This is a genomic window from Blautia sp. DFI.1.216 (assembly GCF_020594215.1).
Lineage (GTDB): Bacteria > Bacillota > Clostridia > Lachnospirales > Lachnospiraceae > Blautia_A > Blautia_A wexlerae.
In genome coordinates, this window is record NZ_JAJDML010000034.1 from 1 (window position 1) to 43689 (window position 43689).

Below are 43689 nucleotides of genomic sequence, written 5' to 3' on the forward strand. Positions count from 1 at the left end.
TCCCGCATAGTTACTGAGATAATCCACAGCTGGAATTTAGTTTTTCATTTAAGTCTTAGAAAAAATTATGCAGATGCGATTGCGGGACATGAGGCAATGCTTGGCAGTCTGATACAGGATGGCAAGGGCGTTTACCGTATGCTGGAGGAAAGTCCTTATAAATCAGAACTTGGAATTGCTTTCAAAAAAGGAACTCACGAAGAATTGGCAGAAAAGCTTACAGAAACGCTTACAGAGATGCAAAGCGAAGGGATTACAGAAAAAATAGTTACAAAATACGGATTGGATGCGGACGAAACTCTGCCGGGAGGAGAAAGTAAATGAGCAGACAGATAAGAAGGCAGATACCGCAGAAACAGAAGAAAAAGAGGGTCGACAGAAATGCGTGTTTGCTTGTGTTTATTCTGATTTTTTCCGGAATACTGACTTTTCTTCTGCTGACAGCGAGAGATAATAGCAAGCTGAACAGTACTCTGGATGAGACCTTTGATTTTGTAAAAAACCGAATTGAAAGTTATGAGATTTATAACACCAATGATCAGGTGAAAAGCCTGGTACGTCTTTTGGACAAAACAACAGAATTAAGCAGAGTCATAGAACAGGAAGGAAATCTCAGTACAGAAATGCTAGACGAATATGCCAGGGAACAGCGCCTGACAGGAATCCTTGTACTGGATCAGAATCTGAAGGTGACAGAACAGAGTGCAAAAGATGGAGATACTATGTCGCTGTGGCAGAAGCTGATCAAAAGTGATTATGTACGTGATATTGCAGAGCATCCGGAAAAGACTTATACCACTCGTCTGAGAAATAAAGGAAAGATCTATGATTTTGCGGCAGTGGCAAGACAGGATGCAGCAGGTATCCTGATCACATATGCGCAGAAGGAGGAAGTAAATGAGCTTAACGGAGATCTGACGATGGCATCGTTATTTTCTGACTTTCCTTTTGAGATGAATGGAAGTGTTGTGATCTGTGATGATGATAAGGTTGTCAGTACAAACAGACAGGAGCTGACTGCCCGCTCTATAGAAGAAGCAAAAAGTCAGTATAAAAATAAATTTGAGGTAGATGAGAATGGAATTGTCCATCTTCGTTCAGAGACAGGAAACTGGTTCGGACGTCGGGAGAAGATCAAAGACTACGATGCATATATCTTTTTCCCGGAAAGTCAGGTGTACATCACACGAAATATTATATGTGTGATTTATGTGCTGCTTGCACTGCTCCTTTTCTTACTTTATCGGGTGAACAGGAGCAGAACAGAAAAGAGAAGTATCCTTCAGGACCAGAAAAGACTTCGGGTGATCAATGCACTGGGGCATGCATATGCCTCTATTTCTCTTGTGAATCTAAAAACAGAGGAAATCGAAATCCTGAAATCTTCAGGAAATATGAAGCCAGATCAGAAAGGGGATATGCTTTTCAAAGCGCATCAGGAAGAACTTATAAGGCAGGTGATTGCAGAGCCATTTCAGAAGGCATACTGGGAATTTGTCGATATAAGTACGGTGGCAAAACGTCTGGAAGAACGTGAAACGCTGAGTTTTACAGCTCGGACAGTGGATGAAAGATGGATGACAATGATCATTGTGCCACAGGGATATGATAAAGATGGGAAATTGTGTACAGTTCTGGTTGCAATCCGTGATGCGACAGAAGAAAAAGAACGTGAGATTGCGCAGGATAGGAATCTGAGAAATGCACTTGCGGCTGCAGAACATGCGAACAGGGCGAAGACTGTGTTTCTGAATAATATGTCTCATGATATCCGCACGCCGATGAATGCGGTCATTGGATTTACTGCGCTTGCGACAACACATATTGACAATAAGGAGCTTGTTCTGGATTATCTGAAAAAAATCCATATATCCGGTCAGCATCTGCTCAGCCTAATCAATGATGTGCTGGATATGAGCAGAATCGAGAACGGTTCCGTACGGATTGAATATACAGTTGTACACCTGCCGGATATCTTGCATGACTTAAATACAATTATACAGGAATCTGTACATTCTAAACAGCAGGAGCTGTATATTGATACACAGGATGTACTCCATGAAGATATCATTACCGACAAGTTGCGCCTGACGCAGGTGCTTCTGAATATCAGCAGTAATGCTGTGAAATTTACACCGGTCGGGGGTACGGTTAACATTCGTGTTTCTGAGAAACCATGCAGAAGAGACGGATGTACAACAGTGGTATTCAGTGTGAAGGATAATGGAATTGGGATGTCGCCGGAGTTCAGGGAGCAGGTGTTTGACTCATTTACAAGAGAACATACCGTTACGGAGAATGGAATAGGAGGAACCGGTCTCGGAATGGCAATCACCAAAAACATTGTGGATATGCTGGGCGGTACGATTCAGGTTGAAAGCGAAGTAGGAAGGGGAACGGAGTTTACGGTTATGCTTGAATGTGAAATATCAGGGACGACTGTGAAGGAGGAACCTGATTCGGAGCAAAGAGAGCCCCTTAAGAATGAGAAGCAGAAAATCCGGGCAGAAATCCAGAGGCGTTATGAAGGGAAGAAAGTTCTTCTTGTAGAGGATAATGAGCTGAACCGGGAGATCGCAACAGCGATCATGGAGGAAATTGGTCTGGATGTGGATTGCGTTGAGGATGGTACAGATGCTGTGAATATCATGTCATCTGCAGAAGGCAGAAAATATGATCTGATCTTCATGGATATTCAGATGCCGAAGATGGATGGATACACCGCAACCCGGGAAATCCGTACATTGAATGATCCGAAATGCGCAAATATACCAATCATTGCGATGACTGCCAATGCTTTTGAAGAAGACCGTAAAAAGGCAATCAAAGCGGGTATGAACGCTCATATTGCCAAACCAATCAGCGCAGATATAATTCTGGAAAATCTGGAGAGAATGCGCTAAAACAGAAAGTATTTTAATGAACCTGCTGAGAAAAGTTAAAAACTTTTCAGCAGGTTTTAATTTATCCAAAAAATTACATGCATACTGTCAGAAGTGCTAGTGTAAATATCTGAGCGTTCACGTATAATGTAGATAAACAAAAAATCTTCTCACAAAATTAAGTAAAAAAGAGTCCGAGGAGTACATTAAAAAAGAAAGGAGATGTTTGTATGAGTAAAAAAATGAGGTTGTGGATGGCAGGAACAGTAGGAGTCTTAATGGCAGGCTTTATGAGCGTAAGTGTTTATGCCCTTGAAGAAAAGGATGTTATTGGAACCTGGTATGTAAATGAGCTTTCTATGGGCGAAGGTGCATCCTTTCATCCGGGGGCAATGGGAATGGAAGTGACCGTGGACATTAAAGAAGACGGTAAAATGGAAACAACAAGTTCTGTTTATGGGGAAGAGCCTGAAGTAGATGAATCAGAGTGGAAAATAGAAAATGATAAAATTTTGATGACTCATAATGATCAGACAGGGGAATGCGAGTACAAGGACGGTAAGATAACCTTAACAGCAGATGGAACGACAATGATCCTGAGTCAGGAAAAGGAAGAGTATGAGCCTTATGTACCGGGCAAACCGGTAGAAAATCCAACCATGAAGGATTTTGAAGGAGAATGGAGCTGTACTCTGATGGAAGCATTTGGAATGCAGATGCCGGTTAATGCTGACTTTACAGGATTTGAAATGAGTATGTCTGTGGAAGACGGAAAGGCTGAAATTATCTTAATAGAGAGCGGAGAAGAGACAAAAGTAGAACTTCAGGGCGACGTGGAAGGAAACGCACTGGTATTAAAGGCTGTAACAGAGGATGAGGCAGGAACTATGTTTTTCAGTCTTGATAATATGAAGTTCAATTTACTGGATGATGGAAAACTGTGTTTGATAGCAGAAGATGATGCAGAGGAATCTGATGACGGCGAAGAAGCAGATGATTCTGAAACAGGTGAAGTTGATTTTTCCGTAAAGACATATTTTGAAAAAATAATTGTTACAGAATAAGGTAAAATACTGCCGCACCATTCCGGTGCGGCAGTATGGGATTTCAGATAAAAAAGGAGGATAGGGTATGGGATTATTTGATAAGAAAATCTGTGACATCTGCGGAGAGAAAATTGGGTTATTGGGAAATCGAAAACTGGATGACGGAAATCTGTGTAAGGATTGTGCGAAAAAATTATCACCATGGTTTGAGGAGCGGCGGCATAGTACGGTAGAGGATATCAAACGCCAGCTGGAATATCGTGAAAAAAACAAAAAAGCGGTAATGGACTTTTGTATAACCCGTCAGATCAATACCAGAAATTACAATGTTTTTATTGATGATAATAAGGGGAATTTTACTGTTGCGCGGAAACTGGATGTTAATGAAAACCCGGACATAGTTCCTTTATCAGCCATTGTACAGTGCAGGGTTGATGTAGACCAACAGCAGCATGAGGAAACATATACAAAGGATGGAGAAAATGTAAGTTATCAGCCACCGGTATATAAATATGAATTTGATTATACCATGCGTATTAAAGTGAGAACTCAGTGGTTTGATGATATGGATTTTCGCCTGAATACTTTTTCCATAAGCAGTGACAAAAGAAGAGAACTGATGGAAGTGGAGCAGACCGCATATCAGATTATTGCAGCACTGACACCAAACGCAGCCGGAATGCAATCCGGAATGTCGGGAATGAACATGAATGGAGGAATGCAGTCCGGAATGTCGGGAATGAACATGAATGGAGGAATGCAGCCTGGGATGCCAGGAATGAACATGAACGGAGGGATGCAGTCTGGGATGCCCGGGATGAATATGAATGCGGGAATGCAGCCCGGGATGTCAGGAATGCAGCCCGGGATGTCAGGAATGCAGCCTGGAATGACCGGGATGAACATGAACGGAGGGATGCAGTCTGGGATGCCCGGGATGAACATGAATGTGGGAATGCAGCCCGGGATGCCCGGAATGAATATGAACGGAGGGATGCAGTCTGGGATGCCGGGAATGAACATGAACGGAGGAATGCAGCCCGGAATGTCCGGAATGAACATGAACGGAGGAATGCAGCCCGGAATGACCGGAATGAACATGAACGGAGGAATGCAGCAGACGGGAATGTCAGAAACGAACATGACCGGAGGAATGCAACAGAATAACAGTTCGTGGAAATGCCAGTGTGGTGCAGAGAATACCGGAAAGTTTTGTGAATACTGTGGTCAGCCAAGACCGTTTTAAGTAATGATTAAACAGAGTGGACATAATTGTTCACTCTGTTTGTGATAAAAAGCTCTGAAAATAGATGATTTCTCTAAAAACTATATGATAAAATGGTGCTTTATAGTATAATTATTACAAAAATGGATTAGAGCGTATTTGAAAAATCATTCCTGCAAATTGTGACGCACATCTTGCGTAAAGCATTTTTCAAACCCGCTCCGGTAAGAGAGGAACTTTCATGACATACAGTAAAAAGAGGACTCTGTCATATGGAGTGATTCTGATAAGTGTGTTGCTGGCTTATTTCTGCAGGCAGGTGAGAACGGAAAATGTTTTTATGAGAAATCTGGCAGATCAGTGTCGTAGCTGTATTTATCTGGGAATGTACTGTGCCTGGGTGATTTATCTGAGAAGACATGTAGTACATAAAAAAACGCGCAGATGCCTGACTGCAATTGGCTGTCTGATGGTATTCTGGTTCTTTGTGCGGACAGTAAAATTTCATATTTTTCATGATCCTCTTGGAGAACATATCTGCTGGTATCTATATTATATTCCCATGATTCTGATTCCGGTTCTGGGTTTGGCAGCAGCAATGTTTTTGGGCGAAAAGGAGGAAGAGAAAACGATCAGAAAGATTATAATTTTGCTGACCGTTGCAGCGATATTGATCGTAAGTGTTTTTACAAATGATTTGCATCAGCTGGTATTTCGTTTTTCCAAACAGCCCCCATTTTCGGATAAAGATTACAGCTATGGTATTGTTTTTATGGTGATTCAGGGATGGATCTTGATCTGTCTGACAGGGATGGAAATCATTCTGATCAGAAAAAGCAGAATTCCGGGAAAGAAACAGTTCTGGCTGCCAGTGATTCCGGGAATATTGCTTCTGGGGTGGAATATCGGAAATATACTCCGCCTGCCTTTCATCAAAATCATTGCAGGGGATATGACGGCAGTGTGCTGTCTTTTAATGGCGGCAATTTTTCAGGGTTGTATATTATGTGGATTGATACAGACCAATAATCGATATTTTGAATTATTCCAGACTTCCGGAGGACTGGATGCAGAGATTACAGATTGTTCTTTTCAGCGCTATTATCATTCCGGTGATTTTCCAGAGCTGTCGCCTGAACTGCGTAGAATCATAATAGACAGATCATCCGTACAGGAACAGGGAATCCGGATCAACCATATTCCTATAAGGGGAGGACATTTGTTTTGGTCAGAGGATATTTCGGTACTGTTGGATCAGTATCAGGATATTCGGGAACAGCAGGAGGAACTGACGGCCAGAAACCGTCTGTTACAGAAAGCTTATCAGAAAGAGGCTGAGCGTAGAAAGACAGAAGAACAGAACCGTCTGTTAAATATGATACAGAATCAGACCGTCGGTCAGCTGGAATTGCTGTCACAGTTTATGAATGAGCTGGAGCGGACAGAATCGAGGGAACAATATGATCGGATTCTCGGTAAAATTGTAGTTGTTGGTACGTATTTGAAGCGGAGAAAGAATCTGGTGCTGACACAATATGCATCAGATGGAAATCTGCTTACAATGGAAGATCTCAGACAAAGCCTGGCGGAATCCTGTGACAGTTTAAAATTATGCAGGATCCGGGCAGCTTACTACGTGGAAAATGCGGATGTGCAGCTGAATGCAGAGGATATACTAAAATGCTATGACACCTTTGAATGGCTTGTGGAACGATTGGTTGATATCATGCAGTCTGTTTTTTACCGTGTGTCGCAGATTGATGATGCTCTGCGGATTTCAGTTCATATTGTATCAGAGGTGGATCTGCGTGGATTCATGTCGGAAAGGCCGGAATTAAAAGTGCAGCAGGAAGATGAAAACGAATGGTTTATCAGATGTATCGTCTTCAGAAAGAGAGGCGGAAGATGATCAGTTTTGTGGAATGCAGTATGGCAATGCAGGATTTTCTGATGATTCTTCTTGAAATCTGTATGATTCTGGAATTAATTCTCCTGCTGGTAAGAATCACCTGTTTTTCCGGGAAAAAGAAAATCGTAACGGCAGTGGCTGTCTTTGCTGTTTCTTTTGTATTTATGGGCGTTTTGATGAATGATCACAGATATTGCCTGGGAGAAAGTTCCTATCAGCCAATGCTTCAGGGTTATCCGGTCAGTGTTTTAATGACGGTGGTTATAGGATTATTGCTTTATCTTTGCTGGGCAATCCGGAGCGAGAAACGCAGATATTATCATTCTCTGTCTTACTGGTCTGTGAACGAGGCTGTGAATGACGTTCCCTGTGGAGTCTGTTTTTCGGATCCTCTTGGAAGGATTGTTTTGTGTAATACCAAGATGCAGGAGCTGAGCAGAATCATGACAGGTTCTTATCTGCAGGATTATGACGCATTAAGGAAAGCAATGAGTGGGGAACCTGAATCGGAAGGTCTTTGCAGATTGAGCAAAGACAGTAATGTGTTTTATTTTCCTGATGGTTCCGTCTGGATGTTTCAGGAATATAGTCTGCAGGAGCCGGATTGTGCAGGATATCTGCAGACAGTGGCAGTTAATGTATCAGAAATTTATTACAATGGTGAAAAAATCAGGGCAAACAATGAAAAGTTGGAAATCCTGAATCATAAGCTGGAGGAAATGTACGAAAAAATCGGAGATAAAATCAGAGAGCAGGAGACGCTTGTCATGAAAATGCAGGTTCATGACAATTTTGGACGAAGCCTTCTGTCAATACGAAGAATACTGGAAAGAAAAGAAGACCCGGATAAAATGGATAAACAGTTGTCTGTATTGAAACATCTGGTTTATATTCTTACCGATTCTGCTGTTGAGAGTATGGAAGAAGTATATAAGGATACGATCAGACATGCAGAAGAGCTTGGAATTTCAGTTCAGATCAGTGGGAACTTTCCCATGCATCCATCTTACAGGCTGCTGACAGACAGGGCAATCCGCGAATGTGTGACAAATTGTGCCAGACATGCCCATGGCAGTACTGTTTGGGTGAAGATAGACAAAAATGCAGATGAATATACTGTTCAGATTACCAATGATGGAGAGGTGCCTGACAAAAATGCGGAAGAAGGCGGTGGTTTATCTGCACTGAGAAAGGCAGCTGAATCAGGAAAATGCAGGATGCAGGTTTCTTTTTCCCCTGAGTTTTGTCTGATATTGAAAATGCCACTGACAGAAAGGATGGGATTCGATGGTACGGATACTGATAGTAGAAGATCAGAAGATCATGCAGAAGTATTTTGAATATATTATTATGCAGGAGCCGGAATTCCGACATGTCCAGACAGTTTCAGATGCACGTGAAGCTGTAAAAATCTGTGATTATTCGGCAATTGATCTTATGATCATGGATGTGCAGACGTTTCATAATCATGATGGACTCAGTGCCGGAAAAGTGATCAGGGAGAAGTATCCCTATACAAAGGTATTGATCGTTACTTCCCTGATCGATCCCAAGGTGCTGGAAAGGGCAAAAAGTGGATGTGCAGACAGTCTCTGGTATAAGGATCACGGGGAAGAGGAAATACGGAGTGTGATCCACAGAACCTTAAATGGTGAGCATGTATTTCCGGATATGACGCCGAAGGTGGAGCTTAACTGGATCACAAGCGGCGATATCAGTCCCAGGCAGCTTGAGATGCTCCGCCTGTATATCCGTGGAATGTCATATTCAGAGATTGCAAGAGAAATGAAATGCTCTACCTCCGGGGTGAGATGGAATTTTCAGGAAATGATCGCCAAGGCAGGATACAGCTGTAAAGAAGATCTGATAGCGGCTGCACTGGAAAGTAAGCTAATCGTAACTACGTTAAAATAGCAAGCTGATAAACTACGAAGTTATTCTATTATGAGCAGAAAGCGAAGCGGAGTGCAAATATCCGCTTGATAAGAAGGGAGATGAGAGTATGAAAAAATATTCGATTGCTGTATGTGTTTGTGCGGTACTGTTTTCTGTTGGTATCCATGGCGGAGGTATGAGAGAAGTATTTGCCAGAGCACCTGGGGCAGATGAGAATCTGGCAATTCTGCAGGACATTATCAGGGAAAATGAATGTCAGGCCGGAATGGCATTTCTGGGATATACCTATGAAGGTGCAGAGGCAGCAGAGATACTTGAATATACCAGACAGGGAGAAGTGGCAGCTGCGTATCCTTTTTTACAGGATGGAACAGTGGTTGATGCAGGGGGATATGAAATTTATGCCATTGTCCCGGGGGATGATTGCAGGGTCAGCGTTTATCCGGCTCAGCCTACGGAAGAAGGGGAATATCTGGATGATCTGAACGCCCCATATTATACAGGGAAGGAGAATGAAATCATTATCCTGCGCTGCAATGTGAGTGAGATTCATTCCAATGTGATGGTTTCTGTACAGAAGCAGAATATGAGTATACAATACCATCCTATGGTGTCGTTAAAGGATGGACATCTTGCAGCAGAAACCCACTGCTATGATTTCTCCATATATTATAATTGGGATGAGTATGATCCGGAATATAATCCCGTGTATGAGTCAGAGTACGATCCAGAGTGTAATCCGGAGCATGATTCAGCATTGAATATAAAGATTGCCAGAGAACAGCTTTCTGAGACAGATGAAGTCAGCTATTACCTTGGTCTTGGAATGTCTCTGTGGTATACAGGCACTGATGAGTACATTGAAGGAAGAAATTGTCCGGTATTTGTTCTGGGAACGGATCATGAGGATCATTTTACAAAAGAACATTATTATGCAGTAGGAGACAATGTGGTTTATTATTATGATCCGTCAGGTGACGCATGGCTTCTGCTGGGGGCAGGCTGACAGAAGCTTCACCAATATATCATAGAATTTTGATTAATCAGCGAAAGAGGAAACAGACATGAATGATTTTTTGACAGAAAAAAATAAAAAAGCAGGGGTGTTGGGAAAACTGAAGTGGGTTCTTTGTGGCTTCTGCATGCTTTTATCCCTGGGAGCTATTGGTGCATCGGAGAAGTATATTGGTGAAGGACGCTGGGGAATGGCAGCAACAGAGATTCTGCTCTGTCTGTTATTTTTATATCCGACTTTCAGGGAAGTTCAGAAAGCATTACGGAAGAAAAAAGCCAGGGAAATTGCCTGCTGGTTTGAATCTTATGCCCAGAATACGGTCTCATTTGAGAAACTTGAGCAGGAGCTGGGAAAAGGTGCAGTAAAAAAACTGGAAAAATTTATTGCCAGGGGATATATCCGGAATATCCAGATAGACAGAGAAGGAAATTATATTATGATTACTGCACCAAACAGACGTGTAAATGAAAAGATTTATATTACAGTTACCTGTACCAGCTGCGGTGCAAAGAATCAGGTAATAAAAGGACGTCTGAGCAATTGTGAATATTGCGGACAGCGTCTTAACTCATGATACAAGTACTGTGAGAGAGGATTATCAGGAGTGTTCATAAAAACGAGAATGAATTTTGGCTAAGTTACCGTGAATGGAGTGAACAGTAACACTATTCCATCGCCGAAGGCGATTTCTAAAGATTTGAGTTTGAGAGCGTAACTGTGTGAAGGCGTTAAATCGTCATGGTTGCTATAGAATATGGTATATTGTATACAATTTGCTAATTTCATATCTTTTACAGTACAAATATCTGCACTTCATAGAAATTTTGGATGAAATCATAGAAGAAATTTATAAAATTTGCTAATAAAACTGGATAAAATGTGCATTTTATGTTACATTTAATAAGGTATATGTATTGAACTTATTTATCTGGTTTTATTAGCCCTTTTTTGAGTGCAGAGATGGAGGGAACGGATAAGAACAGATATCATAAGGATAAAATTTTATCGTGAGGAAGGTGAGCAATTGGAAAACTATACTAAGTACAAACTGAAAAGCAGTGATGAACTTGCATCAGTGCTTGACGGTAAGGACAACCTGTTTGTGATTGCCTGCAACAAATGTTTCAAAGAATTTGAAACTGTTGACGAACCGGATTGTGACGAATTTCTGAAATTCGCTGCAGATCAGGGAAAGAATGTTACAGGCAGTGCAAAATTTGATTTCTTATGCAACAAGATGCACACAGAAAGAAAATTACAGGATCTGATTCCGGAAGGTACAGAGAATGTAGTAGTAATTTCCTGTGGCCTTGGTATTCAGACCGTTGCGGATCTGGCAGGTAAGCCGGTAGTTGCTGCAAGCAACACCCTTAACTACAGAGGTCATCATGGCATGGCACTTACCAAGAAGAGCTGTGACGCATGTGCGCAGTGTTATCTGAACATTACCGGAGGTGTCTGTCCGATCGTTGACTGTTCAAAGAGTCTTGTCAATGGACAGTGCGGTGGAGCAAAGAATGGAAAATGCGAAGTAGATCCGAATAAAGACTGTGCATGGGAGAAGATTTACCAGAGACTTGCAAAACAGGGACGTCTGGAAGAATTCTTAAACCAGCCTGTACAGGTTCGTGATTTCTCCAAAGTTAATTTCAAAGTGATCAACGACTATGTGAAGTCCATTAGAGAAGACAGACTGGACGGATATTACGGCGGTGTTCATCCGTCAGAACGCAAGGAATTCAGTGAGCATATCGCTCTGAAGAAATTCCCGGATCCGAAGACAGTTGTAATCTCCATGTCACAGCATCTGGGCGCACCGGCCAATCCGATCGTTCAGGTTGGTGACACTGTAAAAGTTGGTCAGAAGATCGGTGAAGCTGCCGGATTTATCAGTGCTCCGGTACATTCCAGCGTAAGCGGAACCGTAGTTGCTGTTGAACCGCGTATGCATGGCACACGCGGAAGCGAAGTGATGGCTGTTGTCATTGAATCGGATGGAAAAAATACTCTGCACGAATCCGTACAGCCACATGGTGAGCTTGACAATCTTACTCCGGATGAGATTATTGATATCATCCGTGAAGCCGGAATCGTTGGTATGGGCGGTGCAGGTTTCCCGACCTGTGTCAAACTTAAACCTGCCAAACCGGTAGATACCATCCTTCTCAATGGATGTGAATGTGAGCCTCTGTTAACAGCAGACCACAGAGTACTCCTTGAGTATGCAGATGACATTATTTTTGGTCTGAAAGCAGTCCTCAAGACAACAGGTGCCGAAAAAGGTATCATCGTTATCGAGGATAATAAGCCGGATGCCATTGAATTAATGCAGAAAAAAGTTGCTGACATCGGAAACATGGAAGTATTTGTTGCAAAAACCAAATACCCGCAGGGTGCTGAGAAAACTCTCATCAAGCGCGTTATGGGAAGAATTGTTCCAAGCGGCGGTCTTCCGGCAGATGTCGGCGTTGTTGTAGATAATATCAGTACAGTAAAAGCAATCTCCGATGCGATCCAGACAGGAATGCCTCTGGTTGAGCGTGTTGCAACAGTAACAGGCGAGAAGATCAAGAATCCTGGAAACTTCGTTATCAAGATCGGTACAAGCGTAAGAGAGCTGATCGATTACTGCGGCGGATTTACAGATGACGATGTTCTGGTTAAGATGGGCGGACCAATGATGGGATTCCCTCTGAACACACTGGATGTACCGATGATGAAAGGCTCCAATGGTATTATTGCCGTTGAACCGGATGAGACAAAAGAACAGCCGTGTATCAAGTGCGGACGCTGCGTAGATGTATGTCCGATGGAACTTTCACCTCTGTATTTCGTGAAATATGCGAAAGATGAGAACTGGCAGGGCATGAAAGACATGAACGTTATGGATTGTGTTGAGTGCAGATGCTGTCAGTATATCTGTTCTTCCAAGATTCCGATCATTAACAGTATCAAAGCCGGAAAAAATGCAGTAAGGGGGATGAAGTAATATGTTGATTACCCAGTTAAAAGCAAAAGAAGCGATTACATCACTGACAGCCGGAAAGAAAGTTTTCATTATCAACTGTCATGGATGTAAGGAAGTTCGTTTTCCGGAAAAAGAAGCTGCCCGACTTCAGAAGGAACTTGCAGCTGAAGGAAATGTGACAGGAATCATGACAACTGATTACATCTGTAATCCGGAAAATATGGAATTACGTCTTAAGAAACATATGAGCAAGATCCAGGAAGCAGATCTGGTTCTGGTATTCTCCTGCGGTGTTGGTGTACAGACCGTTTCAGAATATCTGGAAGATAAGATGGTCTGTGCAGCCTGCGATACATACCCGGTACCAGGTTTCCAGGGCGTGACACCGTTAGAGTACAAATGTGACCAGTGCGGTGAATGCTACCTGAACCTGACAGGCGGAATCTGCCCGATCACAGCATGTTCAAAGAGCCTTGTGAATGGCCAGTGCGGCGGTTCCAAGAACGGTAAATGTGAAGTGGACAGCGAAATGGAATGTGGATGGGAACGCATCTACAGACGTCTGAAAGAGATCGGACGCCTTGACGCGCTGAAATGTCCGACACAGATTCATAACTTTGCAACAGACGATGAATTAAAATAGATTATAATGATTGGAGCAATGTACAATGAAAATGAAAGAATTATTCGACCGTGGTGAATTTGTAGTTTCTGCAGAAGTAGGACCGCCAAAAGGAATCCACGTAGATGAACTGGTAGAAGAAGCAAAAACATACCTCAAGGATGTTCATGCAGTTAACGTAACTGATAACCAGTCTTCTGTTATGCGTCTTGGATCTCTTGCAATGTGTAAAGTTCTCAAGGATGCAGGCATGAATCCGATCTTCCAGCTGGCATGCCGTGATAGAAACCGTATCGCTCTGGAGTCTGATCTTCTCAGCGCTGCAATGCTGGGTATTGACAACATCCTCTGCCTTACAGGTGACCATACAAAGATGGGTGACCACCCACAGGCAAAACCTGTATTCGACCTTGACTCCGTATCCCTTCTTCACACAGTGAAGCTTCTGGAATCCGGTGTGGATCTTGGCGGAAACGAACTGGTTGGTGAGCCGCCAAAATTCTCCAAGGGTGCTGTTGTATCTCCATGCAGCGATTCCGTTGACGCACAGCTTGCAAAAATGGAAAGAAAAGTAGCTGCAGGTGCAGAATACTTCCAGACACAGGCAGTATTTGAGCCGGAGAAATTCATCAAATTCATGGAAAAAGCAAAACAGTTCGGAAAACCTGTACAGGTTGGTATCATCATTCCGAAGTCCGCTGGAATGGCTAAATTCATGAACAACAACGTTGCCGGCATTCATGTTCCGGACGAAATGCTCGAGGAACTGAAAGCAGACAAAGAAAAGACAAAAGCAGGTATCACAGGTGTTGAGATCGCTGCACGTATTATCAAAGAGTGCAAGCCATACTGTCAGGGTGTACATATCATGGCACTTGGATGGGAATCCAAGATCCCGGATCTGCTGAAACTGGCTGAAATCTAAGAAAATAAAACTCTGAGCTGTAAATAGTAACATCATTACAGAACAGTACTGCAAATAATTAAAAAAGCTGTCTGGATTCCGGATGTATTTGCATCCGGAACAGACAGCTTTTGTTGTATCAGCATCTAACCCTTAACCGCACCTGCGGAAACACCTTCTACAATGAATCTGGAAAGAAGAATGTAGACAATGATGACCGGGAAGATGGAAAAGGCGATCATTACATACACCTGTCCCATGTCAAACTTCAGGAAGTCTGCACTTCGAAGCTGTGCGATCAGTACAGGAAGTGTTTTCTTTTTATCTGAGTGAAGGACCAGCGCCGGAATGAAGTAATTATTCCAGCTCTGTACAAAGGTAAAAATTGCCTGCACAGCGATAGCCGGTTTCATAAGCGGGAATACGATTTTGTTAAAGGTATTAAATTCACCGGAACCGTCAATACGTGCTGCTTCCACAAGCTCCAGAGGAAGGTTGCTTTCCATGTACTGTTTCATATAGAAGAAAGTAACAGGAGCAGCAATACTTGGAACGATCAGTGGGACAAAGGAGTCGTCCAGACCTATTTTTCCCAACAGCTGAAGGAATCCAAGAGCAGTTACCTGAGTTGGGATCATCATGACTGCAAGGATAAATGTAAACATAAATTTTTTTGCTTTAAAATTGTATGCATGGATAGCGTAAGCAGTCATTGTTGAAAAATAGGTACATAAAACAGCAGAGCAGGTAGCAATGAAAATACTGTTGAACATACCATTCCATACAGGGAGTGTTCCTGCGAGAAGATTTTTCCAGTTCTCAATGAGATGTCCTCCGGGAATGGCTGTGAATCCCTTTTTCAGTGCGCCATTAGATCTGGTGGCATTGATAAACAGTACATAAAACCAGAACAGGCAGAAGAAGGAAATGATGATCAGTACGATATAGGCAAGAGTACGCTGACCTTTCATGCTCATTCCTTTTTTATTTTTGGAGTTTTTTTCATTCATTCTTCTCACCTCCATCAGTCTTTTATCTTGTTAAAGCGGAATACGATCAGGCTGAGCACTCCTGTGATAATGAACAGGAATACGGATAATGCACCACCCATTCCGTAGTTCTTGCTGAACAGATGCTTGTTCAGGAACATGATCAGTGTCATAGTGGAACGCATGGGGTCGCCGGTTCCGTTTGTCAGGATCTGAGGTACATCGAACATCTGCATGCCGCCGATCAGGGATGTGATCATAACATAGATCAGGATTGGACGAAGGAGTGGAAGAGTGATCTTTCTGAAAATCTGTGAGGAAGTTGCACCGTCTACTTCAGCTGCCTCGTAAAGCGAGGAGTCAATTCCCATCATACCTGCCATAAGAAGAATAGTTGTATTTCCGAACCACATCAGGAAGTTCAGGACTGCAACAAGGGTTCTGGCACTCCAGGCATGGCTGAAAAAGGAATATGCCTGTTTCAGTATTCCTGACTGCATCAGCATTGCATTGATGGGACCGCCGTCTGCAAATAAGGTAAAGAATAACATTGCAAAGGCGGATGCCATGATCAGGTTTGGCAGATAAATAACTGTTTTGAAGAAGCGCTGTCCCTTAAGCCGGAGGCTTGGATTGGAGAACCAGGCAGCCAGGAGCAGGGAAACCAGGATCTGTGGGATAAATCCCATTACCCACATGATCATTGTGTTTTTAAAATAAATCCAGATATCGCCACCCTGAAAGAGCTTTGCATAATTGGCAAGTCCCACAAAATTCGGTCCTATCTGCGTTAATCCAGATCTGTAATTTTCAAAGAAACTGTTATAAATTGTACTGATAAGCGGAACGAGCTGGAATATGAGATATACTACTACAAATGGTATCAGGAAGATATATCCCCATTTGTTATAGCTGACCGCTTTATGGTTATTATTCTTTGCCATTATCTTCCTCCATAGTCTGCTGTAATCCAAAGTGTGCCTGCCTGATGGTCAGGCAGGCACACAGGTTTCAATGTTTGATTAATAGGAAAGTTCCGGATATTTTTCTACAACTGCCTTATAGAACAGGTCGAGAGCTTCATCATAAGATGCGTTGCCTTCGAAGTAGTTCTTCATGGCATTCTGGAATTCTTCGTTGCAGCCCTGATCATAGATACTCATGTTACTCAGATCAATCTTATCAGCGCCTGCACAGAACATAGCCAGAGGATTCTGTCCACCAAGAACTGCATCGCCGTAGCTTTCATCTTTAGCCATTTCTTCCATGGCAGGTTTATTGTTTACGAAGTCATTATCAGCAGTAACGATTTCTTTCATAACGTCAACGTTAGTTGTCATCGTTCTCATGATATCAGCAACTAGTGTGGGATTGTCTGTGCCTGCAGCTGCTGTGATCCATGTTCCGCCCCAGTAGAAGCCCTGTGGCCCTTCTGTTGCAGCCCAGCCGCCATCTTTACCAACTGAACCATCCTGGTCAGCGCTCATGGAGAAGTCGATGAACCATGCAGGTCCGAAATATGAGAATACATTGCTGTCTTTGAAGAAGCCCTTGCTCCAGTCATCACTCCACAATTCATAGGTAGCTGTTTCTCCGGCATCAACCATTTCCTTGGACATATCTACCCAGTTTTTGATATTGTCATCAACAGTGATCTTTCCGTCAACAACCCATGGGGAAGTTACATTATTAGAGAATACACGGTAGGCATCATTTACAGTGGAAGTCATCTGATAGCCTTTTTCCTTCAGCTCTTCAGCTGTTGCCTTAAATGTATCCCAGTCTGCAACTTTCTTCTGAACCTCTGCCGGATCATCGCTTCCGAATACTTCTTTTGCAATATCTCTTCTGTAGATCATAGCACCCGGGCAGCCCTGCCAGGAAAGACCTTTTAAGTTGCCATCCGAATCTGTCATAACATCTTTGGTGTACTGATACTGGTCTGCAACTTCCTCATCTGTGATTCCCAGATCTGCCACAGACATTGTATAATCTGTATTTACATATTTCAGTGCATAATCGGCTTCAACAAGGAAGAGATCGATTTTGTCATCTGCTGCTGCATCAGCCTGTTTCAGAAGAGTCTCATCCAGATTATTCTGATATGCATTGTCATCAGAAGGAGTAATGTTCCATACAACATCAACATCTCCGATCTTGCCATGAGTTCCGTCAACTTCTTCATATCCGGGATAGTGGTCAGTCAGACGGGATTTGAATTCTTCATTCCAGCAATAAATGTTTAAAACTTTACCTTCGTCAGCGGCTGCATCTTCAGCCCATGTTGGAACTGCTGTAAGACCGGCAAGCATAGCTGCTGTTAATGTAATTGCCATAGCTTTTCTCTTCATCATGTTATTACCTCCTTGTGATAATTGTTTTGGGTTGATTGTAACTTTTCAGCAGTCCACCAACTGTGAAGATACTGAAGATTTTCTTATTTTGCCAGATTTCTGACTGATGCACCGGGGAAAAGTCTTCCATCAACGGTGAATTTATCGATGATCGTTGTTTTAGGATTTTCGATAAGATCAATCAGCTTCTGTGCGGCAAGCCGTCCAATCGTTTCTGTGTCCTGACACAGAGTTGTCAGCCGTGGCTCCAGGATGCGTGCAAAAGTAAGTCCGTCATAGCCTGCAATGGAAATATCATCTGGTATTCGAAGTCCACGTTCGTGGATTTCATTGATGCCACCCAGTGCGGAGAAGTCATCCGGATAGAGGATACAGGTAGGAGGATCTTTCAGATCCAGAAGCTCTGAAGTTGCTATTGCTGCAGCTTCTGCATCTCGATAAGGAATGACTGGCATATATTCATCAGGTATATCGATTCGTTTTTTCTGGAGAGTTCTGTAAAAACTTCCAAGTCTGTTTCGTGTGACAGAGGAATCTTCTCCGTGAATATAGGCAATCTTTCTGTGTCCCCGTGCAAGAATATAAGAGACAAGTTCTTCCATTCCCTGAATGTTGTTGGAAACAACAGCAATTCTTCCATCAAATACATGATCGATAGTGACTACCGGTATCTCGGACTGTACCAGGCGCTGTACCTCTTCTGTAAAAAAATTGATACAGGCGATCACCACTCCATCGACTCCACGGTAACGGCAGTGCTCATAATAACTGAGATGCTGACCGGAGAGGTTTCCACTGGTAAAAGTGATGTCATATCCTCTGGATTCGGCAGTGCGTTTAAAGCTTTCCAGTACATGATTGAAATAATCATGGGTGAGGCCACTCATGGCTTCGTCTACAAAAAGTACGCCAAGATTATAACTGCGTCTGGTCTTTAGTGCTCTTGCTGAGGAATTTGGAAGATATCCCATTTCTGATGCAGTCTTCAAAATAAGCTGTCGGGTTTCTTCGCTGATATCCGAATAACCATTAAGTGCTTTGCTGACGCTTGCAACAGATACGTTACATTGTTTTGCGATGTCTTTCATGGATACCATATTATAGTCCAGCCTTTTCTGTTTTTACTTCTAAAACGTTTTCGCAAGCTAATCGTACTTTATTTTCAGATAAAATTCAAGTATTTCTGTTATATTTGTATAATTTATCCCTGTTGCACAAAAAAGAATTTATAATAATTTATTAATTTCACAAAAAACAGGCTTTAATATAACGAAAAGTTTCGCAATGATCTTACGGAAGTTAAAATAACAGTTGTGAAATATTTTGACTGCTAAAAATGTAGTTGATTTTTTTGAAAAACTGAATTATACTGTGATAAATCCAATCTAAACTATATAATAAACATATAAATTCTGAACGTATTCGTTTTCGCAAGTCTGTTTTCGGCCTTTTCTTCACAAGTGTTTATTTATTCTTTTTAAGGAGGCTTTTCAATGAAATTCGGATATTTTGACGACAAGGCGAAAGAATATGTTATCACTACACCACATACACCATTACCCTGGATCAATTATCTGGGAAGTAATGATTTCTTTTCACTGATCTCCAACACCTGCGGAGGATATAGCTTTTATAAAGATGCAAAATTGTTGCGAATTACCAGGTACCGTTATAATAATATTCCTGCAGATTCCAACGGAAAGTATTATTATATTAATGATGACGGAGTAATCTGGAATCCGGGAACTATGCCGTCTGCAACAGAAACAGATACTTATGAATGCAGACATGGTCTTGGATACAGTCGCTTCTGTTCTTCGAAAAATAATCTAAAAGCAGAGCTTCTGGTTTTTGTGCCCTCTGATGCTTCATGTGAGATCAATTGTCTGAAACTGAAAAATAACTCTGAAACTGAAAAAAATATTTCTCTGTTCTCATACGTGGAATTCTGCCTCTGGAATGCAGTGGATGACGCATCGAACTTCCAGAGAAATTTAAGTATCGGAGAAGTGGAAGTACAGGGGAGTACGATTTATCATAAGACAGAATACAGAGAAAGAAGGAAACATTACAGTTTCTTTACAGTAAATACACAGGTGGACAATTATGATACCAACAGAGATGCTTTTCTGGGAGCAGGAAACGGGAATGCTTTTCCAGAAGCTGTATGTAAGAAAAAATGCAGTAACTCTATTGCAAGCGGATGGTATCCCATTGCTGCACATCAGATAGATCTGACTCTGCTGCCGGGAGAGGAAAAAGAATTTGTTTTTATGCTGGGATATTGTGAAAATCCGGCAGATGATAAATGGGAAGCTCCCGGAATTATCAATAAAACCTCTGCAAAAGCATTGATTGAAAGATTTAATACAATGGAAAAAGCGATGCAGGCCTTTGCAGAACTGAAAAATTACTGGGAAACATTGCTGGCACGCTTTGCAGTCGTCAGCGAGAACGAACATATTGACCGCATGGCAAATATCTGGAATCAATATCAGTGTATGGTAACCTTCAATATGTCCAGATCAGCATCTTATTACGAATCAGGAACAGGACGGGGGATGGGGTTTCGCGATTCTTGCCAGGATCTTCTGGGATTTGTGCATCTTATCCCGGAGCGGGCAAGGGAAAGGATTATTGATATAGCATCTACACAGTTTCCGGATGGAAGTGCATATCATCAGTACCAGCCGCTGACAAAACAGGGGAATCTGGATGTTGGAAGCGGATTTAATGACGACCCGTTATGGCTGATCGCAGCAGTAGCAGCATATATCAAAGAGACTGGTGATTATGGGATACTTGATGTGCAGGTACCCTTTGATTGTAAGAAGGGAACAGAGGTACCGCTTTTTGAACATCTGGAGAAATCTTTTTATTACACAGTAACCCATCTTGGTCCTCACAAACTTCCTCTGATCGGAAGGGCAGACTGGAATGACTGCCTGAATCTGAACTGTTTTTCCAGTGAACCTGGAGAATCCTTTCAGACAACAGGGCCGTCGGAAGGCCCTGTGGCAGAATCTGTATTTATTGCAGGTATGTTTGTGAAATATGGAAAAGAATTTGAGGAACTCTGTGAGCGGACCGGGCACACAGAACTTGCAAAAGAAGCAGGGAAAGCAGTGGATGAGATGTATCAGGCAGTGCTGGATAATGGATGGGACGGAGAATGGTTCCTGCGTGCCTATGATGCACAGTCTGAAAAGGTTGGTTCAAAAGAATGCGAAGAAGGAAAGATTTTTATTGAACCACAGGGATTCTGTGTTATGGCAGGAATCGGCAAGGAAGAAGGAATAGCAGAAAAAGCTCTGGACTCTGTGAATGAATTGCTGGAAACAAAGTATGGAATAATGATCCTTCAGCCGGCTTATACAAGATACCATCTGGAACTTGGGGAAATTACTTCTTATCCGCCTGGATATAAAGAAAATGCAGGAATTTTCTGCCACAACAATCCGTGGATTTCCATTGCGGAGACTGTGCTTGGAAGAGGAAACAGGGCATTTGAGGTTTATCGTAAAATATGTCCATCTTATATTGAGGAAATCAGTGATATTCACCGGACAGAACCATATGTATATTCGCAGATGATCGCGGGAGCTGATGCACCAGGATTTGGAGAGGCAAAAAACAGTTGGCTGACAGGAACTGCAGCGTGGACATTTGTAAACCTGTCACAGGCGCTTCTTGGTATTCTGCCAGGATATGATGGTTTGATCGTAGACCCCTGCCTTCCGGAAACGTTTGGCGATTTTAAAGTGAACCGTCATTTTAGAGGGGCGGATTATCATATTGAAATCCATAAACCGAAAGGTGTGCAGAAAGGAGTCAGATGGATTGAGGTAGATGGTGAGAGGATAAATGGAAACCAGATTCCTATGGTCAATGGCAGAAACGAATACCATGTAATTGTACAGATGGGATAAGTGATAAATAAAAGTCCCCACCCATTGCTTATTGCCTGATGCAATTAAAGCAGAGGGTGGGGACTTATTTGAACAGGTTAAAGTAAAATACCTGTTTTATTTATTTTCTTCCTGAACTTCGATTTTACGAATTGTCTTGTTTTTGATTTCTTCTTTGATGGATGTAAGGAATTCACCAAGATCTTTCATTCCTTCATCACCAAGGTAACGGCTTCTTACGGAAACCTTGCCTTCTTCTTCCTCTTTGGCACCAACGATGAGCATGTATGGAACTCTTGCAAGGCGTGCTTCGCGGATCTTGTAGCCCATCTTTTCAGAACGCTGGTCAACAGAGCAGCGGATTCCGTTTTCTTTTAACTGAGCTTCAACTTTGGCAGCATAGTCGTGGAATTTCTCGGAAATTGGAATCACACGAACCTGTTCCGGGCAGAGCCATGTCGGGAACATACCTGCATATTTCTCAATGAGCCATGCCAGTGTTCTCTCGTAGCATCCCATGGATGTACGATGGATGATGTATGGACGCTGTTTTTCACCGTTTTCATCGATATAATACATGTCGAACTGTTCAGCCAGAAGAGCATCCCACTGAATCGTGATCATAGTATCTTCTTTTCCGTATACGTTCTTGGCATTGATATCAACCTTAGGTCCGTAGAATGCAGCTTCGCCAACATCCTCTGTAAACGGAATGTTCAGTTCTTCAAGCATCTGACGGATATGAGCTTCTGTCTGATCCCACACTTCTGCATCACCGATGTATTTCTCTCTGTTGTTAGGATCCCATTTGGAAAGGTGATAGGTTACGTCCTCCTCTACACCAAGAACCTGCAGACAGTACTGTGCAAGTGCGATACAGTCTTTAAATTCTTTTACCATCTGGTCAGGTCTTACAATCAGATGACCTTCGGAGATCGTGAACTGACGTACACGTGTCAGACCATGCATTTCCCCGGAATCCTCATTACGGAACAGAGTGGATGTTTCACCGTAACGAAGAGGCAGATCACGGTAGCTGTGCTGTTCTGCTTTGTATACATAATACTGGAACGGACATGTCATAGGACGAAGTGCAAATACTTCCTTGTCAGTCTCCTCATCACCGAGAACGAACATACCGTCTTTGTAATGATCCCAGTGTCCGGAAATCTTGTAAAGGTCGCTCTTTGCCATTAACGGAGTTTTTGTTCTGATATATCCGCGTTTTGCTTCTTCGTCTTCGATCCAGCGCTGAAGCTCCTGCATCATGATCACACCGTTTGGCATGATAAGTGGAAGTCCCTGACCGATCACGTCTACAGTTGTGAAGATCTTCATCTCACGGCCAAGTTTGTTGTGGTCACGTCTTTTTGCTTCTTCCATCTGTTCCAGATGTTCTTTCAGTTCGTCCTTGGAAGCATAGGCTGTTCCGTAGATACGTGTGAGCATTGCATTCTTTTCGCTGCCTCTCCAGTAAGCGCTGGAAGAGGAGAGAAGCTTGAATGCTTTTACACCTTTTACGCTCATAAGGTGAGGACCTGCGCAGAGGTCTGTCCAGTCTCCCTGGGAATAGAAAGAGATTTCGGAGCCTTCAGGAAGATCTTCGATAAGTTCTACCTTGTATGGTTCATTTTTCTCCTGGAAGTATGCGATGGCATCTTCTCTTGATTTTGTGAAGCGTTCAATCTTAGCGCCTTTTTTGATGATCTTTTTCATTTCTTTTTCGATTGCATCCAGGTCATCACGGGAGAATGGAGGGCAGTCGAAATCATAGTAGAATCCTGTATCAATAGAAGGTCCGATAGCAACCTTTGCATCCGGGAATAAGGTCTGTACTGCCTGGGCAAGTACGTGGGATGCTGTATGGCGGAGAACTGCAAGTCCTTTTTCATCTTTTGCTGTCAGGATGTTTAATTCGCAGTCACTGTCAATAACTGTTCTCAGGTCTACAACTTCTCCGTTTACTTCTCCTGCACAGGCAGCACGTGCAAGTCCCTCGCTGATGTCGTAAGCAATGTCGATTACGGATTTTGCTTCAGCGTATTCTTTTTTTGAGCCGTCTTTTAATGTTACGATCATGATGATTATCTCCTTTACGTTAGTATGGATTTGTTATAGTTGCTGTTCACTGTTGATATCCCACGGAGCGTGTTGTTGAGAACGGAGTGAACAGTAACAGGTTTTTGTACTGCGAAGGGGTAAAAGAAAGAATAAAAAAATCCCCTACAGTACGGTTAAATACTGTAGGGGACGAGATAACATTACTCGCGGTTCCACCCCGGTTGTTCTGATACATTACTGATGGATAAATCATCTGATCAGAACCGCTTCATTCGATGGTAACGGAATCACCGGACTGTATTAAAGTCACTCAGAGGTGGTCTTCGGCTGGTTCGCGATGAAATGCTTGCACCGGTATACATTTCTCTCTGTAACGTTCCTCAGCGTACTCTTCTCTTCAACGTTTTGATCCTTCTTATCTTTTCTGCCGCCTATTATAAACTCGCAAAGTGGGTTTGTCAATCAGTAAAATGCAAAAAGTTGATTTACGAAAATAGAGATTAATGTTATACTGACGAAAGTGAAAAACAATAAAAAACATGAAAGGAATCAGATAAATGAGCAGATGGGAAGAAAATATACGTAAAGTAATACCATATACACCAGGCGAGCAGCCCAATCAGCCGGATATGATCAAGCTGAATACCAACGAGAATCCGTATCCGCCGGCACCTGGAGTGGAGAAGGCGTTGAGGGAGATGGATACAGATACTATGAGACTTTATCCGGATCCTACAGCAGGAGAACTGGTACATGCCATTGCAAAGAATTACGGGCTGAAGGATGAACAGGTTTTTGTGGGAGTAGGTTCCGATGATGTGCTTGCCATGAGTTTCCTTACATTCTTTAATTCACAGAAGCCGGTTCTTTTTCCGGATATCACATATTCTTTTTATGATGTATGGGCAGACCTGTTTCGCATTCCATATGAGAGACCGGCACTGGATGAGAACTTTCATATAAGGACGGAAGATTATTTCAGAGAAAACGGAGGAATTGTATTCCCGAATCCGAATGCGCCGACAGGTGTGGAGATGCCGCTGGAGGAAGTGGAGGATATTATCCGCCATAATCCTGATGTGATTGTGATCGTGGACGAGGCTTATGTGGATTTTGGTAGTCAGTCGGCGCTTCCATTGATTGAAAAATATGACAACCTTCTGGTCGTACAGACATTTTCCAAGTCGCGTTCTATGGCTGGGATGAGAATTGGTTTTGCGTGTGGAAATGAGAAACTGATCAGATTCCTGAATGATGTGAAGTATTCTTTTAATTCTTATACTATGGACCGTACAGCGATTGCTGCAGGTGTGGCGGCAGTTGAAGATAAAGCATATTTTGATGAGACATGTAATAAAATCATAGAGACAAGAGAATGGACAAAGAAAGAATTGAAGGCACTGGGATTCTCTTTTCAGGATTCTATGTCTAACTTTATTTTTGCTACGCATAAAACCTGCCCTGCGAAAGAACTTTTTGAGGCATTGAGAGGGCAGCATATTTATGTTCGTTACTTCCAGAAGGACAGAATTGACAATTTTCTTCGTATCACTGTTGGAACAAAGGAAGAAATGCAGAAATTTATTGATTTTTTGAAGGATTATTTGAAGTAAGAGTTAGGAGGCTTTATGGAAGCGCTGGTACATTGGTTTTCACAGAATCTGTCACAATATATTTCACCTGAAGGGGCAGTTTTTATTATTTCAATGATTCCGCTTTTGGAACTCAGGGGAGGATTGCTTGCAGCATCCTTACTTAAGATATCGGCTGCAAAGGCAATTCCACTGTGTATTGTTGGAAATATTATTCCTATTCCGTTTATTCTGTTGTTTATCAGACAGATTTTCAAGGTTTTAAAAAAGACGAAACTCTTTCGGGGACTTGTTATGAAATTGGAAGACAGGGCAATGAGAAAAAGTGATCAGGTAAAGAAATATGAGTTTTGGGGACTGATGCTGTTTGTGGGAATTCCTCTTCCGGGAACAGGGGCATGGACAGGATCTCTGATTGCATCTCTTCTGGAAATTGATATTAAGAAGTCCTCTCTGGCAATTTTTTGTGGCATTATTATGGCAACTGTCATTATGTATATTGTTTCCTATGGATTAGTGGGAAATCTGGTACGTTAATTATTTTATACCAATATTCATCGGAAATCCGGAGACATATTTTATGTCTCCGGATTTCTGCTTTTATGTCGATAATATCAGTTTTATGACGTATAAAACAGCTTGCCAATAATAAAGATTTGGAATAATATGGTATTGTCAATTATGAAGAAGATGTGCTAAGATAAATATAAAAATACCGGTGTGCAGACAGGATTACTACAGGAATTAACTTGTCGACACAGGAGCAGGAGTATAATTTTCCTGCGATATGCATTGCTGCAGATCTGATATTCGTGTCACTTCAGACAGATTATCCCACTAACTGTTACAGGAAAAGTTAATAAAGAATAAATTACTCAGATACATAGGAAATCAGAAAAACAAAAATAAAAATAATTATCAATATTAACAATCAAAACAAAAAGCAGAGGATTATTTTATGAGAGAAAAGTATGAATCATTATCACTGGCAACTTTAAAGGATTTGGCAAAAGCCAGAGGATTAAAAGGGGTTTCAGCATTGAGAAAACCGGAATTGATCGAGAGAATGCTTCACGAAGATGAACTGGAAGGTGAGACAAAAAAACAGGAAACAGTCCGGGAGAAACCGCAGCAGAGTGAAGTGGAAGGTAACGGAGAGAGAATCCCCCAGTATAACAAAACACTGGAACGTACACAGTATCATGCCCCGGCAGAGGCAGTACAGCTTGACAGTGGAGAGAGAGCAGACGGAATCCTTGAGGTACTTCCGGATGGATATGGGTTTATCCGATGTGAGAATTATCTTCCGGGGGAAAATGATATTTATGTATCACCTTCTCAGATACGCAGATTTAACCTGAAAACAGGTGATATTATTAAGGGGAATATCCGTATCAAAACACAGGGAGAGAAATTCAGTGCCCTGCTATATGTGACCTCTATCAACGGATTCCATCCCAGTGAAGGGCAGAGACGATATAATTTTGAAGATATGACACCGATTTTTCCAAATGAGAGACTGATAATGGAAAGACCGGGCGGCACAGTTGCCATGAGGATCGTAGATCTGATCAGCCCTATCGGTAAAGGACAGAGAGGAATGATCGTATCTCCTCCGAAAGCCGGTAAGACAACTTTGCTGAAAGATGTGGCAAAGTCTATTCTGAGAAACAATCCGGACATGCATCTGATCATTCTTCTGATCGATGAGCGTCCTGAGGAGGTTACAGATATCAGGGAGGCCATCTGTGGCGATAATGTGGAAGTTATTTATTCTACATTTGATGAGCTTCCGGAACATCATAAACGTGTGTCTGAAATGGTAATAGAACGTGCACGTCGTCTGGTGGAACATAAAAAAGACGTTACAATTCTTCTTGATTCTATTACAAGACTGGCAAGGGCATACAACCTGATCATACCGCCCAGCGGACGAACTCTTTCCGGTGGCCTGGACCCTGCAGCCCTTCATATGCCGAAACGCTTTTTTGGTGCGGCCAGAAATATGAGAGAGGGCGGAAGCCTTACTATTCTTGCTACAGCGCTTGTGGATACGGGAAGTAAAATGGATGATGTAATTTATGAAGAATTTAAGGGAACCGGTAATATGGAACTGGTGCTTGACCGAAAACTGCAGGAAAAGCGGGTATTCCCTGCAATTGATATCCAGAAATCCGGTACAAGAAGAGAGGATCTGCTGCTGAGTAAAGAAGAACAGGAAGCGGTTTACATTATGCGAAAAGCTCTCAATGGAATGAAGTCAGAAGATGCGGTAGAACAGATCCTGAATATGTTTACCCGTACGAAAAATAATGCTGAATTTGTGCAGACTGTAAAAAAACAGAAGTTTATCTGAAACGTTGTAAAAAAACAGTTACTGTTCGCTCCGTTCTCAGTAACAAAAATATTAAATAAATTTTAAAATAAATTTTAAAATAACTTGCATTCCATGGGACGATATGTTATACTCATAAAGCTGTTTAATAGTAAATTCGTCAAATGAATACGAATAGAAAATAGAATCTTTACAGAGAGGTGAAAATCATGAGAGAAGGAATCCATCCTAATTATTATCAGGCAACTGTAACCTGCAACTGTGGTAACACATTCGTAACAGGATCTACAAAACAGGACATCCACGTAGAAATCTGCTCTAAATGTCATCCATTCTATACAGGTCAGCAGAAAGCAGCTCAGGCTCGTGGACGTATCGATAAGTTTAATAAGAAATACGGCCTGAACAAATAATCAGAATATAGTAAGAATTGAGAAGGTTGAGGTTGGGAAATCTCAGCCTTTCTTGTTTCTTTAGGAGAAAATAATGAAATCATCGAACATCGGCGGTCAGGCTGTAATGGAAGGCATTATGATGCGCCATAAGGATAAATATTCCATTGCTGTCCGCAGACCGGACAATGAGATTGAATTAAAAGTAGAAGATTACAAATGTGTATTCGGAAATGCAAAATTTCTCAAATATCCACTGATCCGAGGTGTGGTAAGCTTCGTGGATTCTCTGGTGGTCGGCACAAAATGTCTGATGTATTCAGCGGAGATCGCAGGGGACGAGGAGGACGAAGAGGATAAGCAGAAGAATGCTGCTCTTTCAGAAGAGGAGCTTGCTGCAAAAAAGGCAAAAGAAGATAAGCAGTTCAAATGGCTGTTATATGTGACAGTTGCTGTCTCAATCGTGGTATCAGTTGCCGCCTTTATGTTGCTGCCATACGCCCTTGCAAGTCTTTGCAGAAGGGTTGGCGCTTCGGAATTTGCAGTTACAATAGTTGAGGCATTTGTAAAGCTTGCATTGTTTATGGGATATATGCTTCTGATTTCCAGAATGAAGGATATTCAGAGAACATTTATGTATCATGGAGCAGAGCATAAGTGCATTAACTGTGTGGAACATGGACTGCCACTTACGGTGGATAATGTTCTTGCAAGCTCCAGACTGCATAAGAGATGTGGAACCAGTTTTCTGTTTCTGGTTATGCTGGTCAGCATTTTTCTGCATTTTATTTTTGTATTGGTTCCATTTTACTGGGTGAGACTGTTTGGAAGACTTCTTATGGTGCCGGTTGTTGCAGGAATATCTTTTGAGATTATTCAGTGGGCTGGAAGATCAGACAGCAAACTTGCTGACTTTTTCAGTAAACCGGGTCTGGCAATGCAGAAACTTACAACTAAGGAACCGACAGCAGATATGGCAGAGGTTGCAATCAGGGCTGTAGAGGCGGTTTTTGACTGGAAAGCATATCTGAAGGAAGAATTTGGAGTTGAAGCAGAACAATGAACGGAGAAACTCTGACAGGATTATTAAAAAAAGGACAGATGATCCTTGCACAGGCGGGGATTAAGGAAGCCGGGCTGGATGCCTGGCTTCTCCTGGAATATGTCACAGGAAAAAGCCGGGCGTATTATTTTGCATACGGAGAAGAAAGTGTCACAGAAAGTGTTGCTGAAAGATATCTGGAACTGATCAGCAGACGTGCGGGACACATACCGCTGCAGCATCTGACGCATCAGGCTTTTTTTATGGGGCATGAATTTTATGTGGATAAGAATGTACTGGTACCCAGACAGGATACGGAAACACTTGTGGAGTCCGCTCTTGAATGCATGAAAGCTGTGAAAAATCCATATATTCTTGATATGTGTACAGGATCCGGCTGTATTCTTATCAGTATTCTGAAGGAGAGAGCTGATGCACACGGAACAGGCGTGGATCTGTCAGATGAGGCACTGAAAGTGGCTGTGCGGAATGCACGGACACTGGAAGTGGCAGAGCATGCGGAATTCGTACAGAGTAATCTGTTTTCTGAAATGCAGAACATTGTGTACGGAACAGAGTATATGAAAAGGACTGCTGTAAAAGATACTGTAAAAATGACAGAATGCGAAAATAGTAATAGAAATTATAGCAGAGCTTATGATATGATTATATCAAATCCGCCATATATTCCTACGGCGGAAATTGAAGATCTTATGGATGAAGTAAAATTGCATGATCCGCGTATGGCGCTGGATGGTATGGAAGATGGACTTTATTTTTACAGGGCTATCACGAAACAGGCACAGGATCATCTTGTTCCGGGTGGTTGGCTTTTATATGAAATCGGATGCAGCCAGGGAGAAGATGTGGCAGCTCTTTTGCGGAAATATAAATTTGAAGATATTGAGATAAGGCAGGATCTGGCCGGGTTGGACCGGGTGGTTCTGGGGCGAAAGAAATTACAGGAGGATAAATATGTTTGATAAATTAGACGATCTGCTCATTCGTTTTGAAGAGGTGCTTAATGAGCTTGGAGAGCCGGGAGTTACCGATAATCAGGAACATTTTCAGAAGCTGATGAAAGAGCAGAGCGATCTGCAGCCGATAGTAGATGCTTACCGGGAGTATAAGAAAAACAAAGAAACGATACAGGACAGTCTTTCCATGCTTGAGGAAGAGAAAGATGAAGATATGCGGGAAATGCTGAAGGAAGAACTGTCTGAGGCAAAGAAGAATGTAGAGGAACTGGAGCATGAACTTAAGATCCTTCTTCTTCCGAAAGATCCTAATGATAACAAGAACGTTATTGTGGAGATTCGTGCAGGTGCAGGTGGGGATGAAGCTGCCCTTTTTGCAGCAGAGATTTACCGTATGTATGTGAAATATGCAGAATCCCGCCGCTGGAAAACAGAAATGATGAGTCTCAATGAGAACGGAATCGGCGGATTTAAGGAAGTAACATTTATGATCACAGGTGCAGGTGCTTATTCCAGACTGAAATATGAAAGTGGTGTACATCGTGTACAGCGAGTTCCGGAAACAGAATCCGGCGGACGTATCCATACCTCTACCTGTACAGTTGCTATTATGCCGGAAGCAGAGGAAATCGATTTCCATCTGGATATGAATGACTGTAAATTCGATGTGTTCCGTGCATCCGGAAACGGCGGACAGTGTGTCAATACAACAGACTCTGCTGTGCGACTGACACATATTCCTACCGGAATCGTAATTTCCTGCCAGGATGAGAAGTCACAGCTTAAGAATAAAGATAAAGCACTGAAAGTTCTTCGCTCCCGTCTGTATGAGATGGAGCTTGCCAAACAGCATGATGCTGAGGCTGAGGCAAGAAGAAGCCAGATTGGAACAGGTGACCGTTCAGAGAAGATCAGAACTTATAATTTTCCACAGGGCCGTGTGACAGACCACAGAATCAAACTGACACTGCACAGACTGGAGAATGTTCTGAACGGGGATCTGGATGAGATCATTGACAGTCTGATCGCAGCAGATCAGGCAGCAAAATTAAGTAATCTTCAGGATGCGGAATAGAATATTGCGGAGAGGGTATGTGACAGAAGATGACTGAAAAAGTATTGATATGAGAGAAGAATGTCAGGAGGAAAATATTTATGCAGAAAACAGCACTTGTAATTATGGCGGCAGGAATCGGAAGTCGTTTTGGAAAAGGAATCAAGCAGCTTGCACCGGTGGGAACATGTGGAGAGATTATTATGGATTATTCCATCCACGATGCGCTGGAAGCCGGATTTAACAAAGTAGTGTTTATTATCCGTAAAGATCTGGAAGAAGAGTTTCGCAGAGTGATCGGCGAGCGTATTGAGAAAATTACGGAAGTAGAATATGTATTCCAGGAGCTTGATGATCTGCCGGAGGGATTTACGAAACCGGCTGACCGCACGAAACCCTGGGGAACCGGACAGGCTGTACTTGCCGCAAAGAAGGTTCTGGATGAGCCATTTATTGTTATCAATGCAGATGATTATTATGGGAAAGAAGCTTATGTGAAGGTGCATGATTATCTTGTGCAGGAACAGCAAAAGGACGGAAAACTCCATATCTGCATGGCCGGTTTCAGGCTTGGAAATACATTGAGCGATAATGGAAGCGTTACCAGAGGAATCTGCCATATTGAGAATGGACAGCTTACAGGTGTGACAGAGACGCATGATATATTTAAGACTGCCACAGGTGCAGAGTCAAGAAATGCGGACGGGAGTGTGCAGGAACTGGATGTAAAGGATTTGGTGTCCATGAATATGTGGGGACTGACGCCGGACTTTATGGAGGTTCTCGAGAAAGGATTTGCAGAATTTCTCAGTGGACTCGCACCGGAAGATACAAAAAAGGAATATCTGCTTCCGGAGTTAGTTGACCATCTGATCAAAAATGAAAGTGCTGAAGTTGATGTCCTGGAGACAAAGGATACATGGTTTGGTGTAACCTATCAGGAAGATAAAGAAACAGTAATGAGAGCATTTAAAAATCTTACAGAAGCGGGTATATATCCTCAGGGACTTTATCAATAAGTTAAGCAGATATCTGCAGCCTTCGCAGGAGACATGTCTGATCTGATTAAAAGCAGTTTTGGGTGTGATCCGGGAAATACAGTATGCAGTGCAGAAACAGAGGATATTGTAAAAAGTAAAGGAGAGCAATTATGGGAAAATATTTTGGAACAGATGGATTTCGTGGAGAAGCAAATGTTAAACTGACAGTAGATCATGCATTTAAGGTGGGGCGCTACGTAGGCTGGTATTATGGAAGAGACCATAAAGCTAAGATTGTTATTGGAAAAGATACAAGAAGAAGCAGTTATATGTTTGAATATGCACTTGTTGCAGGTCTGACAGCGTCCGGTGCAGATGTATATCTTCTTCATGTAACGACGACCCCAAGTGTTTCCTATGCAGTACGTACAGAGGATTTTGACTGTGGTATTATGATCTCCGCAAGCCATAATCCATTCTATGATAATGGTATCAAACTTCTCAATGGAAACGGACAGAAGATTGAAGCGGAAGTAGAAGCAAGGATTGAAGCATATCTGGATGGCCTGATCGAGGATCTTCCTCTGGCAACTAAAGAAGATATTGGACGCACTGTGGATTTTGCTTCAGGAAGAAATCGTTATATCGGACATCTGATCTCTATTCCAAGCAGGGATTTCAAAGGCATTAAAGTAGGGCTTGACTGTGCAAACGGAAGTTCTTCAGCTATTGCAAAGAGTGTATTTGAGGCACTTCAGGCAAAGACTTATGTGATCAATAACCAGCCGGATGGTACAAATATCAATACAAACTGTGGCTCTACCCATATTGAAGTCCTGCAGAAATATGTTGTGGACAATGGATTGGATATCGGTTTTGCTTATGATGGTGATGCAGATCGCTGTATTGCTGTTGACCATAAGGGAAATGTGGTCGACGGTGATAAGATTATGTATGTATGTGGAAAATATCTCAAGGAGCAGGGCAGATTAAAAGATGATACAGTAGTAACCACTGTTATGTCAAACCTCGGTCTGTACAAATCTCTGGAGAGAGAGGGTATGAAATATGAGCAGACTGCAGTAGGAGATAAATATGTGGCAGAGAATATGATGGAGAATGGATACAGTCTTGGCGGTGAGCAGTCCGGACATATTATTTTCAGCCGTTACGCTGCAACAGGTGATGGAATCCTTACTTCTCTCATGGTAATGGAAGCGTGTGTAGAGAAGAAAGCAACTCTGTGTGATCTGGCAAGGGAAATGAAGGTTTATCCACAGCTTCTCAGAAATGTCCGGGTGGCAGACAAGAAGACTGCGAGAGAGAATCCGAAGGTAGTTGCTGCTGTAGAGGAAGTTGCAAAGAAACTGGGAAGTGATGGGCGTATTCTGGTACGCGAGAGTGGCACAGAACCATTGATTCGTGTTATGGTAGAAGCCGGAACAGATGAACTCTGCCTTGAGAATGTTGATCATGTAGTAAAGGTAATGGAATCTGAAGGATTGCTCATTGACTGATTTACTGGCAAAGGAATTACATGTATAACAGAAAAAAAAGATTATTTCTGACTGCTGTCTGCTTAAGCCTTGGACTTCTGACAGGCTGCAATGTGGGAAATACAAAGAATTATAAACAGGCTGCACAGGATCTGGAACAGGGAAATTATGAGGCAGCACTTGAAGAATACGAGACAGCAATTTCTGAAGGAGTGAAGCCTGCACAGTCGTACAGAGGTGCAGGTGTAGCGAAACTCAAGCTTGGAAACTATGAAGAAGCCATAACATATTTCGATGATGCGCTTAAATGTGACAAAGTTGGCAAAGCATTAAAAAAAGATATTCTGTCGTATAGAGCTGTGGCTTATCTCAAAGTAAAGGATTATGAGGCAGCGCTGGAAGACTGCCAGACTCTGGCAGAAAACTATAAAATGGATGCGGATCTGTACTTCCTTACGGGAGAAACAGCATTGGCCATGGATTCCTATGAGGAAGCTTCTGCTAATTTTGAACAGGCCTACGGCGAAGATGCAACTTATGACAGAGCTATCCAGATCTACGGGGCATATCTGAACAGGGATATGGAAGCAGACGGAACCCGTTATCTGGAAGCTGCTTTGTCAGGAACTGCAAAAAATGCAGAGGATCATTGTGACCGCGGCAGAGTTTATTATTATATGGATGATTATGAAAATGCTGAAAGTGAACTGAAACAGGCCATAGACGGCGATAATACGGAGGCACTGGTTCTGCTTGGTATGGTATATATGGATAAAGGAGACAGCGCAAATGCAAAAGCAATGTTTCAGCAGTATGTATCACAGGCAGAAAACGGAGCCAAAGGATTTAACGGACTTGCACTGTGTGATATAGAGGATGGGGATTATGACAGTGCCCTTTCTGATATAGAAAGCGGAATCCATGTGGCAGGAGCGGAGGATATGCAGAGTCTGCTGTTTAATGAGATCGTAGTCTATGAGAAGAAACTGGATTTTCAGACTGCTTTGCAGAAAGCACAGGAATATCTGGAATTATACCCGGAAGATAAAACTGTTAAGAAGGAACTTGCATTTCTTAAAACGCGTGTGTAATATCTATCTGACTGAGGAGAATTTATGGAAGAATTTGGAAAGCTTGAAGAACGGGTGGTTCTTGTGGGAGTGCAGACGGATGATCATGATAATGTGGAAGAATCCCTGGATGAACTGAAGGAGCTTGCATCAACTGCGGGAGCTGTTACAGTGGGAAGAATCATTCAGAATCGTGAGTCTGTGCATCCCGGAACTTATATTGGAAAAGGAAAGATAGAGGAAGTACGTGCACTGGTATATGCTATGGATGCAACCGGAATTATCTGTGATGACGAACTTTCTCCTGCACAGCTGAATAATCTGGAGCGGGAACTGGACTGTAAGGTGATGGACAGGACATTATTGATTCTGGACATTTTTGCAGCGAGAGCTATAACCAGTGAGGGTAAAATACAGGTAGAGCTTGCACAGCTTCGCTACAGATCTGCCCGTCTGGTCGGTCTCAGGGAATCTCTTTCCCGTCTGGGAGGTGGAATCGGAACCAGAGGTCCGGGAGAGAAAAAGCTGGAGACAGACCGTCGTCTTATCCGTACAAGGATCTCTGCTTTGAAGCAGGAATTATCCCAGGTGGAGAAACACAGGGAACTGATCCGTTCCAGCCGGGCCAGAGGCAATATGAAGACTGCTGCGATCGTAGGATATACAAATGCGGGAAAATCTACGCTGCTGAACACACTGACAGGCTCAGAGGTTTTATCAGAGGATAAACTGTTTGCTACACTGGATCCAACTACCAGACTTTTAAATTTGAAGGACGGACAGCAGATTCTTCTCACAGATACGGTTGGATTTATCCATAAGCTTCCGCATCATCTGGTCGAAGCATTCAAGAGCACATTGGAAGAGGCCAAATATGCAGATTATATTATCCATGTGGTAGATTCTTCCAATCCGCAGGCAGAGATGCAGATGCATGTGGTATATGAGACATTAAAAGAACTGGGAGTGATGGGAAAGAAGATCATCACACTCTTTAATAAGCAGGATGCGCCGGGGGCATGCGTACTGCGAGATTTTAAATCGGACTATACGCTGAAGGTCTCTGCAAAGACAGGCGAGGGTCTTGCAGATCTGAATGATCTTCTGGAGAAGCTTCTTGCTGAAGAACAGATTTATGTGGAGCGCCTTTTCCCTTATCAGGAAGCAGGAAAAATCCAGCTGATCCGCGAATATGGGCAGCTTATCTCAGAGGAATACACAGAGGAAGGGATTGTTGTGAAGGCAAGGGTGCCGAAAGAAATCTACGCCAGAGTTGTATAAAAAATATTTTGAAAAATAAGAAAATACCATATATTGTGCCTTTTGCGAAAATGAGGAACATTATGTGGTATTTTGCGTGTTGACGAACCGGTGATACTCTGATACAATGAACCTACAGTGTTACTCAGAGCAAAGTGGACAGTAACGACAGAAATATCTCCGGTAAGAATATGCAGGAGAAACAGATTAACAAGAGAAAATGGGGGCATTAGATATGTTTCAGGTAGTAAAACGTGATGGCGAAGTGGATGAGTTTAAAATAGGCAAGATCACAGCGGCTATCCATAAAGCCTTTGATGCAAAAGAGAAAAATTATAGCGAAGAGATGATTGATCTCTTAGGGCTGCGTGTTACTTCTGATTTTCAGAAAAAGATTACAGATAATAAGATTACAGTAGAAGAAATTCAGGACAGTGTGGAGAATGTGCTGATCCAGGCCGGATATGCAGATGTGGCAAAAGCCTACATTCTTTACCGCAAGCAGAGGGAAAAGGTTCGCAACATGAAGTCAACGATCCTGGATTACAAAGAAATCGTAAACAGTTATGTGAAGGTTGAGGACTGGCGTGTAAAGGAGAACTCCACAGTTACTTATTCAGTTGGAGGTCTGATCTTAAGCAACTCCGGTGCAGTTACTGCAAATTACTGGCTGTCTGAGATTTATGACAATGAAATCGCAGATGCACACAGAAATGCAGATATTCATATTCATGACTTGTCCATGCTGACCGGATATTGTGCAGGATGGTCACTGAAACAGCTGATCCAGGAGGGACTTGGCGGTATTGAAGGCAAGATCACATCTTCACCTGCAAAGCATCTGAGTGTTCTCTGCAATCAGATGGTAAACTTTCTTGGGATTATGCAGAATGAATGGGCCGGAGCGCAGGCTTTCTCATCCTTTGATACTTATCTGGCACCTTTTGTCAAGGCAGATAACTTAAGCTATCCGGAAGTGAAGAAATGTATTGAGTCTTTTATTTATGGAGTCAATACCCCAAGCAGATGGGGAACACAGGCACCTTTCTCCAACATTACGCTGGACTGGACAGTACCGGATGATCTTGCAGAGCTTCCGGCTATCGTAGGCGGAAAGAATATGGATTTCAAGTACAAAGACTGCAAAAAAGAGATGGATATGATCAATAAGGCATTTATTGAGACCATGATCGAGGGGGATGCCAACGGACGCGGGTTCCAGTATCCTATTCCGACCTATTCCATAACAAATGAGTTTGACTGGTCTGATACAGAGAATAACCGCCTTCTTTTTGAGATGACATCCAAATATGGAACACCGTATTTCTCAAACTATATTAACAGTGATATGAAACCAAGTGATATCCGCAGTATGTGCTGCCGTCTGCGTCTGGATCTGAGAGAACTCCGCAAGAAGAGCGGTGGTTTCTTCGGATCAGGAGAGAGTACCGGTTCTGTGGGGGTAGTAACTATAAATATGCCACGTATCGCATATCTTTCCAAGACACCGGAAGAGTTTTACAATCGTCTGGATCGCTTAATGGATATTTCCGCACGTTCTCTGCATATTAAACGTGAAGTAATTGGTAAGCTGCTGGATGAGGGATTATATCCTTATACAAAGAGATATCTTGGAAGCTTTTCCAATCATTTCTCTACCATTGGACTGGTGGGAATGAACGAGGTTGGTCTGAATGCCCGCTGGCTGGGAAAAGATATGTCTGATGAGCGTACACAGAGGTTTACAAAAGAGGTTCTTCTTCATATGCGGGAACGTCTGTCCGATTATCAGGAGAAGTACGAAGGAGAACTGTTTAATCTTGAGGCAACTCCTGCTGAATCTACTGCCTATCGTCTGGCCAAACATGACAGAAAACGCTGGCCGGATATTAAGACTGCAGGCAAGGAAGGGGATACTCCTTATTATACAAACAGTTCTCATCTTCCGGTTGAATATACCACAGATATTTTTGATGCACTGGATATTCAGGATGATCTGCAGACGCTTTATACATCAGGTACTGTATTCCATGCATTTATCGGTGAGAAGCTTCCTGACTGGAAAGCAGCAGCAGCACTGGTACGTAAGATTGCAGAGAATTATAAACTGCCGTATTATACGATTTCGCCGACCTATTCTGTATGTAAGGAACATGGCTACATCAGCGGAGAGCATTTCACTTGTCCGAAATGTGGTAAGAAGGCGGAGGTTTACAGTCGTATCACAGGATATTACAGACCTGTACAGAACTGGAATGACGGTAAAGCACAGGAGTATAAGAACCGTACGCTTTATGATGTGATGCATTCAGATATCAGAAAAATACAGCCGGTTCATGCCAGTGTAGTTACTGTGACTAAGGATGATGTGAAGATAGAACCTGTGGCATCACATAAATACCTGTTTACAACCAGTACTTGTCCGAACTGCAGAGTGGCGAAGAAGATACTGGAAGGCAGGGAGTTCGAGATTATTGATGCGGAGAAGAATCCGGAGATGGTGAAGGAGTTTGGAATTATGCAGGCTCCGACTCTGGTGATCACAGACGGTGAGCATATGACGAAATATGTAAATACATCCAATATTAAGAAATATGTGGATGAGGGATTATAAAGATACTGAGAGAGTTGACCGGAGGATAAAAGAGATGATCAAACAGAATGTTGTATTTGTGGAAAATAAAGCAGGAAGTCTGAAAAGAGTGACAGGGATACTTGCAGATAACGGGATTAATATTTATGGATTTGCATGCTTCGATGCACCGGAGTTTACAATCTTCCGTATGATCTGCAACGATCCGGATAAAGCGGAAATTGTTTTAAACAGGAGTGGATATATGAATCGTATTACACAGGCGATCGTAATTGATATGAAAGATCAGGTAGGCGGTCTGGATGAACTCCTGAAAGTAGCATCAGACAGTAATGTAAGTCTTGACTATATTTATACTTCTTTCCACAGAAAAGATCTCAGACCTGTAGTAATTCTTCAGACGGAGGATGGTGCAGTGACAGAATGCATTCTTAAGAATAATGGATTTAATGTATTTACTTCAGCAGAAGAACTGGAGAAATAATACTGTATAAGACAGTGAGAGAATCACAGGACTGGGGATGGTTCTGTGATTTTTTGTATATTCATATAGGAAAGTTGAATATATCTTGACTATATGACTAGGAATACTATATAATAAAAGAAAACAATGATAATCCGACGAAATTTAATCAGGAGGTTTTGAAAAATGCAGATTTCTACAAAAGGAAGATATGCTCTGAGACTTATGCTTGATCTTGCAGTTCATAATACAGGAGAACTGGTCAAGATCAAAGATATTTCTGCAAGGGAAAATATTTCAGAAAAATATCTGGAACAGATTATTTCATCATTAAAGAAGGCAGGATATGTAAAGAGCCTGAGAGGGGCACAGGGCGGTTATATGCTTGCCAGAGAGCCGGAAACATATACGGTGGGAACTATTCTGAGACTGACAGAAGGCAGCATGAAGCCGGTAGCCTGTCTGGAGGACGAACCGAATCAGTGCAGCAGAGCCGGGGAATGCGTCACACTCCGTCTCTGGAAGATGCTTGATGAAGCTATTGAGGGAGTACTGGATAAGGTTACATTGCAGGATCTTAAAGACTGGTATGAAGAGATGGGAAATGATTATGTAATTTGATTTTCCCTCTTGACAACAGTGGATTTATAGAATATCATGTATATAACATATAATTCATATATACTTAGTATGAAATAAGGAGGACGAACTCATGGCAAAAATCTATAAAAATGCAGCGGAACTGGTTGGAAATACTCCTCTCCTTGAGGTTGGAAATCTTGAAAAAGAGCTTGGGCTGGAAGCGAGAATACTTGTGAAGCTTGAGTATTTTAACCCGGCAGGAAGTGCCAAAGACCGTATCGCCCTGAGTATGATCGAAGACGCTGAAGAGAGAGGCGTTCTGAAGCCTGGCGCAGTGATCATCGAGCCTACATCAGGTAACACCGGAATCGGTCTTGCTTCTCTTGCTGCAATCAAAGGATACAGAGTGATACTTACGATGCCTGAGACAATGAGTGTTGAGAGAAGGAATATTCTGAAAGCATACGGTGCAGAAATCGTATTGACAGATGGAACAAAAGGTATGAATGGCGCAATCGCCAAAGCAAACGAACTTGCGAAGGAATATGAGAACAGTTTTATCCCGGGACAGTTTGATAACCCTGCAAATCCTGCAATCCACAAAAAGACCACAGGTCCGGAAATCTGGAGAGACACAGACGGACAGGTAGATGTTTTTGTGGCAGGTGTTGGTACAGGCGGAACGATCACCGGTGTTGGTGAATATCTGAAATCCCAGAATTCTGACGTGAAAGTAGTGGCAGTAGAGCCTGCAACTTCCCCTGTACTTTCTCAGGGAAAGAGCGGTCCGCATAAGATTCAGGGAATCGGTGCGGGATTTGTTCCGAAGGCATTAAATACAGAGGTTTATGATGAGGTTTTTCCGGTTGAGAATGAGGATGCTTTTACAGTTGGCAAGTTGATCGCCAAACATGAGGGAATTCTTGTTGGTATTTCTTCCGGTGCGGCTCTCTATGCGGCAATCCAGCTGGCTAAGAGACCGGAGAATAAAGGAAAAACAATCGTAGCTCTTCTTCCGGATTCCGGTGACCGTTACTATTCTACTCCATTATTTGTGTAAAATAAAAAAGCCCTTTTTAGGGCTTTTTTTATTTTACATAAATGTGTTAGAATAGATATGCTGTACAAATGATTTTTATGTAACTGTTCAGTATTTTGCAGAACAGCTAACATAATATAAATAAAATTATCATAAACAATAATATTCCGTGTAATCGGATCACAGAACAGGATGGAATAAAAATGAGAAAAGCAATTATCGCAATGAGCGGCGGAGTGGACAGCTCTGTGGCAGCTCTGCTTACAAAGGAAACCGGTGATGAATGTATCGGTGCTACCATGAAATTATTTCACAATGAGGACATAGGAGTAAAGAGAGAGAAAACCTGTTGTTCTCTGGATGATGTGGAGGATGCCAGAAATGTCTGCTACAGAATGGGAATCAGGTACTATGTTTTTAACTTTTCCGAGAGGTTTAAAGAGGATGTTATGGACCGCTTTGTGGATGCCTATGAGCATGGAGCTACGCCAAATCCCTGCATTGACTGCAATCGTTATCTGAAATTTGACAAGATGTTTCAGAGAATGCGTGAACTGGAGTATGATTATATTGTAACCGGACATTATGCACGTGTGGAATATGATGAGGAGAAGAACCGTTACTTATTAAAGAAAGCTGTGGATGATACGAAGGATCAGAGTTACGTGCTTTATATGCTGACACAGGAGCAGCTTGCGCATATTTCCCTGCCCCTTGGCGGGCTTCGCAAAACGGAAGTGCGTGAGATCGCAGAGAAGCATGGATTTGTTAATGCCAGAAAGCATGACAGCCAGGATATCTGTTTCGTACCGGACGGTGATTATGCAAAGTTTATTGAACAGTACACAGGACGTAAATCAATCCCGGGCGATTTTGTAGATACAGAAGGAAACATTCTTGGTAAACATAAAGGAATCATCCACTATACACTTGGCCAGAGAAGAGGACTTGGTATTCCGGCAGCATCCAGACTGTATGTGTGTGATATTTCTCCAAAGACCAATCAGGTGGTTCTGGGAAATAATGAGGATCTTTTCCATTTGGAACTGACCGCAACAAAGGTCAATCTGATTTCCTGTGAATCTCTGAAGGAGCCAATGAGACTGAAAGCAAAGATCCGTTACCGTCATCCGGAGCAGGAGGCCTTAGCATGGCAGACGGAAGATGGAGTGCTGCACGTGCGTTTTGATAAACCACAGAGAGCTATCACCAGAGGGCAGGCAGTTGTGTTATATGATGGTGATATCGTTGTAGGCGGCGGCGTGATTGAAAATTGTATTAAATGACAGATCATCCTTGTCTTTCGCATTCTGTCGGACTGTCTTATCTGCACTGTTTTTTTGGAAACGTTATAGTTATTAGCTATTAAACGCTATAGAAAATTTCCTATTGACGTACTAGGAATTAAATGGTAATATACAACTATGCTAAATCATATCAAACAGATATGAAAAGCGTAGAAACAAAAATGACTTGCAGATAAGGGGCTTAAGAGCCGGAATCAGTTTTGCAGAGAAAAAGATTATTATAAATCAGAGAAAGATGAGGATATACACATGAGCAAAAAAATCGAAAGAAAAGACAGACATTTCAAATTTGAAACATTACAGCTTCACGTAGGACAGGAGAGTCCGGATCCGGTTACAGATGCAAGAGCAGTACCAATCTATCAGACATCTTCTTATGTATTCAGAAACTGCGATCATGCAGCTGCACGTTTCGGACTTGCAGATGCAGGTAACATTTACGGACGTCTTACAAACCCGACTGAAGATGTATTCGAGAAAAGAATCGCAGCGCTTGAAGGCGGTTCTGCGGCACTTGCAGTAGCATCCGGTGCAGCAGCAATCACATATACAATTGAGAATCTTGCACAGCAGGGTGACCACATTGTAGCAGCCAAGAATATTTACGGTGGAACAACAAACCTTCTGGAGCATACACTTCCGGCTTATGGAATCACAACAACATTCGTTGATGTATTTGATCTTGAAGAAGTAGAGAACGCAATTCAGGATAACACAAAAGCTGTTTACATCGAGACTCTTGGAAACCCGAACTCTGATGTAGTTGATATTGAAGCTATCGCAAAGATTGCTCATGCACATAAGATTCCGCTTGTAGTGGATAACACATTTGCAACACCTTACCTTGTAAGACCAATCGAATATGGTGCAGATATCGTTGTTCATTCTGCAACTAAATTCATCGGTGGACATGGTACAACAATCGGAGGTGTGATCGTTGAGAGTGGTAAATTTGACTGGGAAGCATCAGGTAAATTCGCATCTCTGACAGAACCGAACCCAAGCTATCATGGCGTAAGCTTTACAAAGGCATGCGGACCGGCAGCATTTGTTACAAAGATTCGTGCAATTCTTCTTCGTGATACAGGTGCAACCATCTCTCCGGTAAGCTCATTCATTTTCCTTCAGGGACTTGAAACACTGTCACTTCGTGTTGAACGCCATGTAGAGAATGCACTGAAAGTTGTTCAGTACTTAAATAACCATCCGCAGGTAGAGAAAGTTCATCATCCGTCTGTATCCACAGATCCGGTTCAGCAGGAGCTTTATAAGAAATACTTCCCGAATGGTGGCGGTTCCATCTTTACATTTGAGATTAAAGGTGATGCGCAGAAGGCAAAGGACTTCATTGATAATCTGGAACTGTTCTCATTGCTTGCCAATGTAGCTGATGTTAAATCTCTTGTTATCCATCCGGCTACAACAACACACAGCCAGTGCACAGAAGAAGAACTTCTCGATCAGGGTATCAAACCAAATACAATTCGTCTTTCCATTGGTACAGAGAATATTGACGATATCATTCAGGATCTTGATGAAGCATTTAAGGCAGTTGCTGAATAATACAGATATAACATTCTTATATATTGTATAAATAAAACATGAATAAAAAGACCATCTTCCGGATTTTCCCCCATATCTGCAAGATGGTCTTTTTGTTATTGTTTACACACCGCTATCCCGCGAGGTGTTTTGGCATGAATATGCCAAAATCCCGAGACATACAAG

The 43689-nt window shown here is 42.4% G+C and carries 34 protein-coding genes, 1 pseudogene and 1 other annotated feature; of the genes and pseudogenes, 30 read left to right on the forward strand and 5 right to left on the reverse strand.

Annotated features, from left to right (window positions below; genetic code table 11):
* From LJE11_RS12835 to LJE11_RS12890, 12 genes and pseudogenes are all read left to right on the forward strand, one after another.
* Positions 1-324: pseudogene (locus LJE11_RS12835) on the forward strand (transporter substrate-binding domain-containing protein); the annotation flags it as partial.
* The gene (locus LJE11_RS12840) at positions 321-2903 is read left to right on the forward strand and encodes a hybrid sensor histidine kinase/response regulator (RefSeq protein ID WP_118408285.1); all 2583 of its coding nucleotides are present in this window, start codon (positions 321-323) and stop codon (positions 2901-2903) included. The pseudogene LJE11_RS12835 and the gene LJE11_RS12840, both read left to right, overlap by 4 nt.
* A gap of 209 nt (positions 2904-3112) precedes the next feature.
* A complete protein-coding gene (locus LJE11_RS12845; protein ID WP_020993631.1) occupies positions 3113-3946 on the forward strand; it encodes a hypothetical protein in 834 nt (277 codons plus the stop codon).
* Between the two features lie 67 nt (positions 3947-4013).
* On the forward strand, positions 4014-5174 hold the full coding sequence (locus LJE11_RS12850) for a DUF4428 domain-containing protein (protein ID WP_227296078.1): 1161 nt from the start codon (positions 4014-4016) through the stop codon (positions 5172-5174).
* Positions 5175-5394: 220 nt separating this feature from the next.
* Entirely contained in the window at positions 5395-7062 is a 1668-nt protein-coding gene (locus LJE11_RS12855) for a histidine kinase N-terminal 7TM domain-containing protein (RefSeq protein WP_055059310.1), read from the forward strand.
* Complete coding sequence (locus LJE11_RS12860) at positions 7017-8402, forward strand: sensor histidine kinase (RefSeq protein ID WP_055059311.1); 1386 nt, start codon at positions 7017-7019, stop codon at positions 8400-8402. Before LJE11_RS12855 ends, LJE11_RS12860 begins: the two co-directional genes overlap by 46 nt.
* Positions 8350-8976 carry a response regulator transcription factor gene (locus tag LJE11_RS12865; RefSeq protein WP_008706424.1) on the forward strand — a complete coding sequence of 209 codons (627 nt, stop codon included), beginning with the start codon at positions 8350-8352 and terminating at the stop codon, positions 8974-8976. The genes LJE11_RS12860 and LJE11_RS12865 overlap by 53 nt, the downstream gene beginning before the upstream one ends.
* An 88-nt stretch (positions 8977-9064) precedes the next feature.
* A complete protein-coding gene (locus LJE11_RS12870; protein WP_008706425.1) occupies positions 9065-9964 on the forward strand; it encodes a hypothetical protein in 900 nt (299 codons plus the stop codon).
* Between the two features lie 58 nt (positions 9965-10022).
* On the forward strand, positions 10023-10547 hold the full coding sequence (locus tag LJE11_RS12875) for a hypothetical protein (protein ID WP_008706427.1): 525 nt from the start codon (positions 10023-10025) through the stop codon (positions 10545-10547).
* A 450-nt stretch (positions 10548-10997) separates the two neighbouring features.
* Positions 10998-12962, forward strand: a complete 1965-nt coding sequence (rsxC, locus tag LJE11_RS12880) for an electron transport complex subunit RsxC (protein ID WP_081016958.1) — start codon at positions 10998-11000, stop codon at positions 12960-12962.
* A 1-nt stretch (position 12963) separates the two neighbouring features.
* Entirely contained in the window at positions 12964-13584 is a 621-nt protein-coding gene (locus LJE11_RS12885; RefSeq protein WP_008706433.1) for a methylenetetrahydrofolate reductase C-terminal domain-containing protein, read from the forward strand.
* A gap of 25 nt (positions 13585-13609) precedes the next feature.
* Positions 13610-14488 carry a methylenetetrahydrofolate reductase gene (locus tag LJE11_RS12890; protein ID WP_008706435.1) on the forward strand — a complete coding sequence of 293 codons (879 nt, stop codon included), beginning with the start codon at positions 13610-13612 and terminating at the stop codon, positions 14486-14488.
* 125 nt (positions 14489-14613) lie between these two features.
* On the opposite strand, the gene LJE11_RS12895 is transcribed toward LJE11_RS12890, so the two are convergent.
* The 4 genes from LJE11_RS12895 to LJE11_RS12910 form a co-directional block, all read right to left on the reverse strand.
* Positions 14614-15477, reverse strand: coding sequence for a carbohydrate ABC transporter permease (locus tag LJE11_RS12895; RefSeq protein WP_022380254.1), 864 nt, complete (start codon positions 15475-15477; stop codon positions 14614-14616).
* Positions 15478-15491: 14 nt separating this feature from the next.
* Positions 15492-16400 carry a carbohydrate ABC transporter permease gene (locus LJE11_RS12900; protein ID WP_025579256.1) on the reverse strand — a complete coding sequence of 303 codons (909 nt, stop codon included), beginning with the start codon at positions 16398-16400 and terminating at the stop codon, positions 15492-15494.
* 78 nt (positions 16401-16478) lie between these two features.
* A complete protein-coding gene (locus tag LJE11_RS12905; protein WP_055059372.1) occupies positions 16479-17807 on the reverse strand; it encodes a hypothetical protein in 1329 nt (442 codons plus the stop codon).
* 86 nt (positions 17808-17893) lie between these two features.
* On the reverse strand, positions 17894-18907 hold the full coding sequence (locus LJE11_RS12910) for a LacI family DNA-binding transcriptional regulator (RefSeq protein WP_195658923.1): 1014 nt from the start codon (positions 18905-18907) through the stop codon (positions 17894-17896).
* Between the two features lie 396 nt (positions 18908-19303).
* Between LJE11_RS12910 and LJE11_RS12915 the strand changes: the two genes are divergently transcribed.
* Positions 19304-21739 (forward strand): GH36-type glycosyl hydrolase domain-containing protein, encoded by a 2436-nt coding sequence (locus LJE11_RS12915; protein WP_055199792.1) that lies wholly within the window; start codon positions 19304-19306, stop codon positions 21737-21739.
* Positions 21740-21835: 96 nt separating this feature from the next.
* On the opposite strand, the gene thrS is transcribed toward LJE11_RS12915, so the two are convergent.
* Positions 21836-23797 (reverse strand): threonine--tRNA ligase, encoded by a 1962-nt coding sequence (thrS, locus tag LJE11_RS12920; protein ID WP_118613471.1) that lies wholly within the window; start codon positions 23795-23797, stop codon positions 21836-21838.
* 164 nt (positions 23798-23961) lie between these two features.
* Positions 23962-24189, reverse strand: a binding site (T-box leader).
* Between the two features lie 147 nt (positions 24190-24336).
* Here thrS and hisC point away from each other — a divergent pair.
* From hisC to LJE11_RS13005, 17 genes are all read left to right on the forward strand, one after another.
* A complete protein-coding gene (gene hisC / locus LJE11_RS12925; RefSeq protein ID WP_055149489.1) occupies positions 24337-25392 on the forward strand; it encodes a histidinol-phosphate transaminase in 1056 nt (351 codons plus the stop codon).
* Between the two features lie 15 nt (positions 25393-25407).
* Positions 25408-25908 (forward strand): COG2426 family protein, encoded by a 501-nt coding sequence (locus tag LJE11_RS12930; RefSeq protein WP_026648283.1) that lies wholly within the window; start codon positions 25408-25410, stop codon positions 25906-25908.
* A 421-nt stretch (positions 25909-26329) separates the two neighbouring features.
* Positions 26330-27727 (forward strand): transcription termination factor Rho, encoded by a 1398-nt coding sequence (rho, locus tag LJE11_RS12935; protein WP_055052701.1) that lies wholly within the window; start codon positions 26330-26332, stop codon positions 27725-27727.
* 188 nt (positions 27728-27915) lie between these two features.
* Positions 27916-28119: a 50S ribosomal protein L31 gene (rpmE, locus tag LJE11_RS12940; protein WP_020993628.1), complete on the forward strand. Its 204-nt coding sequence runs from the start codon at positions 27916-27918 to the stop codon at positions 28117-28119.
* Positions 28120-28192: 73 nt separating this feature from the next.
* Complete coding sequence (locus LJE11_RS12945; RefSeq protein WP_022380506.1) at positions 28193-29161, forward strand: DUF1385 domain-containing protein; 969 nt, start codon at positions 28193-28195, stop codon at positions 29159-29161.
* Entirely contained in the window at positions 29158-30123 is a 966-nt protein-coding gene (gene prmC, locus LJE11_RS12950) for a peptide chain release factor N(5)-glutamine methyltransferase (protein ID WP_008706447.1), read from the forward strand. The genes LJE11_RS12945 and prmC overlap by 4 nt, the downstream gene beginning before the upstream one ends.
* Positions 30116-31192, forward strand: a complete 1077-nt coding sequence (prfA, locus tag LJE11_RS12955) for a peptide chain release factor 1 (protein ID WP_008706449.1) — start codon at positions 30116-30118, stop codon at positions 31190-31192. The genes prmC and prfA overlap by 8 nt, the downstream gene beginning before the upstream one ends.
* 80 nt (positions 31193-31272) lie before the next feature.
* Entirely contained in the window at positions 31273-32190 is a 918-nt protein-coding gene (locus tag LJE11_RS12960; RefSeq protein ID WP_055052700.1) for a nucleotidyltransferase family protein, read from the forward strand.
* A gap of 131 nt (positions 32191-32321) precedes the next feature.
* On the forward strand, positions 32322-33668 hold the full coding sequence (gene glmM / locus LJE11_RS12965; protein WP_008706453.1) for a phosphoglucosamine mutase: 1347 nt from the start codon (positions 32322-32324) through the stop codon (positions 33666-33668).
* A gap of 20 nt (positions 33669-33688) precedes the next feature.
* Positions 33689-34738 carry a tetratricopeptide repeat protein gene (locus LJE11_RS12970; protein ID WP_173702997.1) on the forward strand — a complete coding sequence of 350 codons (1050 nt, stop codon included), beginning with the start codon at positions 33689-33691 and terminating at the stop codon, positions 34736-34738.
* Between the two features lie 24 nt (positions 34739-34762).
* Complete coding sequence (hflX, locus tag LJE11_RS12975; protein WP_173702996.1) at positions 34763-35998, forward strand: GTPase HflX; 1236 nt, start codon at positions 34763-34765, stop codon at positions 35996-35998.
* Positions 35999-36212: 214 nt separating this feature from the next.
* Complete coding sequence (locus LJE11_RS12980; protein WP_008706456.1) at positions 36213-38591, forward strand: ribonucleoside triphosphate reductase; 2379 nt, start codon at positions 36213-36215, stop codon at positions 38589-38591.
* 34 nt (positions 38592-38625) lie between these two features.
* Positions 38626-39054 (forward strand): ACT domain-containing protein, encoded by a 429-nt coding sequence (locus LJE11_RS12985; RefSeq protein WP_195279902.1) that lies wholly within the window; start codon positions 38626-38628, stop codon positions 39052-39054.
* Between the two features lie 165 nt (positions 39055-39219).
* A complete protein-coding gene (locus LJE11_RS12990; protein ID WP_008706458.1) occupies positions 39220-39654 on the forward strand; it encodes an RrF2 family transcriptional regulator in 435 nt (144 codons plus the stop codon).
* 91 nt (positions 39655-39745) lie between these two features.
* A complete protein-coding gene (cysK, locus tag LJE11_RS12995) occupies positions 39746-40675 on the forward strand; it encodes a cysteine synthase A (RefSeq protein WP_118573814.1) in 930 nt (309 codons plus the stop codon).
* Positions 40676-40857: 182 nt separating this feature from the next.
* Positions 40858-41940, forward strand: coding sequence for a tRNA 2-thiouridine(34) synthase MnmA (mnmA, locus tag LJE11_RS13000; protein ID WP_173721826.1), 1083 nt, complete (start codon positions 40858-40860; stop codon positions 41938-41940).
* Between the two features lie 270 nt (positions 41941-42210).
* Complete coding sequence (locus LJE11_RS13005; RefSeq protein ID WP_022380497.1) at positions 42211-43524, forward strand: O-acetylhomoserine aminocarboxypropyltransferase/cysteine synthase family protein; 1314 nt, start codon at positions 42211-42213, stop codon at positions 43522-43524.
* Positions 43525-43689: the final 165 nt, after the last annotated feature.

Bases quoted from the DNA above. Each gene is read 5' to 3' on its own strand.
- LJE11_RS12960 (WP_055052700.1), top strand. From the start codon at position 31,273: ATGCAGAAAACAGCACTTGTAATTATGGCGGCAGGAATCGGAAGTCGT.
- thrS (WP_118613471.1), bottom strand. From the start codon at position 23,797: ATGATCGTAACATTAAAAGACGGCTCAAAAAAAGAATACGCTGAAGCA.
- LJE11_RS12870 (WP_008706425.1), top strand. From the start codon at position 9,065: ATGAAAAAATATTCGATTGCTGTATGTGTTTGTGCGGTACTGTTTTCT.
- LJE11_RS12905 (WP_055059372.1), bottom strand. From the start codon at position 17,807: ATGAAGAGAAAAGCTATGGCAATTACATTAACAGCAGCTATGCTTGCC.
- LJE11_RS12945 (WP_022380506.1), top strand. From the start codon at position 28,193: ATGAAATCATCGAACATCGGCGGTCAGGCTGTAATGGAAGGCATTATG.
- LJE11_RS12845 (WP_020993631.1), top strand. From the start codon at position 3,113: ATGAGTAAAAAAATGAGGTTGTGGATGGCAGGAACAGTAGGAGTCTTA.
- glmM (WP_008706453.1), top strand. From the start codon at position 32,322: ATGGGAAAATATTTTGGAACAGATGGATTTCGTGGAGAAGCAAATGTT.
- LJE11_RS12855 (WP_055059310.1), top strand. From the start codon at position 5,395: ATGACATACAGTAAAAAGAGGACTCTGTCATATGGAGTGATTCTGATA.
- LJE11_RS12895 (WP_022380254.1), bottom strand. From the start codon at position 15,477: ATGAATGAAAAAAACTCCAAAAATAAAAAAGGAATGAGCATGAAAGGT.
- prfA (WP_008706449.1), top strand. From the start codon at position 30,116: ATGTTTGATAAATTAGACGATCTGCTCATTCGTTTTGAAGAGGTGCTT.
- LJE11_RS12840 (WP_118408285.1), top strand. From the start codon at position 321: ATGAGCAGACAGATAAGAAGGCAGATACCGCAGAAACAGAAGAAAAAG.
- hflX (WP_173702996.1), top strand. From the start codon at position 34,763: ATGGAAGAATTTGGAAAGCTTGAAGAACGGGTGGTTCTTGTGGGAGTG.
- LJE11_RS12915 (WP_055199792.1), top strand. From the start codon at position 19,304: ATGAAATTCGGATATTTTGACGACAAGGCGAAAGAATATGTTATCACT.
- hisC (WP_055149489.1), top strand. From the start codon at position 24,337: ATGAGCAGATGGGAAGAAAATATACGTAAAGTAATACCATATACACCA.
- mnmA (WP_173721826.1), top strand. From the start codon at position 40,858: ATGAGAAAAGCAATTATCGCAATGAGCGGCGGAGTGGACAGCTCTGTG.
- LJE11_RS12875 (WP_008706427.1), top strand. From the start codon at position 10,023: ATGAATGATTTTTTGACAGAAAAAAATAAAAAAGCAGGGGTGTTGGGA.
- cysK (WP_118573814.1), top strand. From the start codon at position 39,746: ATGGCAAAAATCTATAAAAATGCAGCGGAACTGGTTGGAAATACTCCT.
- LJE11_RS12990 (WP_008706458.1), top strand. From the start codon at position 39,220: ATGCAGATTTCTACAAAAGGAAGATATGCTCTGAGACTTATGCTTGAT.
- LJE11_RS12860 (WP_055059311.1), top strand. From the start codon at position 7,017: ATGGTTTATCAGATGTATCGTCTTCAGAAAGAGAGGCGGAAGATGATC.
- LJE11_RS12910 (WP_195658923.1), bottom strand. From the start codon at position 18,907: ATGGTATCCATGAAAGACATCGCAAAACAATGTAACGTATCTGTTGCA.
- LJE11_RS12980 (WP_008706456.1), top strand. From the start codon at position 36,213: ATGTTTCAGGTAGTAAAACGTGATGGCGAAGTGGATGAGTTTAAAATA.
- LJE11_RS12885 (WP_008706433.1), top strand. From the start codon at position 12,964: ATGTTGATTACCCAGTTAAAAGCAAAAGAAGCGATTACATCACTGACA.
- LJE11_RS12900 (WP_025579256.1), bottom strand. From the start codon at position 16,400: ATGGCAAAGAATAATAACCATAAAGCGGTCAGCTATAACAAATGGGGA.
- LJE11_RS12850 (WP_227296078.1), top strand. From the start codon at position 4,014: ATGGGATTATTTGATAAGAAAATCTGTGACATCTGCGGAGAGAAAATT.
- prmC (WP_008706447.1), top strand. From the start codon at position 29,158: ATGAACGGAGAAACTCTGACAGGATTATTAAAAAAAGGACAGATGATC.
- LJE11_RS13005 (WP_022380497.1), top strand. From the start codon at position 42,211: ATGAGCAAAAAAATCGAAAGAAAAGACAGACATTTCAAATTTGAAACA.
- rho (WP_055052701.1), top strand. From the start codon at position 26,330: ATGAGAGAAAAGTATGAATCATTATCACTGGCAACTTTAAAGGATTTG.
- LJE11_RS12970 (WP_173702997.1), top strand. From the start codon at position 33,689: ATGTATAACAGAAAAAAAAGATTATTTCTGACTGCTGTCTGCTTAAGC.
- LJE11_RS12985 (WP_195279902.1), top strand. From the start codon at position 38,626: ATGATCAAACAGAATGTTGTATTTGTGGAAAATAAAGCAGGAAGTCTG.
- rpmE (WP_020993628.1), top strand. From the start codon at position 27,916: ATGAGAGAAGGAATCCATCCTAATTATTATCAGGCAACTGTAACCTGC.
- LJE11_RS12930 (WP_026648283.1), top strand. From the start codon at position 25,408: ATGGAAGCGCTGGTACATTGGTTTTCACAGAATCTGTCACAATATATT.
- LJE11_RS12865 (WP_008706424.1), top strand. From the start codon at position 8,350: ATGGTACGGATACTGATAGTAGAAGATCAGAAGATCATGCAGAAGTAT.
- LJE11_RS12890 (WP_008706435.1), top strand. From the start codon at position 13,610: ATGAAAATGAAAGAATTATTCGACCGTGGTGAATTTGTAGTTTCTGCA.